At 56.8% G+C, this 57,671-nt stretch carries 44 protein-coding genes (2 of these 44 cut by a window edge); 27 read left to right on the plus strand and 17 right to left on the minus strand.

Annotation, left to right across the window (positions count from 1 at the left end; genetic code table 11):
• Positions 1–187, minus strand: partial view of a hypothetical protein gene (locus AB0O97_RS06665; RefSeq protein WP_363881150.1) — the beginning only. Its footprint begins 314 nt before the window's first position; 187 of the gene's 501 nt are visible here — the first part of the coding sequence; its start codon is at positions 185–187; its stop codon lies off the left edge, out of view.
• 64 nt (positions 188–251) lie between these two features.
• Complete coding sequence (locus AB0O97_RS06670) at positions 252–566, minus strand: hypothetical protein (protein WP_363881152.1); 315 nt, start codon at positions 564–566, stop codon at positions 252–254.
• A gap of 164 nt (positions 567–730) precedes the next feature.
• Between AB0O97_RS06670 and AB0O97_RS06675 the strand changes: the two genes are divergently transcribed.
• From AB0O97_RS06675 to AB0O97_RS06685, 3 genes are all read left to right on the plus strand, one after another.
• Entirely contained in the window at positions 731–1,000 is a 270-nt protein-coding gene (locus tag AB0O97_RS06675) for a helix-turn-helix domain-containing protein (RefSeq protein ID WP_363881154.1), read from the plus strand.
• A gap of 113 nt (positions 1,001–1,113) precedes the next feature.
• Positions 1,114–1,329: a helix-turn-helix domain-containing protein gene (locus tag AB0O97_RS06680; protein ID WP_218714107.1), complete on the plus strand. Its 216-nt coding sequence runs from the start codon at positions 1,114–1,116 to the stop codon at positions 1,327–1,329.
• Positions 1,330–1,470: 141 nt separating this feature from the next.
• Positions 1,471–2,562 (plus strand): tyrosine-type recombinase/integrase, encoded by a 1,092-nt coding sequence (locus tag AB0O97_RS06685; protein WP_363881156.1) that lies wholly within the window; start codon positions 1,471–1,473, stop codon positions 2,560–2,562.
• Positions 2,563–3,148: 586 nt separating this feature from the next.
• Here AB0O97_RS06685 and AB0O97_RS06690 read toward each other — a convergent pair.
• From AB0O97_RS06690 to AB0O97_RS06720, 7 genes are all read right to left on the minus strand, one after another.
• Positions 3,149–3,772 carry a short chain dehydrogenase gene (locus AB0O97_RS06690; protein ID WP_363881158.1) on the minus strand — a complete coding sequence of 208 codons (624 nt, stop codon included), beginning with the start codon at positions 3,770–3,772 and terminating at the stop codon, positions 3,149–3,151.
• 52 nt (positions 3,773–3,824) lie between these two features.
• Positions 3,825–5,072, minus strand: a complete 1,248-nt coding sequence (locus AB0O97_RS06695; RefSeq protein ID WP_363881160.1) for an FAD-dependent oxidoreductase — start codon at positions 5,070–5,072, stop codon at positions 3,825–3,827.
• 8 nt (positions 5,073–5,080) lie between these two features.
• Positions 5,081–5,737 carry an amino acid ABC transporter permease gene (locus AB0O97_RS06700; protein WP_363881162.1) on the minus strand — a complete coding sequence of 219 codons (657 nt, stop codon included), beginning with the start codon at positions 5,735–5,737 and terminating at the stop codon, positions 5,081–5,083.
• Entirely contained in the window at positions 5,734–6,372 is a 639-nt protein-coding gene (locus tag AB0O97_RS06705) for an amino acid ABC transporter permease (RefSeq protein WP_363881164.1), read from the minus strand. The genes AB0O97_RS06700 and AB0O97_RS06705 overlap by 4 nt, the downstream gene beginning before the upstream one ends.
• A gap of 3 nt (positions 6,373–6,375) precedes the next feature.
• Positions 6,376–7,149, minus strand: a complete 774-nt coding sequence (locus tag AB0O97_RS06710; RefSeq protein ID WP_363881165.1) for an amino acid ABC transporter ATP-binding protein — start codon at positions 7,147–7,149, stop codon at positions 6,376–6,378.
• 97 nt (positions 7,150–7,246) lie between these two features.
• On the minus strand, positions 7,247–8,218 hold the full coding sequence (locus tag AB0O97_RS06715; RefSeq protein WP_363881167.1) for an ornithine cyclodeaminase family protein: 972 nt from the start codon (positions 8,216–8,218) through the stop codon (positions 7,247–7,249).
• A 62-nt stretch (positions 8,219–8,280) separates the two neighbouring features.
• Positions 8,281–9,132, minus strand: a complete 852-nt coding sequence (locus tag AB0O97_RS06720; protein ID WP_363881169.1) for an ABC transporter substrate-binding protein — start codon at positions 9,130–9,132, stop codon at positions 8,281–8,283.
• A 243-nt stretch (positions 9,133–9,375) separates the two neighbouring features.
• On the opposite strand from AB0O97_RS06720, the gene AB0O97_RS06725 reads away from it, so the two are divergent.
• The 7 genes from AB0O97_RS06725 (at position 9,376) to AB0O97_RS06755 (ending at position 19,890) form a co-directional block, all read left to right on the plus strand.
• Complete coding sequence (locus AB0O97_RS06725; protein ID WP_363881171.1) at positions 9,376–10,041, plus strand: GntR family transcriptional regulator; 666 nt, start codon at positions 9,376–9,378, stop codon at positions 10,039–10,041.
• 280 nt (positions 10,042–10,321) lie between these two features.
• Complete coding sequence (locus AB0O97_RS06730) at positions 10,322–11,512, plus strand: FAD-binding oxidoreductase (protein ID WP_363881173.1); 1,191 nt, start codon at positions 10,322–10,324, stop codon at positions 11,510–11,512.
• A gap of 65 nt (positions 11,513–11,577) precedes the next feature.
• A complete protein-coding gene (locus AB0O97_RS06735) occupies positions 11,578–12,978 on the plus strand; it encodes a VOC family protein (protein ID WP_363881175.1) in 1,401 nt (466 codons plus the stop codon).
• Positions 12,979–13,023: 45 nt separating this feature from the next.
• Entirely contained in the window at positions 13,024–14,553 is a 1,530-nt protein-coding gene (locus AB0O97_RS06740) for an aldehyde dehydrogenase family protein (RefSeq protein WP_363881177.1), read from the plus strand.
• A gap of 106 nt (positions 14,554–14,659) precedes the next feature.
• Complete coding sequence (locus AB0O97_RS06745) at positions 14,660–15,799, plus strand: Glu/Leu/Phe/Val dehydrogenase dimerization domain-containing protein (RefSeq protein ID WP_363881179.1); 1,140 nt, start codon at positions 14,660–14,662, stop codon at positions 15,797–15,799.
• A 42-nt stretch (positions 15,800–15,841) separates the two neighbouring features.
• Positions 15,842–18,709, plus strand: coding sequence for an FAD-binding and (Fe-S)-binding domain-containing protein (locus AB0O97_RS06750; protein ID WP_363881181.1), 2,868 nt, complete (start codon positions 15,842–15,844; stop codon positions 18,707–18,709).
• Between the two features lie 257 nt (positions 18,710–18,966).
• Positions 18,967–19,890, plus strand: a complete 924-nt coding sequence (locus AB0O97_RS06755; RefSeq protein ID WP_363881183.1) for a GIY-YIG nuclease family protein — start codon at positions 18,967–18,969, stop codon at positions 19,888–19,890.
• A 285-nt stretch (positions 19,891–20,175) separates the two neighbouring features.
• Here AB0O97_RS06755 and AB0O97_RS06760 read toward each other — a convergent pair whose 3' ends face one another.
• Together AB0O97_RS06760 and AB0O97_RS06765 are read right to left on the minus strand one after the other, a co-directional pair.
• The gene (locus AB0O97_RS06760) at positions 20,176–21,447 is read right to left on the minus strand and encodes a M20 family metallo-hydrolase (RefSeq protein WP_363881185.1); all 1,272 of its coding nucleotides are present in this window, start codon (positions 21,445–21,447) and stop codon (positions 20,176–20,178) included.
• Between the two features lie 48 nt (positions 21,448–21,495).
• On the minus strand, positions 21,496–23,148 hold the full coding sequence (locus AB0O97_RS06765; RefSeq protein WP_363881187.1) for a thiamine pyrophosphate-dependent enzyme: 1,653 nt from the start codon (positions 23,146–23,148) through the stop codon (positions 21,496–21,498).
• Between the two features lie 127 nt (positions 23,149–23,275).
• Between AB0O97_RS06765 and AB0O97_RS06770 the strand changes: the two genes are divergently transcribed.
• From AB0O97_RS06770 to AB0O97_RS06785, 4 genes are all read left to right on the plus strand, one after another.
• Complete coding sequence (locus tag AB0O97_RS06770) at positions 23,276–24,457, plus strand: helix-turn-helix domain-containing protein (RefSeq protein ID WP_363881189.1); 1,182 nt, start codon at positions 23,276–23,278, stop codon at positions 24,455–24,457.
• Positions 24,458–24,636: 179 nt separating this feature from the next.
• On the plus strand, positions 24,637–25,992 hold the full coding sequence (locus AB0O97_RS06775; RefSeq protein WP_363881191.1) for an MFS transporter: 1,356 nt from the start codon (positions 24,637–24,639) through the stop codon (positions 25,990–25,992).
• Positions 25,989–26,384, plus strand: a complete 396-nt coding sequence (locus AB0O97_RS06780; protein ID WP_363881193.1) for a RidA family protein — start codon at positions 25,989–25,991, stop codon at positions 26,382–26,384. The genes AB0O97_RS06775 and AB0O97_RS06780 overlap by 4 nt, the downstream gene beginning before the upstream one ends.
• 3 nt (positions 26,385–26,387) lie before the next feature.
• Positions 26,388–27,038, plus strand: a complete 651-nt coding sequence (locus tag AB0O97_RS06785) for an RraA family protein (protein WP_363881194.1) — start codon at positions 26,388–26,390, stop codon at positions 27,036–27,038.
• 65 nt (positions 27,039–27,103) lie between these two features.
• Here AB0O97_RS06785 and AB0O97_RS06790 read toward each other — a convergent pair whose 3' ends face one another.
• Complete coding sequence (locus AB0O97_RS06790) at positions 27,104–28,480, minus strand: NAD-dependent succinate-semialdehyde dehydrogenase (protein ID WP_363881196.1); 1,377 nt, start codon at positions 28,478–28,480, stop codon at positions 27,104–27,106.
• Positions 28,481–30,134: 1,654 nt separating this feature from the next.
• On the opposite strand from AB0O97_RS06790, the gene AB0O97_RS06795 reads away from it, so the two are divergent.
• From AB0O97_RS06795 to AB0O97_RS06830, 8 genes are all read left to right on the plus strand, one after another.
• Positions 30,135–32,105 (plus strand): AAA family ATPase, encoded by a 1,971-nt coding sequence (locus AB0O97_RS06795; protein WP_363881198.1) that lies wholly within the window; start codon positions 30,135–30,137, stop codon positions 32,103–32,105.
• A 474-nt stretch (positions 32,106–32,579) separates the two neighbouring features.
• Positions 32,580–33,479, plus strand: a complete 900-nt coding sequence (locus tag AB0O97_RS06800) for a DNA methyltransferase (RefSeq protein ID WP_363881200.1) — start codon at positions 32,580–32,582, stop codon at positions 33,477–33,479.
• A 20-nt stretch (positions 33,480–33,499) separates the two neighbouring features.
• Positions 33,500–34,051, plus strand: a complete 552-nt coding sequence (locus AB0O97_RS06805; RefSeq protein WP_363881202.1) for a hypothetical protein — start codon at positions 33,500–33,502, stop codon at positions 34,049–34,051.
• A gap of 688 nt (positions 34,052–34,739) precedes the next feature.
• Positions 34,740–35,633, plus strand: coding sequence for an oxygenase MpaB family protein (locus AB0O97_RS06810; protein ID WP_363881204.1), 894 nt, complete (start codon positions 34,740–34,742; stop codon positions 35,631–35,633).
• Positions 35,620–36,099, plus strand: coding sequence for a hypothetical protein (locus AB0O97_RS06815; protein ID WP_363881205.1), 480 nt, complete (start codon positions 35,620–35,622; stop codon positions 36,097–36,099). The genes AB0O97_RS06810 and AB0O97_RS06815 overlap by 14 nt, the downstream gene beginning before the upstream one ends.
• Positions 36,099–37,076, plus strand: coding sequence for a hypothetical protein (locus AB0O97_RS06820; protein ID WP_363881207.1), 978 nt, complete (start codon positions 36,099–36,101; stop codon positions 37,074–37,076). The genes AB0O97_RS06815 and AB0O97_RS06820 overlap by 1 nt, the downstream gene beginning before the upstream one ends.
• 77 nt (positions 37,077–37,153) lie before the next feature.
• Positions 37,154–38,227 (plus strand): DUF4192 domain-containing protein, encoded by a 1,074-nt coding sequence (locus tag AB0O97_RS06825; RefSeq protein ID WP_363881209.1) that lies wholly within the window; start codon positions 37,154–37,156, stop codon positions 38,225–38,227.
• 64 nt (positions 38,228–38,291) lie between these two features.
• A complete protein-coding gene (locus tag AB0O97_RS06830; protein ID WP_363881211.1) occupies positions 38,292–38,612 on the plus strand; it encodes a hypothetical protein in 321 nt (106 codons plus the stop codon).
• A gap of 56 nt (positions 38,613–38,668) precedes the next feature.
• Here AB0O97_RS06830 and AB0O97_RS06835 read toward each other — a convergent pair whose 3' ends face one another.
• Genes AB0O97_RS06835 through AB0O97_RS06855 form a run of 5 tightly spaced genes read right to left on the minus strand, consistent with a single transcriptional unit; the run spans position 38,669 to position 50,374 of the window.
• Entirely contained in the window at positions 38,669–41,671 is a 3,003-nt protein-coding gene (locus tag AB0O97_RS06835; protein WP_363881213.1) for a Z1 domain-containing protein, read from the minus strand.
• The gene (locus AB0O97_RS06840) at positions 41,668–42,648 is read right to left on the minus strand and encodes a PD-(D/E)XK motif protein (protein WP_363881215.1); all 981 of its coding nucleotides are present in this window, start codon (positions 42,646–42,648) and stop codon (positions 41,668–41,670) included. Before AB0O97_RS06840 ends, AB0O97_RS06835 begins: the two co-directional genes overlap by 4 nt.
• Positions 42,635–44,161, minus strand: a complete 1,527-nt coding sequence (locus AB0O97_RS06845; RefSeq protein ID WP_363881217.1) for an ATP-binding protein — start codon at positions 44,159–44,161, stop codon at positions 42,635–42,637. Before AB0O97_RS06845 ends, AB0O97_RS06840 begins: the two co-directional genes overlap by 14 nt.
• Positions 44,161–47,541 carry a Swt1 family HEPN domain-containing protein gene (locus AB0O97_RS06850; RefSeq protein WP_363881219.1) on the minus strand — a complete coding sequence of 1,127 codons (3,381 nt, stop codon included), beginning with the start codon at positions 47,539–47,541 and terminating at the stop codon, positions 44,161–44,163. The genes AB0O97_RS06845 and AB0O97_RS06850 overlap by 1 nt, the downstream gene beginning before the upstream one ends.
• Positions 47,542–47,551: 10 nt before the next feature.
• Positions 47,552–50,374 (minus strand): DUF1156 domain-containing protein, encoded by a 2,823-nt coding sequence (locus AB0O97_RS06855; RefSeq protein ID WP_363881221.1) that lies wholly within the window; start codon positions 50,372–50,374, stop codon positions 47,552–47,554.
• Positions 50,375–50,534: 160 nt separating this feature from the next.
• Between AB0O97_RS06855 and AB0O97_RS06860 the strand changes: the two genes are divergently transcribed.
• The 5 genes from AB0O97_RS06860 to AB0O97_RS06880 form a co-directional block, all read left to right on the plus strand.
• Positions 50,535–51,611, plus strand: a complete 1,077-nt coding sequence (locus tag AB0O97_RS06860; protein ID WP_363881256.1) for a DNA cytosine methyltransferase — start codon at positions 50,535–50,537, stop codon at positions 51,609–51,611.
• Between the two features lie 557 nt (positions 51,612–52,168).
• Positions 52,169–52,540: a hypothetical protein gene (locus AB0O97_RS06865; RefSeq protein ID WP_363881223.1), complete on the plus strand. Its 372-nt coding sequence runs from the start codon at positions 52,169–52,171 to the stop codon at positions 52,538–52,540.
• The gene (gene mobF / locus AB0O97_RS06870) at positions 52,537–56,088 is read left to right on the plus strand and encodes a MobF family relaxase (protein ID WP_363881225.1); all 3,552 of its coding nucleotides are present in this window, start codon (positions 52,537–52,539) and stop codon (positions 56,086–56,088) included. The genes AB0O97_RS06865 and mobF overlap by 4 nt, the downstream gene beginning before the upstream one ends.
• A gap of 29 nt (positions 56,089–56,117) precedes the next feature.
• Positions 56,118–56,630, plus strand: a complete 513-nt coding sequence (locus AB0O97_RS06875) for a hypothetical protein (RefSeq protein ID WP_363881227.1) — start codon at positions 56,118–56,120, stop codon at positions 56,628–56,630.
• A gap of 343 nt (positions 56,631–56,973) precedes the next feature.
• Positions 56,974–57,671 carry the 5' portion of a TniB family NTP-binding protein gene (locus AB0O97_RS06880; RefSeq protein ID WP_363881229.1) on the plus strand. The gene runs 805 nt beyond the window's last position, so 698 of the gene's 1,503 nt are visible here — the first part of the coding sequence; the start codon lies at positions 56,974–56,976; the stop codon falls past the right edge of the window.

Below are 57,671 nucleotides of genomic sequence, written 5' to 3' on the forward strand. Positions count from 1 at the left end.
CCTTCATGTAGAACCAACGGGCACGGGACATGCTCACGCCTCGTTCAGCCAATCGATCTTGGACCTCACGAAAAGTCACGTCATAGCCACGCTTTTCTGCAGCAGCATCTAAAAGTAGGTTCAGGCGCCTAGAAAGGGCCACTTGGGGCGATGGCTGGTCTTGCGGATTGCCGCTTCCAGCGCTCATGCCAGGCTCCTCACGATGGTGGCGTCGGCTCGCCGACTATCCCGTGCCGAATCGTCGTGTCATCTCAAGTATTGTCCGTGCCTTCAAGCCCCGCAAGACAACGCTGAATTGCATTATCCAACTCGGGCAGGAGCACCGTCTCGGAGCTGGGCGCCAGCCACGGAACCCCATTTGAAGCGCCCGAGCTGGCAGCAAAGGCACGAAGCCCCTCCTGATTGAGTAACTGGTTCCGATCAAGATGGAAGCAAACTTCCGTAACAACATCACGGAGCGCGGTAAGAAAATCGACTTGTTCTTGCGGATCCCTTGCCCAATAGCGGTTTCCGCGCATGGATTCCGCAGCGCTGACGAAAGCTTCAACCTGAGGATGCTTAGTCATGTCATCCATCTCCCTCTGAATTGGCCGAAATCGCCGTGTCACGGCGGTGACTTATACGAAGTCATGGGGATTTAGGGCATTTACACCATGACCGAGTGAGAGTAAATTGTGCAGAGTAGACGGGTATACACCGTCCTGCAGATAGCCTTCTGGGAGTGTTTTCCATGGAACCGTCAATCTTGATGAACCTGACCCGAAGCCGCATCCTACATATGCTGGTCACACATGGCCCTGCCCCGGCACCTGAGATATCCAACGCGCTGTCCCTGACAGAGGACGTGGTCAATCGGGAACTTGAACGGCTAACGAGAGCTGGGTTTGTCCGGGCCAGCGAGGCGATTCCTGATAATTTCGACTCAATCTATACCTCCGACGCATCCCAAATTTTCCAAGAGATAGCGCAGGTGCGCTATTTCCTGGGATTGGAGTTCTGACGGCACCACCTTCTCCTCGGTCATGGAGAAAATGGCTTTCCTGACTATGAGTAGTTATCTAGTCATACTTGCCGATGTTTGAACGTCGGCACCATCGAAAGGAAGGCACCGCGATGACTATCTACACCCAACACAGCAGCCGCTCCGATTCAGAAGCCACCGAGTGGTTGTCCCCCACAGAAATCTGCCACGACCTTCAGATTCCGCTGCAGACTTTCTACCAGTGGCGCGCAAAGGGTATCGGGCCGCATGCCTACCGGATTGGTCGACATTTACGCGTAAGCCGGACAGACTTCGACGCTTGGCTCGCCCTCCGATCCGATCCGTAACGCTCGAGTCTGTGTTGTCGTGACATGAGCAGAAAACCACTTCCCCTCGGATCTTGGGGATCAATCATCACCGATCGAACCGCGGCTAAGTCGTGGAGTGCACGCACCCACTACCGTGACTGGGATGGGAAGCTTCGAAAGGTGGAAGCTCGCGGCGTTTCTGCAGCAGAGGCCCGCCGCAGCTTGCAGCAGAAACTTGTCGATCGCCAGACTCCGAGAAATGGCCTGGTAACTTCCACAAACAAGATTAATCAGCTCATTGAGGTGTTCCTCGTTGAGCTGGAAGGATCTGACAAGGCTTCCCGTACGAAGGACAAATACTCCTACTGCATCACGAAGTACATAGCCCCGGCGATCGGTTCAATTCGGATTGGCGAGGCATCCTCGGGCGTGATCGATCACTTCATTCGAAAAGTCGTCGAAGATGTGGGGCCTTCAACGGCGAGGAGTTGCGGGGCCGTGCTGTCTTGGATGTTCAAGGTGGCCTTGCGCCACGACGCTGTCACTGTCAACCCTGTCATCGGGATATCGATCCCTCGTAACAAGAAGGCGAAGCCCCAAGGCCTCACGGCTGAACAATATCAAGATCTGCGCGGCAAGCTCATCGATTGGGAACAGACGCCCGCCCTCGGCAGGCCGCGTTCACACGAACTGCATGAGATCGCGGACTTCCTCATCCACACCGGGCTCCGCCCTGGCGAGTTCTTTGCCCTCCACTGGGACGACGTCAAACTGGACGCAGCGCCGCCGACGGTGTTTATCAATGCAACCGTCATCCGGACAAGCACGGGCGGCGTAAGGATCCAGGATCATCCGAAGTCCCGGCACGGAGTACGCCGAGTAACAGCCCCTGAATTTCTGGTGAAGCAGCTTCAGATCCGGCAGAAACGCCAAAGGGAAAGCGCCTCGCCGAATCCGATGAATTTGATCTTTCCATCGTCCACAGGGACTATTTGCGATCCGAACAACATCGGCAAGATCTGGCGCAAAGCCTCCGATGCCATCGGATATGAGTGGGTCACATTCAGGACTCTCAGAAAATCAAGCGCAACTCTGATTGCCAGAACGATGGGGCCCGAAGCCGCCGCATATCAGCTCGGCCATTCCAAGGTCTCGATGACCCAGGAGCACTACATTGAGGAGTATCAAGAAGCATTGGACACCAGGGCGGTCATGGACGCGTTCAGCCCGAAGGAAGAGCCGTCACCGACTGATCCAGACGATGAAAAGTAACGAAAATCGAGACCCATTATGGCGTGTTTATGGCGTGTTAAGTTGAAAATGGCCCCTTTCGGGGCCATTCTCACTTCCAAAATCCCTGTAAATCCGGGCTTTTTGGGCCCCCTATCGGATTCGAACCGATGACCCCCGCTTGCTGATCAGGGGTCGATTCAGCACTGCCAATAGATCGTTTTGGCCTGTTCCTGCATGTTGAGATTGCCACAATGCAAGATACTAAATAGCCACCGTTGTCCCTTCAAAAGTATGAGTTCTGTATGACGTGGTGGTAACTCCCGCCCGACTGCTGGACGGTCCTCTCAGTAGAGTCAACGAAGCGACAACTTGCGCTTTGTCATTTTACTACCGATCCATGACACTGAACTTGCAGATAGCGCAATTCAAGATACCGAACTTGGGTGCCCCCACGTGGGTCCGCGCTATCAGGCACACCTCAGACTGATCCTGAACTTGTTGTGGCCTCGATCGGCGCCATCGGGGTTATGTACGACGTCGCCACCAATAAAACGCTGGAGTAATTCCCGGAGACGGCCCAAGGTCTGACGTCCTTCGGCGAAACCTAAAATTTCTTTGGCGGGACCTAGGACCAGACTTTGATGGTTTGGCCTGTTTCAGTTCCGTAGACACTGCGGACATAAGCGCTGGCGACTCGTTCTCCTGAAATGGGAAGGAACCCGGGGAAGACTGTACCGTAGGCATCAGCCGATTCTTCCAACACCGTTGCGCTGACGGCATTGAGTCTGATTCTGCGCAATTCCTGGGCAGCGTTCCTGACAAATGCATCCAGGCCAAGGTTTGCGATAGAACTTGGAGAGCCCCCGTGGAAAGCAAAATTTCCTACGATTCCGCTCGTCAAAGTGATAGATCCGCCATCCACAACGTGGTCGCGGGCGGCAAGGGCAATCCGTAGCTGGCACAAAAGCTTCCCCTCAAGTGTGGCCTTAATCTGTTCCAAAGACACCACCTCTGCCGAAGCCCACTGTGCTCCACCAATGGTGCTCACAACAGCATCGACGCATCCAACCTTTTCAAAGAGCTCACGAACACTAGAGTCATCGGTGCAATCCATCGGATAATCGGTGGAGGTCGTTGACGCCTTGAGGATCTCGATGACCCCCTCTCCAAACTTTCCGTGATGAGTGCTGAGGCCTTTTACTACGTTGGTCCCCATGGCGCCACTGGCACCTATAACTAGAATACGCATATTGTTGGTTCCTTCTTGCGTTGTTGTAGGAAGGCAGCTCAGGGTGGGCACCCTATTTTCGGAGCGGATCAAACGCTGCGATCGCATCCGGGATGACACCTGTGATGATTTGTTGGGCGAGGAGTTTTCCTGTCGCTGGGCCAAGAACCACTCCCCACATCCCATGCCCTCCTGCGGCAAAGATCCTCGGGGACTTAAGTGCACCAACAACAGGTAATCCGTCAGGGGTGACCGGCCTGGATCCAACCCAGGCCCCACGGCGTGAACCCCAGTCAATTCCGGTCAGCAAGGGCGCGACCTGGTGGCTTATCGAATCAACTCGAGAGGTCTTCATAGGTTCATCTGGACCCCGAAATTCCATGGTTCCAGCGACGCGCAATGCGCCCTGGTAAGGGGTGCAGACCACTCTTTGTTCCGGGAAGTAAAGCGGCCCTGCAGGCAGGTTGTTGCCGGTCACCGTGAACGAGTAGCCACGGCCCGCACGCACCCCGAGCTTCAGCCCCCACGGGGCAGCCAACCGGGACATCCACGCGCCCGTCGCGATAACCACGGTATCCGCACTCAAAGAATCCCCGAACTCAGTGACGGCGGTGACTGAATATGGGTTCTCGGCCAGGTGGGAGATTGCCGTATTCTCCAGTACCCGTCCACCGTCTTCTTTGACTGAGCGTGCTAGCTCGCAGGTGAAGTCCCCTGGATCGAGGTAGCTCTGCCCCGAGAGTTCCAAACGATGGGGAACAGCCGAGGACAAGATGTCCCTGGCGCCGCCAGCAACCGCCGTTTGGACATCAATGCTCTGACCCATCTCCCGCAATTTTTCAATTTCCGTTCGGAAGGCAGTAGCCGCACCCGAGGTACTGAACCCGGCCATCAATGGCGCAGCAATTAGGGGTGAAGTAATCCCTTGGGACGCCATTTCAGCGAACGACTCAGTGACCATTGAGGTGATGGGCTGCAGTGCATGCACTGTTTTTTCCCATCGTTTAGCTGTCATATTCGAGGCAAACTGCAGAAGGAACTTCCACAATTGGGGGTCCAACCGTGCAGGTATCCGCAAGGGGGCATTTCTATCAAAGAGACCCCTCGCAGCATGCTTCCAGGCACCAGGCTCTGCCAAAGGCATGACCAAACCAGGGGAAACCCATCCGGCGTTGCCCCAGCTGGCACCTGCAGCCGGACCTGATTTTTCAATGACCGTCACGGATATCCCGTGCCGCTGCAAATGCCACGCTGTGGACAGCCCCACAATCCCGGCCCCTATGACAATGGCGGAACGAGGTGACTGATGGAAGGTGTTCAACGGTCTCCTCAGAGGTGCTTGCTAAGCGCTCGTTCCGCCCACACCGACATCCACGTCGCCGGGATGGAAATGGCTGCATACAACAAGCCAGCGACAATAAAGATCGGGAGGTATTGGAAGGTGGATGAGCCAATTGAGTAGGCTTGGCTCATGAGCTCAGGAACAGCCACGGAGTAGGCAAGGGAAGTAGCCTGAAATAGTAGAACTGCGAAGCCCATCAGAGAAGGAAGCGCTATTCGTAACCCTTGGGGAATGACAATGAACCTCAGGCAGTCCCGACGGCTCATACCTAGGGCATTGGAACCTTCAATCTCACCAGAAGGTACCCCCTGGATTCCTCCGCGGATCAGTTCCGCACTGTAGGCGGCGGTTGTCCACGTCAGTGCCAAACAGGCAGACGCCATGGCGCTGAGGGTGATGTGGGCATTGGGAAGCCCGTAATACATTAGCTGCAAGAGCACCAGTGCTGGCGCCCCTCGCCCCACTTCGACAAAGAACACGGAAATGTATCTAAAAATCCTGTTTTGTGCCACCACTCCAAAGGAGAAGACAAGGCCGATGGGGAGCCCAATGACAAGACTCAGAAGTGTCAATGTGAGGCTGACTTTGAGTCCGCCCAGGAGGGTGGGGCCATATTCGATCGCAATATCAAAGAGGTTATTCATCGCGCGACCGCCTTTCTCATCTTGACGTCCAGACGTCTGGAGAGGAGCCCCAAGGGGACGCTCAGTACTATATAAACTGCTGCAGCAACAAAGAAGACCATGATGCCTTCACCCGACTGCCGTGCATATTGGTTGGACATAAAGACTATTTCTGCAACACCAATGGTCGAAGCGATCGATGAATCTTTTAAGAGCCCAATGGCAAAGGTGGTGTACGCGGGAATAACAGATCGAGCGGTTTGTGGCCCCACAATCCGAGTCCAGATGGTTCCCTGCCGGAAACCTAGTGCTGAGCTTGCTTCCCACTGCCCCTTTGGTACGGATGAAATGGCACCCCGAAAAATCTCCGCCAAGTACGCAGCAGCCACCACCCCGAGTCCAATAATTCCTGCTTGTAGCGAGCTCAGCCGGACGGCTCCGATCGAAATCCCGTAGTACAGAATGAACAGCCACACCACCGGAGGAACCCCACGCAGCAGATCTACTAGTCCACGTGAAAGTAACCAAACGAGTTTGTTCTTGCTGCGCAGACCAGCCACGATCGGCAATGCCACCACACTGCCGATCATAAGAGCCAGAACTGTGACAACAATGGTCATCGGCAAACCAACCATGACTACTTTTAGCATTTCCATGGCCTAGCGCTCCAGTACTGCACGCAAGAATCGACGAGTACGATCCTGCTGCGGGTCTTGGAGAATCTGTAGTGGATCTCCCTTCTCGATGATGCCGCCGTCGGCCATGACTACCAACTCGTCTGAGACACTCTTGGCAAACGCCATCTCATGGGTGACAACCACCATGGTCATACCGCTAGCGGCCAGTTCTTTCATCACCTCTAAAACTTCTACCCCAACTTCCGGGTCGAGAGCTGAGGTTGGTTCATCAAAGAGCATCACCCGCGGCCCCAGAGCCAGCGCCCGGGCAATAGCAATTCTTTGTTGCTGCCCCCCCGAGCACCGTGAGGGATATTGGTCCGCTTTGTCTCGAAGGCCCATGCGTTCGAGCAACTCCATCGATTTCTCGTTAGCTTCTTCGCGGTTGCGACCCAGTATTCGTTCCTGGGGCAGGCTGATGTTGCGCAATACGGTCATGTGGGGAAATAAGTTGAAGTGCTGAAAGACCATTCCGGCACTGCGCCGAAGTGCTGCTAAGTTCTTGGGGTTAATTTTTTCCCCAGCAACAATGCGGTGTCCATCGATCTCGATTTCTCCACTGTCGGGTTGTTCCAGCAAGTTCATGCAACGAAGCACGGTACTCTTTCCTGCACCGCTGGGGCCGATCATAGCGGTCACCGATCCTTCGGCTACCGTCAATGAAACGTCACGAAGAACGACGTTCGTACCATAGGCCTTTGCCAGGTTCTTCACCTGCACAACTGGCTTGTCGGTTACGGAATTAAGCTGTGTCATCAGTAGTCCTAATTTCTTATAGTCGTGCTTCGTCAATCAAGGCGTCCTCTTCGCACCAGCGAAGGGGACGCCTGCAACCGCACCCGAGAAGGGGCACTTAGGCGCCAGCGCACGTGCGGGACTCATACGCGGCAATAGCTACTGCCAAGTCCTGCCATGGCATGCCTGTGGTTTTGAAAACCACGGGTTTATCCGTCGCAATGGCGGCCCGGCCAAGGACCATATCTGCCACAGTGATTAGATCAGAGCTGCCCGCGACAGCCCCAGACTCCAGTGCCTGGATCACATCCCCGGCCTCTCGCAGAGCCGAGCCCAACGACTCGACACAAACACTGGCATCTGACATGAGGACATCGTCAAGCTCCCGGTGAGAACGATCGTGAGAACCCATGGCCACCACCACAGCACTCGGCTTCACTTTTCTACCGTCGAACAGCGGCCCTTCTGACGCGGTGCAACACACCACGATGTCTGCATATTCAATGGAGTCAGCCCCTGCCACCGCAACATCCATACCTGCTTCCTGTGCACGGAAAACAATTGCTTCACTAGCACGAGGAGTCCTGCCCATAATTTCTATAGACAGCAGATCGAAAATCTCATTAAAGATCTTGACGTGCTCCCATGCTTGAACACCCGTCCCATAAACCAGCAGCCGCTTCGGACCCGGCGCCACCACCAGCTCAACGCAGAGCGCTGAGACACAAGATGTCCGCCAATTCGTCAGGGCAATTCCGTCAAGGATGGCCAAGGGCCCTTGCTGGTCTCCCCCAAAAAGCACATACAGCCCTTGAATGACTGGAGAGCTTGATTTGGAGTTTTCTGGGGTGATCGTAAGCAGTTTCGTCCCGACGTATTGATCATTGGCTGCAGGCATCTGCATGAACGTACCGGACGCCGTTTCAACTCTGGTTCGCGGTGCCCCTGTCTCCGGATCGAATCCTGCCAGCAGAAAAGCCGTCATAGAATCGATAGCCTTCCGAGCCGTCAGCGCCCTCCCAACATCCTCCGCATCCATGAACACGGGAGCCTGCAACGGATCTTCAGTGCGAGGTGTCTGTGCGTTCATTACTCTGGAGTCCTTCAAGATTGTTCGGCACTTTCCTGATCCGCATCCATGGTTTGATGCAGCTACTGCACTAAACGAGGTTCGCCTGTGTCGCCTGCTGTGGCCGGCAGACCGTAAGATTCCAGGACGTCCACGATCTTTCCATCAGTCTTCATAGAGGCGATGGAAGCGTTGAGAGCCTTGGTGAGATCTGACTTGTCCTTAGCGACTGGGAAACCGATCTGGGCCGGTTCCTTTGAAGCGATGACACGGGGATCTGGAGCTGCGCCCACCACCTTATAGGTCGAGTCTGCCTTGTACATCTCAACAGCTGATCCGTACCCGTCAATGCCTACCTCTATACGGCCGGCTTTCAGGTCTGCCTGCATCTCCACAGCACTGGGGTAAATGGTCAGATTTGCTCCCATGACCTTCTTCATGTCTGCCACCCACAGATATCCATCTACGGTGCCGACCTTCATGCTTTCGAGCTTGGGAATCTCGTTGACACCATTCTTAGAAATGAGTCCCATTTCATCCGTGTAGATGGGGTCGCTAAGATCGACGATTTCGGCTCGGATAGCCGTGCGGTAGTAACAACCAATGGCTACATCGGCACGGCCGCTCTGCACCGCGGGGATGGTTCCGGCATAGGACGTTGACTCTACTTTGACGTCGAGGCAGTTTTTCGCGGCAAACTCTTTGATGACGTCCGCATCGACCCCTGAGAGTTTGCCGTCTTTGTTTGATGAGAAGGGTGGGAACTCCGGCGCAGCAACAGTGAGAACTCCCGCCGTCATAGTTTTGAACTCTGATTCGGGGGTGCAGTCCTTTGCAACGCTGCTGTTGCCGCCGCTGTCACCGCCACACGCGGTAAGAGACAAGGCCAGCAGCCCAATTGATGCGGTACCAATTAAAACTTTGCGAAGGTTCATGGTGATCCTCTTTGATCAGATCTGGTCTCAGCCAGAGTTGCGGTGAACGAACGAGCGGGGAATTCTTGGTGATCTATGACACACAATCGATTGTCGATAACCAATCTTCAGGGAAACTACCGAGATGTCAAGCGATTACCGCAGACACGTGCTTCCACCACGAGCAGCGTCACGACATAACCGTCGTGAAACACCACCTACGTGACCTAGTGTTGTCCAGAGGAATATCATTTGAGGAGCGAAATGCAGGATCAGCCAAACGCCGTTGCCGGATTACGCGGACTCGATGAAGGTCGGGCAACACTGAAGGATGAGGCCGTCTTCATTGTTCGACGCGCCCTCATGTCCGGCGCAATGCAACCTGGCCGCATCTACTCGGCCAACGCTCTGGCCACTCAGCTTGGAGTCTCCAACAGCCCCGTTCGGGAAGCCATGATGGCGCTGACGGAGAAGGGGCTCCTTGAAGTAGTGCGAAATCGGGGATTCCGCGTCATTGAAATGACCGATGCAGATCAGAGAGAAGTTTACGATCTCAGAATGCTGGTAGAAGTCACGGCCACTGGTCGCGTGGCAGCCCAAGGTGTGGGAACCGCCGACGCCGCCCGGCTGACAAAGTTGGCTGAACGCACTATCGCCACATCACAACCCGACACTATGGTCGACTACCTTGAGGCCGACCAGAAGTTCCACTTAGGCATTGTTGAACTGCTTGGGAACTCACGGATGAATAAGATTGTTGAAAATCTTCGCGACCAGAGCCGCGTCAGTGGGTCATATCATTTGGCTGAACGAGGGTTGCTGGCAGCAAGCGCCGCCGAACACCTTCCGATTCTCGCAGCGTTGCTGGCTGGCGATCGTGATCGAGTTGAGGCTCTCATGGGCGCCCATCTGAGCTACTCTCTCCCCTAACTTCGAGCAAATCCGCTGGATCCGCCCCACATTTTGCTCTGCTTTTCACTGCCTAGCCTCGGTGCAGCGAGACTTCCAAATGTCCAGGCAACAAAATATCCGCATTCCGGCTCCCACTTAGACCTCGGTAATCCCACCAAAAGGGTGCGGCCGAAAAACTCGCTCCACCAAACACTTGACGCAGATCACATTCGGACTCAGTATGGTTATATATAACCCATTACCGATAGTTGATACCCACAATGTTGTGGGCATCACCAGATCTGAGGCAGGAGGATCAATGTCACAATTGGTCTCGCTCAATCTTCCAGCTGGAACTACTGTGCCTTCTCACGCCGACGTGGTGATTGTAGGGGGCGGCATTATGGGGACCAGTATTGCCTTCCACCTTGCTGAAGCCGGAGTTCGCAACATTGTCTTGGTCGAAAGAGCTGAATTGGGCACGGGATCATCAGCCAAACCCTTGGGCGGCGTTCGTGCAACGTTTTCAGATCCTGCCAATATTATTCTGGGCCAACGGAGTCTGCGCTCTTTTGAAGACTTCAACTACCGTTTCAAGACTGACATCGGTTTGCGTAAAGTCGGCTATCTTTTCCTCTGCCGCAGTGAAGCTGAAATGCTTGATTGCGAACGGAGCACCCACATCCAGAATGGCCTGGGCAGCAACAGCCGCATGATTGCGCCCACAGAGGCGGTAGAGATCAATCCTTTCCTGCGAAAAGAAGCCTTGGTTGGGGCATCCTTCTCTCCCGATGACGGATTTGCCGAACCTGAAAAGGTGGTGCAAGCATACGCGGAGGCAGCTGTTGCGTTAGGCGTTCGCATCTTGGAACACACAGAGGTCATGGACGTGGCCAGCGCCGACGGCTGCATACGCTCGGTCACCACCAACCGTGGCACGATCCAGACGAATGCCGTCATCTGCTGCGCCGGCGCTTGGTCCCAACGGATCGGGGAAATGGTGGATGTGCACCTGCCAGTTACACCGGTGCGCCGTCAAATTGGCATGACACCACAGTTGAGCACTCCCATGCCCACAGTACCGTTCACTCTCGATTTATCCACCACGATGTATTTCCACAACTATGCCAACGGCATGTTGCTCGGAATCTCCAACTCCAATCAAGAGCCTGGTTTCAGCCGCGATTTTAGCCATGAATGGCTACCAGAGTTCAACGCAGCAGCTCGCATTTGTGCGCCTGCTTTAGTGGAACCAGAACTAGCTCAAGGCTGGGCCGGGCTTTATGAAAACACCCCTGATCACAACGCACTGATCGGTGCGTCAAAGACGGTTGAGGGATTCTACTACGCCACCGGATTCTCCGGACACGGATTCCTGCAGGGCCCTGCCGTGGGCGAACTTATCAGGGACCTGTACCTGAGCCGGGAGTCATTTCTTGACCACAGCTCATTTTCGGCCGATCGGTTCACGGAGGCAACGAAACTGTTCCGCGAAGTGCACATTATCTAATCTTGCCGACGTTTTAGCCGGCCCGCAGAAAATCCACACAGAATCTATTCGAGAGGAACAGTGTTATGTCCACACTCAAAACTTGGGAACTTCGAGCAGAGTTCGCCAAGCGGCTCTCTACCATGTATGGCAAGGAAGTTCCTGCGTATAACGACCTCGTAGAGGTCTCCACGGCAGTCAACGAAGACTATGTCGCTAAAAATGGGGCCGAAGCTGAACGACTCGGCAGTATTGCCCGTGTCACAGCTGAAAGGCACGGGGCAATCCGGGTGGGCTCGGCCAAAGAAATGTCCCAAGTAGCCCGGGTCTTTGCGGCATTCGGGATGTTTCCTGTGGGTTTCTACGACCTTCGCGATGCGTCATCGAGTTCTGTTCCTGTGGTCGCCACGGCTTTTCGTCCAATCGACGAAGAAGAACTCGCAATGAATCCCTTCCGAGTATTCACATCAATGCTCGCCGCCGAGGATCCACGGTTCTTTGACGCTGAGCTGCAAGCCGAACTTGGAACCTTCATCGGGGCCCGAGAACTCTTTTGCCCAGAGCTGCTTGAGCTCGCGGATCAGGCAGTGACTCTCGATGAACTTCCGCGGGAGTCTGCGGATCGGCTACTGGAACTAGCCACGGCATCGTTAGAGCTTTCCAGCGACCCGGTGGACTATGAATGGTACAAAAAACTAGAGGCAATCTCCGCTGTTGCTGCAGACATCGGCGGGGTTTCCAGCACACATATCAATCACCTCACCCCGAGGGTCCTTGATATTGATGACCTATACGAGAGAATGCAGGCCCGCGGAATTTCGATGATCGATGAAATCCAGGGCCCACCACGATGGGATGGCCCAGATGTTCTGCTGCGGCAAACATCGTTCCGGGCGCTGGGTGAGAACCGTGTCTTTCGCTACGCGGACGGAACCACCAATGAGGGTCAGCTGCGTGTACGGTTTGGCGAGGTCGAAGCCCGAGGAATCGCTTTGACCCCCGCAGGCCGGGACTTGTACGACCAGATGGTTGCCGAGGCTGACCTGCGCCTGGCCAGCTCAACGAACGGTTCAACACGAGCCGGTGTAGCCGCTGAAGTATGGGCTGAAGACCTTCCCCACACTGAGCAAGAACTTGCTGCACGAGGGCTGGCGTTCTTCACTTTTAGCGTTGACGAAGCTGTCCTCGCCAGCGCGTCCATTCCCAAAACTGTGACGCTGGCTGAACTCGTCACCGCAAGAATCGCTGTCCCCCGTCCTATTGTCTACGAGGATTTCCTCCCTCGTTCAGCGGCCGGCATCTTCCAATCGAATTTGACGGAGGAAGGCTCAAAAGATGAAGGCCAGACGGGGACCAGCTACGACATAAACCGCATGTCTCAAATTATTGGAGCGGAGGTGCACGATCCCAATACTCTCTACCAGCAGCAACAAGATCGTTCCGTTGCCGCCATGGCTGAATATCTCAACGCCACCATTACCCAATAAATCACGTGCACTCTTCCAAGAAAAAGAAATTACAAGGAGAATCCCATGACTGAAACACTTACTCAAACCACTGACCTGACCTCCATGGTCCGGTCGTCTTTGGAAGCTTGCGGTGTCGATGTGGCTGCCATGACGGGCACGCACGAGGCACAGTCCCCCCTGACCGGAGAAGTTCTGATTAACGTTCCAGTCAACTCAGCGACTGAACTCGATTCGATGATCGCCCAAGCTCACGAGGCGTTCAAGGTTTGGCGCGATGTCCCGGCACCTGTTCGTGGCAACCTCGTAAAGCGGTGGGGTGAACTTCTCACCGAACACAAGGCTGATTTGGCTAATATTGTCACCGCAGAAGCTGGAAAAATCACCTCGGAGGCCCTGGGTGAAGTTCAGGAAATGATCGACATTTGTGACTTCGCTGTGGGGCAGTCACGGCAGCTTTACGGCAAAACCATGCCTTCGGAGCGTCCAGGCCACCGTTTAATGGAAACTTGGCACCCGCTCGGCGTCGTCGGTATCATCTCGGCCTTCAACTTTCCTGTCGCCGTTTACGCATGGAACACCGCGCTTGCACTCGTCTGCGGTGACACCGTCATCTGGAAGCCGTCCGGGATGACGATGTTGAGCGCACTGGCAGCAGATTCACTGCTGGCCCGTGCCGCCCAGGAAGTGGGAGCACCTGAAAACCTCCACAAGTTGGCCCTTACAGACCGGGTAGGCGGGCAATTGATCGTGGATGATCCTCGCGTCGCTCTGGTATCAGCAACAGGGTCGGTTCGCATGGGACAAGAAGTTGCGCCTCGCGTAGCACAACGATTCGGCCGGGCCTTGTTGGAGCTCGGCGGCAACAACGCTGCAATCGTGGCTCCCTCAGCGGACCTCGATCTGGCTTTGCGTGGCATTGTCTTTGCTGCCGTGGGAACCGCAGGGCAACGTTGCACCTCGATGCGTCGCTTAATTGTTCACGAATCCATTGTTGATGAACTGACACAGAAGCTAGTCAGTGCCTACGGGACGCTGCGCATTGGCACCCCGCTCAATGAGGAAAACCTGATTGGACCGCTCATCAACAAGTCAAGTTTTGACGGCATGCAAAATGCGCTTGCGGCCGCTAAAGAACAAGGCGGAACGGTGCTGTGCGGAGGCGCCCGAGTCAATGCTGAAGCCGAGCCCGGTGCTTACTATGTGGAGCCAGCCATCGTGCGTATGCCTTCGCAAACTCCGGTGGTCAAGGACGAAACGTTCGCTCCCCTGCTCTACGTCATGAGCTACTCAGACTTTGACGACGCCGTCGCCATCCAAAATGACGTACCTCAGGGTCTTTCCTCGGCTGTCTTCACCAACAACCATGCTGAAGCTGAGCAGTTCCTGTCTGCGGCTGGCTCTGATTGCGGCATTGCTAACGTGAATATCGGTACTTCAGGCGCTGAAATCGGTGGTGCTTTCGGTGGCGAGAAGGAAACCGGTGGCGGCCGCGAATCTGGCGCCGATTCGTGGAAGGTCTACATGCGTCAAGCAACCAACACCGTCAACTACTCCGGTGAACTGCCGCTGGCACAAGGTGTGAAGTTCCTCTAACAAATCCCTCTAGTGGCGCCGGTTCAGCCGGCGCCACTAGAAGCCTGTTGGCAGTTTCCCTAGACACGCAGTACTCATCACAAAAATTATGAAGGAGCAACTGGCAATGACGAATCTGTTCGACATGATGGATGAGTGGGGCCCAGAAAAGATCGTCACGGTCAGCGATAGCAAAACAGGCATGAAAGGTGTCCTTGTTATTGACAACACGGCGCGTGGGATGGGCAAGGGTGGGACCCGCATGCAGCCCAACGTCAGTGTCGATGAGATCACGCGGTTGGCGCGCGTCATGACCTGGAAATGGGCTGGCGTGGACTTGTTCTTCGGTGGTGCCAAGGCCGGGATTCGTGCTGACCCCCACTCCCCCCACAAAGAAGCCATCCTCCGGTCTTTTGTTCGCGCTCTCAGTAACGAGGTGCCTTCGGAGTATGTTTTCGGTCTCGATATGGGCCTAACCGAAAATGATGCTGCGATCATCATCAATGAACTCGGAGACCGAGGCGCAGCCGTTGGAACGCCCTATGATCTAGGCGGGGTCCCCTACGACCAACTTGGCATCACCGGATACGGAGTCGCAGAAGTAACTGATGAAGCGGCTGGAACAATGGGGCTGCAGGGGCAACGCGTGGCCATACAAGGTTTTGGCGCCGTTGGACATGCCACTGCCGCACGGTTGCACGAGCTCAATTACAGCATCGTTTCCCTCTCCACAGCTGAAGGTGCGTTATACGACCCCTCTGGCTTAGACGTCCCCGCACTGCTGGCTCTGCGGGCACGCTTAGGCGACAGCTTCGTCAAAGAACTGCCACAATTGGCTCTTCCTGTGGGACAGGAACTGTTCGTAGATGCTGAGATTGCCATTCCGGCCGCCCTGCAGGATGTCATCACTGAAGATAATGCGGGTAATATTTCTGCGAAATTGGTGGTGGAAGGCGCAAACCTCCCCACTAATGCCGCTGCGCAGGAAGTACTCCGTGCTTCTTCGATAACCGTGATCCCTGATTTTGTGGCCAATGCAGGCGGAGTAGTGAGCGCAGCATTTGCTATGGAGGCCCGCTACTCGCCTTTTCGTCCTGAGACAGAGCAAATCTATAGTGCAGTTTCCTCGAAGCTCCGCGCCAACACCATCACCGTCTTGGCAGAAGCGCAGAAGTTGGATTCCACTACTCATCATGCGGCACGCACCCTTTCCCAAGACCGGGTCCGTCGTGCCATGGCGTACCGAGGTAAACCCCTGCCGTACTGACCCTCACAACTGCCATCGTAGGGAGAAAGAAGTCCGTCTCGCATGAATATTGACCAGCTCGTCCAAGATTTGAGCTCTTCCGTTGCCGGGATTGTCGACGCCAGCACTCGTCGTCGCGGCGAGTATTCCAGTGACGGTTCCAACTATCGCGTTGTTCCCCAGGTGGTCGTCATGCCCAAGGATGAGGCCGACGTCGTTACCGCCGTAGCGATTGCACGTCGGCATGGGGTGCCAGTCACGGCACGAGGAGGCGGAACCTCGTGTGCCGGCAACGCGGTAGGAGCTGGTCTTGTACTGGATTTTAGCCGGTTCATGAACCAAATTATTTCCCTAGACCCCGAAAAGCTGACAGCAGTGGTTCAACCCGGTGTTGTACTCAGTGATCTTCAAGAAGCCGCAGCCGTGTATGGATTGCGCTTCGGACCTGACCCCTCCACCTCGACGCGCTGCACTATCGCCGGAATGATCGGCAATAATGCTTGCGGGCCGCATGGCTTGTCCTATGGGCGGACAGCTGACAACGTCCGCAACCTGCGCTGGCTTACTGGCTCCGGACACGTGGTGGAACTCGGCACCGGGAAAGAGTCGGTGGCTAAGGTTCCCGGTTTAGAAGAGTTTGTCATGGCAAATTTGGAGGTACTCAGATTAGAATTTGGCCGATTTGGCCGCCAAATTTCGGGTTACAGTTTGGAACATCTACTCCCCGAGAACGGCCGGAACGTTGCTGCGGCACTGACGGGCACTGAAGGTACCTGCGGACTTATCTTGCAAGCCGAGGTGAAGCTGGTCAAGGCGGCCCCAGCGCCGGCGTTGGCAGTGCTGGGATATCCAGATATGCCCTCCGCCGCGGATGCCGTACCGGCCCTTCTCCCCCACCGCCCCCTGGCACTTGAGGGGCTCGACGCCCAGCTGGTCGAGTCTATTCGCAACGCTAAAGGCGATCATGCGGTCCCGCACATGCCACAAGGTAATGGTTGGCTGATGGTTGAAGTGGGAGGAGACAGCTCTGCTGAAGCTGTGGCAGCAGCCCACCGTATGGTTCAAGATGCGGGTGCACTCGATGCTGTGGTTATGTCAGCCGGACCAGAAGCTCAACGCCTCTGGAAAATTCGCGCCGACGGCGCAGGATTGGCCGGGCGCACTGCTAACGGCCACCAAGCGTGGCCAGGTTGGGAAGACTCCGCAGTGCCACCTGAGCACCTGGGAGCCTACCTACGGGACCTGGAAAAGTTGATGGCGGATGAAAACGTCTCTGGCATGGCATACGGACATTTCGGTGACGGCTGTGTCCATGTGCGGATCGATTTTCCTTTAGATGAAGACGCTCACGTCATGCGCCGTTTCCTGACTTCTGCTGCATCTCTTGTTGCTAAGTATGGCGGTTCGCTTTCCGGAGAGCACGGTGACGGGAGGGCACGCAGCGAACTTCTCCCCACCATGTATTCGGCTCAAGCCATTGCCGCTATGGCTGGTTTCAAAGCTCTTTTTGACCTACAGGACATCTTTAATCCTGGGGTCATTGTCAAGCCGGCACCTTTTGATGCCGATCTACGCCGTCCACAAGCAAGGACGCTTCTGGCAACAGACGGTTTTGCCTTCGCGCATGATGGCGGGAACATCACCAACGCCTTGCACCGTTGTGTGGGAGTAGGAAAGTGCCGTGCCGACCTTCGCGATGACGGCGGATTCATGTGCCCGTCCTATTTGGCCACAAAAGATGAAAAGGACGTGACTCGGGGCCGTGCCCGCGTGCTCCAGGAGATGCTCAACGGTGGAGCCGTGTCCATGGACTGGAGTTCCCCCGAAGTTCACCAAGCCCTCGATCTGTGTCTTAGTTGCAAGGCCTGTGCCAACGATTGCCCCACCGGCATCGACATGGCCATGTACAAGTCTGAAGCGCTCCATCAAAGTTACAAAGGAAAAATTCGGCCCATCTCCCATTACAGCTTGGGTAGGCTTCCCACATGGCTAGGATTGATTGGCCCACTGGGGCCCCTCGTCAATCGGCTCGCCTCTATGGACGTCATCCGCAAAACCCTCCTAAGAATGGCAGGGGCCGATCCGCGAAGATCATTGCCCGTCTTTCCAAGAAAACCTTTCCACTCCCTCAAGCACTCCACTCCAAGCACCCTTGCCCAGTTTGCACCTGCGCAGTCTTCCCAGGGGCAGTCCGCCGTGGCACCCGCCCAAACGGCCAGGGAACGCCAAGTCGTGCTCTGGGTTGATTCTTTCTCCGATACCCTCAATCCGGAGGTACCGGTGGCAGCGCTTAAGGTCTTACAGGCCGCTGGCTGTGCGGTTGAAATCACCGGTCCCGGGGCATGCTGTGGACTCACGCTGATTTCAACCGGCCAGCTCACTGCGGCGAAAGCGAAACTTCGTAGAACACTCGATGTGCTCCATCCGCACGTGGTCAACGGTCAAACCATCATAGGTTTGGAGCCCTCCTGCACCGCAGTTCTTCGTTCGGATTTACTCGAATTACTCCCGGATGATCCACGAGCTCATGAAGTTTCGGTAAAGGTTAAAACCGTCTCCGAATACCTGAGCTCCATCAATTGGCAACCTCCCCAAAGCGCAGAACGCCTCTTGGTGCAGCCGCATTGCCATCAATACGCCATCATGGGATATACCGCAGACTTGGCACTGTTGAAAGCGATGGGAGCCGATGTAGAAGTCTCAAGTGGATGCTGTGGCTTAGCCGGTAACTTCGGCATGGAAAAGGGTCATTACGATGTTTCAGTGACTATTGCAGAGCAAGGGATTCTGGCCAAAATTGCTGCGGCACCTGAGCGGAGCATCCTGGCTGACGGGTTCTCCTGCCGCACCCAAGTGGCTGACCTGGCCGATCGCGATTCCCGCCACCTCGTGCAAATCATCGCCGACGCACTCGAGGGAAACTTAAACTAGCTATCCCCACCGTATCTAGTCGGACAAATTTCTAAAAAGAGCTACTTTTTAAGTTCCTTTGTTACAAAATCCTGGATTTGCAGTGTCATTTTTTCGGCTCCATAACAACGGAACTTTATTGCATGTGTCTGGGGAAATTTTCTGGGCTCAGGACTTCTGCGAGCTAAGTAAGTCAAGCGGGACCGAGCTAGTCCCAACCTGATTTTATTCTGGCGGTAGATTTGATCCCATATATAGCCTTCCGCAGGAGAACCCGAATGCAGAGCAATTCACGTCCCCAAACGATTCAGATCTTTCTACCTCACGGCGATCCATCCGGCATTCGCATGGCAGAAATCACTACCCGCACAGTGCGCGTCTTCGACGTTCCTCGTTCCCTGCTCAGTGGCTTCCTCTCGATGGCTGAAGCATCGCAGGTGGGACTGTACTTCCTATTTGGCGGTGATTCAGAAAATGGCGTCTCCTGCTACATCGGGCAAAGTGGCAACGTCGGTGGCAGGCTGAAGCAGCACGTTGCTGGCAAGGAATTTTGGGAACGCGCCATCGTCGCTGTTTCTTTGACGAATACCTGGACAGATACTCATGTGGGATTCATGGAATGGGAAGCCATTTCTCGCGCTCTCCAAGCCGCTCGATACCCCCTGTTGAACGGTAATGCGGCTTCCAATCGCTACACGCCAGCTCCATTGGAAGCCGACTGCAATGAGTATCTGGAGACTATTTCTCTCTTGACTGCCACCCTCGGCTATCCGGCACTCGAATCAATCCGCAAAGACGCCCACGATTCGCCGAACGAGGTTGCAGCTGAACGACTCTACCTTCGACAGTCCGGGTGCCAGGCCGACGCGGACCCTACTTCCGAGGGGCTTGTGGTTCTTGCCGGTTCAGTGGGGAATTCACGCCCACGCCCCTCTGCACCAAAGTCGATCATCCGTGGCCGCCAATCGCTCATCGAACGCGGAATTGCAGAAGTGCATGGAGAGCAGCTGATCATGGCCCAAGACCACCTATTTTCAAGTCCTAGCCAAGCAGCGGCGATACTGGTCGGAGGCAGCGTCAACGGTCGTGACAGCTGGAAGAACTCCGCAGGACAATCGGTCAATGAGATCGAAGCCGACGTCGTCGCAAAAATAGTCACAAGCCCAGACACAATGTTGAGTGGAACACCATCAACTTTCTAGGACGTGACAGCAGGCCGCCCATTAGAGAAATATCGAGAGCAGCAGTCCAGAAATTGTTGCGAGAATCGTGAAAGCAATGATTCATCCCCAGTTCGCCGCGGCGACATCCTCGTAGGGATGAACTCAGCGTTCATCCCTAAGAGAGCGCAGCCTACAAGGGACAGTTAGAGCCCATCTTGGTGTTCCTAATCGCAGACACTGCACGCCTACGGCAGAGTGAAAAACGAGGGTCGTTAATTGGCTTTATACATGAGTAGGTGAGCTGAGTCATCCTACATAAGCTGCCTAATTCAGCTCACCTTCCGCGAGGCGGCACACTACATCTGTGAGCATGTGGAGTCCGGAGACGATGTCCTCATCACGCGTGTACTCATGTTCATTGTGCGAGATGCCATCAACTGAAGGTACGAACAACATGACAGTGGGGACAATATCTTTCATATTGGTGGAGTCGTGGCCGGCCAAGGTCTTTACCCGCTGGTGGGGTAGTCCAAGGTTGGCTGCGGCTTTCTCTGCTAGTTCGACGCCGGCTGGCTGGTAAGGTGTCACCGGCCAGCAGTGCGAATCCTCCTTAACAATCGTCACATTGGCCAGCCTCTCGATCTTTTCAATGTGCCCGTGGAGTTGGAGGTCGGCTTGCGCTAGCACGTCTTCATCCGCAGAGCGCAGGTCCAACAGCAAAGTGACTCGTGAGGGAACCACCACCGGTGAGTTGGGGTAAACATCTAGTTGACCCACGGAAGTGTGGAGGACGCCGGGGAAGCTATCGGCGAGCTCTCTTGCGGCTACCACCAGCATGGATGCGCCCAACAGGGCATCTTTGCGGTCGATGATGACAGTGGATCCGGTATGTGCCTGCTCGCCATTGACAATAAATTCGTATTTATTGGCGGCCCAGTTTGAGTCGACGATCCCGATGCTGATCCCCCCGCGCTCCATGCTGCGACCTTGCTCAATGTGGATTTCCGCGCAGCACGCGGCCTGCGGTCCTGCCCCCGCACCGAGGCAGCCAATGGCTGTGAGTGCCTCGGCTACCGTCACGCCGTCGCGGTCCTGCGTCGACAGTGTCTGATCGAGTTCCAGCTTGTTGGTGTATACGGCGCTGCCCATCATGGAGGGTTTGAAGCGTGAACCTTCCTCGTTAAACCAGTTGACGACGGCTATGTTGAACTTCGGCAGTGATCCGGAATTTTTGTAGGCAGCAACTACGCGGAATGCGGCGTGGGCAGCGGCAAGTACGCCGTATGCGCCGTCGTACCGGCCGGCAGTTGGCTGGGAGTCTAGGTGGGAACCCACGAGAACGTAAGGAGCGCCAGGGACCAGTTCGTAAGTCCCGAATTGGTTGCCAATCCGGTCAAATTCAACGGTGAAACCGTGGCCCGTCAACAGCTGTGTGAACCACGTTCGTTGTTGGCCGTCGGCCGCGGATGCGGCTAGCCTGTCAACGCCTCCATTGGCGGTGGCACCGAAGGTGCACAGCATGGCGAAATCTGCCATGAAATCAGCGTCGTCACCTGTGAAGTTGTCTGGATTGGGTTCGAGAATTGTTTTCAACATGAGGGTTCCTTAAGCATTGTGTGGGGAGGCTACCGCGGAGCGAGACGGCTAATCTGATGTTTTTGGGGACCTGGTTAGTGGATCCTGCAACACGTGCAGGATGGCAGGCAGTTCGCTTTGGACCGCCCGCTGGAACGCGTCCCGGAAATCCTCGGTGCGCTCCACCCGCTCCCCATAGCCGCCGTAAGACCGGGCTAGTGCTGAAAAGTCCGGGTTCACGAGCCCCGTACCGGATGGCCTTCCGGGGTAGTGGTTTTCTTGGTGCTCTCGAATGGTTGCGAAGCATTGGTTGTCGACGACGATCACGACAAACTTCGCACCGTAGGCGATGGCCGTTGCTATCTCTTGACCGTTCATCATGAAGCAGCCATCTCCGGCAACGGAAACTACTTGGCGGTTTGGGTACACCATGCTTGCCGCCACGGCTGCGGGGATGCCGACTCCCATGGCCCCATTTCGGGGGGCCACCAAGGATTGCGCCGCAGTGTGCTGGAGGTACCGCGCGGGCCACAGGGCATGGTTGCCTGCACCGTACGTGATGATCGCATCTGCTTTTAGTTCTTCGCGCAGGACCGTCATACATGCACTCATGTCGACGTGGGAACCCCCGTCTAGATGAGGCGTTGAGTATGCTTCATATTCGTCGCGTGCCCGTTTGAGCCATTCCGGCAGAACTGCCATCTTCAAGTCCAGCTCGGCGAGTTCATTAGCGAAGGTACTGACATCTGCCACGATGTGTTGGTCAATCCGGCCGAAGTGCCCCAAAGTGTCTCCAGGCATTGCTACTACAGTCTCTGCAGTGAGTCCACGAGTGAACCCGTCGCTGAGAACGTCTGCGCGGGGGCATCCGATGAACAAGAGCAGATCTGCTTCGTCTAGTCGCTGGGCGTTCGCGTCGCTTCGGGCGTAGCCGAGGCTGCCAACATAGCTGTTGCCGCCCGGGAGCGCGTGCGGCACTGCGTCGTAGGCCCGGAAATCTGAGACCACTGGCACTCCGTGGCTGGCGGCCCAAGATACCAGCGCTGTGCCGCAGTCCTGCGTCCAGCCTTCGCCACCCACGATGATCAGTGGCTTTTTTGCCTCTGACAGCTTGTCTCCCAGCTCGGCGAACGCGGTCGACGTCGGCCCACTCAGGGCCCGTGCGCGCATGGGTACTGTGGCGCCACCGGGGACCATGTGGGTCAGCACATCTTCGGGCAGTCCGATGACCACCGGGCCCATCCTGCCGCTCATTGCAGTGTGAATGGCATCCTCAACCATAGAGGCCGCTGAGGCAGCATCGTCAAGGACCAGGACTTTCTTGGCCGTGCTTCCAAACCAGGAGGTGATATCGAATTCCTGGAACGATTCGCGGCCTCGGTCCGCTACGGGGATCAACCCGACGAAGAGAATCAAGGGTGTGGCGTCTTGGTATGCAGTGTGAACGGCGATGAACGCGTTGGCGGCGCCTGGTCCGCGGGTCACCATGGCGATGCCCGGCAAACCTGTGAGTCTTCCCTCCGCTAGTGCCATAAAACCGGCACCGCCCTCGTGTCTTGTGACAACGGTGGTGATAGATGATTCATGGAGCCCATCAAGCACGTCGAGATAGCTCTCCCCCGGAACACCATAGACGCGAGGGATGGCTGCCGCTTCGAGCTGGGCGACAATGAGATGCCCTGCGGAGACGGCCCGCTCTGGTGCCAAAGTGGAGGAGCTCATGTCAGACAACCTTTCAAGTGTTTTCACAATAGTGGCGTCCGTGAGGACCGCCACTACCCATGATGGCAGTTGCGGTGGCGGGGCGAACTAGCCAGGCTCAACGATTTTCCTCGTCTAGGCTGTGCTTATGCACATTCCTTCTGTTCCACTCCGTCCATCCCTCGATGAACCTGAGGCGAGCGAGGGCCGCTGGGTACTGCTGGTGACGGAGCTCAAGGGCAGGCTCCCCGCCATGCAAAAGCTATTCGTAGAGCGGGTTCAGGCCATTGCAGGTTACTCGGGTGATTCCTTTGCTGTCGAAGAGTTGGAAAATTCAGCGGTCGTATCTATCGGTCTCATCCTCAATTCCATGGCCGGCGAAGAACACTATCCACGCATGGTGGAGTTCGCCACCGGTTTGGGCGCGCGCCGCGCCCGGCAGGGAGTGGCGGCCGAGGCCCTCATGTCGGCAGTGCGCCTAGACTTTCCCATCATCTGGTCCACACTCCTGCGCCTGTCCACCTCCGCCGATGCATCTCTCATGGCTTCACGAGCCGAGGATGTTTGGCGCGTGGTCGATGACTATGCCTCCGCGATCCATTCAAGCTACCTATCAACCCGAGTTGCTATGGCGCAGCAAGAAGCCGGGGTAAAACAGGAGTTCATCTCGGCTCTTTTCAGCGCTCAGGGTCGACATGTTGAGACACGCGAGCGGTTTTCCCGTGCGTTCGATGTCAATGCAGACGCCCAATACGCCATTGCTGCCGGCAAAGGGCGGCGGTCGGAACAGCTCCGCAAACTGGCCGCGTTCCCCACCCCCTCAAATCCGATCTTCCTTCACGAATCCGCCGATTACACCTACGTATTCTGGCCTATCACGGAAATTAAATTCGGTACCCAAGATGCATTACCCACTGGGGTGGCAACCATTCCCTGCGGCGTGGCAGTCTCTGCAGATGGCCTGATGGGGTTGGCAAGCGCCGCACGAGTCGCCGCCGCTCTCTCGGAACTGGCCAAACCCACTGACCACGCTCCCGTAACTGTGGACAAGCACTGGGCGCGGCTTGCAAGAACTCGCTTAGACGAGACTGGCGTCGACCTCAGGGCACTTCTGGAGTTGCAGTTGGGCAGCTGCCGTGCGGAAGAGCTTGAACGGCTGAGGGAAACGGTGACCTGTTTTTTGCTCAACGGAAATGTTGCAGTCACTGCAGAGACCTTGTTCTGCCACCGAAATACCATCCTCAACAGGTTGCGACGGTTCAAAGAAGTGACCGGGATCGATCTGACCGTTCCCACCGAAATAGCCCGGGTCGTTATTGCCTGGGCGTAATCATTCATCGTTGTTGCTGTAATGGCGGATCGTGAGTGTGCATCTGCCCAATCCCAGGCTCCCAAACGTGTGCGGATCCGCCTTGTGACTCACAGCACCTCGAATGGATAGTAGAACAAGATGTTGAAGTTACTCCTTCCTATTCTCCTCGCCCCGGATCATCACCATTGGAGCCCCACATGACAACCGACGTAACACGTATCACTGCGGAAGCCGAAAAACTGGACCGCAGTAAGATGCGGAAAATTGCCACTGCCAGTGTCATTGGCACAACTGTTGAATGGTACGATCTGTTCCTTTTCGGAACGGCATCAGCGCTCGTATTCAACAAGATTTTCTTCCCGGATCTCGACGGCGCAATTGGTACCATACTGGCGTTCATGACTTTCGCCTCTGCCTACGTGGCTCGCATGGTTGGCGCCATCATTTTCGGTCATTTCGGAGACCGAGTGGGCCGCAAATCAATGCTGTTGATCTCCCTGATTGGCATGGGAGTTGCTACCTTCGGAATTGGCCTGATTCCAGACTTCAATACGATCGGTGTCGCAGCGCCCCTACTGCTGCTTACCTTGCGACTGTGCCAAGGACTCGCGCTGGGTGGCGAATGGGGTGGCGCTGTCCTGATGACCGTGGAGCACGCTCCAGCGGATCGGCGCGGGTTCTTTGGTTCCATGGTTCAGATCGGTGTCCCGATCGGAACCTTGCTGGCCAACGTTGCGTTTTTGATCGTGGCCAGCACTCTCGATGAGGCAAGCCTGCTGAGTTGGGGTTGGCGCGTCCCCTTCCTCCTCTCCGCAGTTCTGGTTGCCGTGGGAATTTACATCCGTTTGCACATCGAAGAAACGCCCTCCTTCAAGAAGGTCCAGCAAACCGGCGCCAAAGCCAAAATTCCCTTTGCCGTCCTGATGAAGAAATACTGGCGCCAGGTAGTCCTTGGCGGCATCGCCACGCTGTCCACCGGCAGCACCTTCACTCTCTTGGTCGCTTCAGGCGTCAACTACGGAACCAAGGAGCTAGGCCACTCAAAGACACTGCTGCTGTGGGCAGTCATGTTCGCCTGCATCGTGGCCTTCTTTGCCATTCCATTCTTTGGCCGGTTGTCAGACAAGGTTGGGCGTAAGCCCATCATCTTTGCCGGCGTGATCGCAGAGGCTCTGCTCGCTTTCCCCCTCTTCTGGATGATGGATACTGGATCTCCCGCATTATTGTTCCTCGGCTATGGCCTGATGATGCTGGCCTTCTCCGCCAACTACGGACCCATCGCTACGTTCCTCGCTGAACTGTTCGGCTCCAAAGTTCGTTACTCCGGCCTATCTATCGCCTACATGCTCTCCGGCTTGCTGGGCTCCGCTGCCACACCTGCAATCACCGTAGCTCTACTTGCGGCGACAGGTCAGAGCTCATCCATCGCTTGGTACGTCATGGGCGCGGCAGTCGCCTCGTTGCTGGCCCTCCTGCTCCTTACTGAAACCCGATACGGAAATATCCACGAAGTCGAAGATGCGCCGTCAGATAGTGTTGAGGTCTCCAAATGAGCATCCGGCGCATTCACGCCGCACCTGGCCATGTCACGCCCGTAGGACCTTACTCCCAGGCCGTGGTAGCCAACGGGTTGGTGTTCACTTCCGGTCAAATCCCAGCTCGGAGTGACCCCACTGACCAGCCTGCGGAGTTTTCGGACCAAGTGCGCCAGACCCTTCGAAACCTTCAAGCCATTCTTGAAGAGGCCGGATCGAACTTGGATCATGTTATTAAAGTGAACACCTACCTAACAGAAACCGAGCAGCTGACTGAGTACAACTCCGTCTATGAGGAGTTTTTCGGAGCGCACAAGCCGGCGCGAACCTCAGTGTGTGTCTCGCTATGGGGCGTCAGCCTGGAAATCGAATGCGTTGCCGCACTCATCGAACCAGCCAAGGAGCTGTAGCGAATGACTGAATCACCTGTGGACTTGGTAGAGCAAGGCTTATTGGACCAGCTCGGGACGCTCAGCCTGCCCACGTTAGGGCATTTTTTGGAAGATGGTTTTTGCTCGCCAATGATTGCCACTGTTGTCCCTGGCAGCAGGATGCTCGGGGTCGCCTCCACCGCTCTCATTCCCGATGCAGACGCCATCGCGGTCAATCAAGCTCTGGTTCGGTTGCGCCGAGGCGAAGTGCTGGTTCTGGACATGGGCGGCGATAACATCCATGCCCCGGTAGGCGCAGTCACTGCTGCGGCTGCCAGGTCAAAGGGTGCCGCCGGAATTGTGGTCAACGGCCCCGTTACCGACGTGGCCGAGCTCCGCGAACCGGCGGAGGACGGTTCTGTGCTGCCGGTCTTCTCACAGGGCAGCACCTGCCTGACCACCAAGCGGCACAACTCTGGCCGTAGTCTATTTGGCGTGACAGTTACCATGGGGGGCGCAACAGTGCACCCTGGTGATCTGATCATGGGTGATGACAATGGCGTGGTGGTCCTGAGCAAAGCGACAGCCGCCGCTGTGATTGACAAGGCACAAGCCTCAGATCTTGCAGAGCCAGCCATTCTCGGAAGAATTGCGAGCGGCGAGCCTCTAGAGAGCATCTTGGCACTGGGTTAGGACGTGCAGGCAAAAGCAGTGGCCCCGTTTCCCTCGAGAGAAACGGGGCCACTGCTTTTTTGGGGCTATGCAAGTGGAGTACGGATGAGTTTCTTATTGACGAATTCACTCATGCCGTACTTGGCCAGTTCCCGACCAACACCGGAAGCTTTGACACCACCGAAAGGAAGGTCGGCTTGGGTTCCGGTGGGGCTGTTGATCCAGACCATCCCTGTGTCCAGACGATCCGCCACTTCCTTTGCTTTTTCGGGGTCGGCGCTAAAGACCGATCCGCCGAGACCGTAGGCCGAACCATTAGACAAGGCGATGGCCTCCTCTGCATTCTTGACTTTGTACACTACAGCCACCGGGCCAAAAATCTCCTCGTGAAAAGCACGCATGTCAGGAGTGACGTCTGCCAGCACAGTAGGGTGCATGAAGGCGCCTGGGCCTTGGAGGCGCGTTCCTCCTGTCAACAACCTTGCACCCTTGGCGATTGCGTCATCCACTTGGCTAATAACTCCTTCCACTGCCGCTTCAGAAGCCAAGGGGCCAAAGCGAGTGGAGGCATTGGCCGGGTCTTCTGGGACAACAGCCGCCATTTTAGAAGTAAAGGGTTCGAGGAAATCGTCGTAAATATCTTCCAGCACTATGAATCGCTTAGACGCAGTGCAAGCTTGTCCACCATTTCCCATGCGTCCGGACACCGCGGCCTTGACCGTGGCCGCCATATCTTGGGAGTCGAGCACGATGAAGGGATCCGAGCCGCCCAGTTCAAGGACAAACTTCTTCAGATTTCTGCCCGCAATCTCCCCGACCGCCGAACCCGCACGTTCGCTGCCCGTCAGAGAAACACCCTGGACCCGGGGATCGGCAATAATGGTTGCCACTTGATCATTAGTGGCGAATAGATTGATGTACGCGCCATCCGGAAGGACTGCTTCTTCGAAGATCCGCGCGATAGCCAGCGCTGAGCGGGGGCAGCTCGGGGCGTGTTTGAGCACAACTGTATTACCCAGCATGAGGTTCGGAGCCGCAAATCGGGCAACCTGATAGTAGGGGTAGTTCCACGGCATGATGCCAAGAAGCGGCCCCACCGGAGCAGTGCGGACAATGGCTTCACCCCCGCCTCTAACGGTGAGAAACTCATCTGCGAGGAAGCCAGGGCCCTCCGTGGCGTAGTAATCGAAGATGTCAGCCACCAAATCTACCTCCCCTATAGACTCCCGCAGCGGTTTGCCCATTTCCTCGGTGATAAGCCTCGCCAAGGACTGCTTTTGGGTGCGGTACAGGTCCGCAACCCTGTGTAAGATGCTGGAGCGGTCATGGACTGGCGAGTGGCGCCACGTAGCAAAAGCCTCATGGGATTGGGCAATGGCGGACGCTATTTCGGCATCGGTTGCTTCTGGGAATTCCTCGAGTGTGGCGCCAGTGGCGGGATTTATTACCTTATATGCTGTCATAGCTCCACGCTACCGGCAGCGTCGCTTACGTGGGAAAACACTGTGTGGGCGCCCAATCTGCGGCAAAGCTCTGGGGCAAACGAACAACTTTGCCAACACAAACGCAACCTTCAGTTACAAGCTGCGTCGAGGGTGGCTGTGGACAAGTTCTACCCTGAAGATCTACCCACACTCAGAGTGAATACTTCGCTGGATAAGTTAATGCTCGCGGAAGTACACTCCCGCTGCCTAACCCGCCCTCCCAAGCGCCTCTATTGCCGAAAGAATCAGCAGAATTCTACGATCTTTTATTGATGCAGATCGTAGAAGAAAAATTTACGAATATCTGCTGGCTCAGTCAGCGCGTTAGCAGCGTCATCCTTATTGCTGTGCACCACGACCTCACCGGATCTACCTCGCAAGTGAATGATCTCCGTTGAGCGTCCCTGCTGGGCACAGGCCAAGTAATCCAACGCGGTTGCACCTCTATGCTCTAACGGGATCGAGTGGGCCTGCGGAATACGATATTCGAACCGAAACAGTCAGTGCTGAATAGCCGGAATTACGAACCAAGAAAATACCAACCGAGACTGTCACCGCATGTCAGAGTATGTTGAGTGCTCAAAATTCCTCAGTAGTTATCAACGTTTATAACCCCGCTTCACCAAGAAGGGACCATTTCAGGCTGCCGATAGCCCCTTTTGATCTGTTCCTGCCTGGTGAGGTTGCAACAACAAGAGGTACTAAACACTCTCCACTTTGCACTGATTGAGATGAGTTTTGTATGACATGGTGGGAACTCTCGCCCGCCGGCTGGGCGGGCTCGATTACAGCCAATCAGCCATCAATGATGCCCTTCTCATTTTACTCTCGATATATCCCGAGCCGCGCGCTCGTTTCACAGCCAGGGTTGATTTTTTTCATCCGATGGGGACCTGATGGCATGGGCGCGCTGTTGGCCATACGTGGACGACTGCTCCTTAGCCAAAAGCAGCAATCGCGAAAACGGCGACACGGTGGATGCACAAGCCCAGCTGAACGCTGGCTGGTGGTTTTGGGAAGCTGTCGTAGGCCCTTGCGTTTACGACGGCTTTATCCTTCTTCGCGGCTTGTACGGATTCACACGCAGCCGGCAGTTTTCACGGGCGTCTCGAAAGCCAACCCAGAAACCAACTTGCGGACCACTTTCCGCGAAACCCGGCGCAGGCATGGCGCAGCAGCAACCGACTGGTATCCGCAATCAAAGTGGGCCAAGCCATCACGCGTCTGCAGTCAAGTACCCATCAAGTACCGCCGAACGCGTAACCTCGCGCCAACCAGCAGGAAAATTCATCTGAATGTCATCCACATGCCCAGCCAATCAAGTACCCTGCAAGTATGAATCACGCTCATTGGCCGCGGCACATTCGACGTCTCAAGTTACCCCCTATCCCCTGGAGCCCGCCGGAGCCTATGCCGGTACGTAACGTCTGAGCCTTGGTGGAGCCTCAGCGTCAAACGGTGCGATGATGCCAACGTCTACGGCCTCTCTAACAAAGTGTGACGCCGGGGCACTGTTATTTGGATCGATACCCAAAAGCTTCGACTAAGGTGAATCCCGTAGACATCAGCTTTCACTGCCGACGTTTAGTTGGCAGATAATTGCTCGCTTTGTACTTTGAATTGGGGAACAACCATGCGCATCAGTCGCGTCCAGATTAATAACTTCCGGAGTCATCAGTCCACGACTATCGATTTTGACGACTACACAGCATTGATCGGGGCGAACGGGGCAGGCAAGTCATCCGTGTTCTACGCACTGCAATGGTTCTTCGAGGGAGGTCCCATTTCTGCTGGTGACATCAATACGAAAGAACTCGCCGAATCCGAGAAGGTGACGGTTTCAGTGGGCGTAACGTTTGTTGATCTGTCCGATGCTGATCGAGAACGACTCGGTGAATACGGGAGGGGCAATAGTGCTCACTTCTTGCGTGCATGGACGACGGGAGAAGATAAGTCCAAGGTCGTAGGCAACGCACTTGCGGGGCCCAACTTCCCCGAACTTCGGCGCGAGACGAGAGTTACTTACAAGCGAAAGCTGTATACCCCCCTTCGTGCATCGGTGGTCAACCTTCCAGATCTGGGCAACACCGCTACCGCCGCAGACATAGACCAGGCTCTTGCGGATTGGGAAAGCATGCCAGAGCACGCTCCCTTACTGGAACAGATCGACCACAGCGATGCCAACCATCTCTTTGGAATCAACGGTCGCAATGTAATGCGCGAATGTATCAGGCTCATTCTGGTGCCGGCAGCAACCGACATCTCAGCAAATGTGGGCGCAGCAGGACGGGGATCAACTCTTGCCGACCTGATTGGAGCCGTTACAAGCGCGGCCAGCGCCCAGGCGCGAGCCGAATGGAGTGCAAAATACTCGGCAGAAATTGAAGAATTGAACAAGGCAATCCGTAGCGGCGTAGAAGCGGCAACTGCTACGCATGCTGCTCGGATCAACACGCGCCTCGCCGCTATGATCCCCGACGCATCGATCGATTTTTCTACGGAGGTCCCCGAATGGACACCCAAGGGCGACCCCAGCGTTTCCACCCAGGTGTCTCTCGGTTCGGCTACTGGTGACTTGGGTAACCAAGGCCACGGTACACAGCGCGCGGTGATGATCGCAATGTTCCAATCGATGGCTCCCGATGAGACCTCAGTAGCTGCCGAAACCCCGCAGGGCAGTGAAGAAACGGACATCGAATATCAGGCTCGCCTAGCTGACGCGGTGAAACAGCTTCCGACGCTTATCGTATGTATCGAGGAGCCGGAAATTTATCAGCACCCAGTTCGAGCCCGTGCCTTTGCGAGGGTCTTGTCCGATCTATCGACCCAGCCGACCATTCAGGTGGCCGTGGCTACGCACAGTCCCTATTTCGTTCGGCCTACTCAATTCGAGAACCTTAGACGCCTCAGTATTGTTGATGGGCGTTCGTCAGTAGATTTTGCTACTCTCGCCGCTTCTGCTGCTGCTGTCGGGGTAGATGCTGCGAAATTCAAGATGACAATCGAGCGCTATCTCCCCTCCATCTTCTCAGAGGGTTTCTTCGCCGATGCGGTTGTTTTGGTCGAGGGTGATACCGACAAAGTCTGCCTCGAAGGTTTAGCCGATCGGCTCTCGTTCTCATTTGATCTCGCAGGGATTGCCGTTATCCATGTGGGCGGCAAAAACGAGCTGTATATGGCATACGTAATCCTGGATTCGCTTAAGGTCCCCACATATGTCATTGCAGATGGTGATGCAGACCGCGCAGATGCGAAACATGCCTCGGGCTCACCCGGCCATGCGAACGCAATGGAGTCCAACGAACGACAAACTGCTGGAATCGTTTCCTGGCTACCCCCAGGCATCGCAATTAAGGGTGCCGTTCCCTATTCTTTCGGGGATCCAACGGTCATTACCGATTCGTTCGCGATCTGGCGGGATGACCTAGAGACGGAACTTGCAAATTGGCCCTCCTTCATTTCAGAGCTAGGCCGGGCCAAGGGTGCTCTCCGGGAGAAGAAAGTATTCACATATCGTGCGGCTACGGTGTCCGCTCTTGAAACGGACGTTCCCCATAACCTGAGAGCTGTTGTGTCGGCCATTCAAACATTTTCCGGACGCTAACATTTTACGGTTATTCATTCTGCGTTTAGCGGGACTGCCCGAGCTTCGATGACTACTCTCAGGTAGAGACGGGGCACTCCCGCTTCACAGTCCATCGAACCAAATTGAACCCTTTCAATTGGTGAAGTTCAACAACGATGTGACTGACTTAGCTCTCGAAGACGTCATGCCGGTGGACGAGTTGCGGAGAAGCTCGTGGAGTTTGATGCCGTTTCCGAAACCGACGAAGAATCGGCAATGGGAAGCCCCGGGTGTATAGCTGCTGCCGCGATGGCTTGTGCCATGGCCCTGCGTTTATCACAAGGATGAAAAGCCCATAGCGATCACGTGCGAGTTGTATCGACCCGTCCACGGCGACGCCAACGTCGAGACAGCGACTGTTGCCCAGTGCATGGAACAAAGTCAGACTGAACATGGCGCAGCACACTCTGTCAGCCGGCATGCCAACGATCCAACTGGGATATTCTGTGTGACATGACGTCACACGCAGTAGAAGCCCCCGAAACTCCATTTTGGACTCCCTCTGGAGACAGTTTAGTTGTCAAGGCCGACAATCTCCGATTCCTAAAGACCCTTCCGAGCGACAGTTTTCGACTTATATACATTGACCCCCCGTTCAATACTGGAAAAGTTCAGACAAGACAAACTATGAAGAATACTCGTTCGACCACGGGAACTCGGATTGGATTTAAAGGGCAAACATATGACACGGTCAAAGGTGTCGCCCTTAGCTATAATGATTCCTTCGGTGATTACTGGGAATTCTTAGAGCCTAGGCTTGAAGAAGCTTGGCGCTTGTTAGCAGATAACGGGACACTCTACCTCCATCTTGACTACCGCGAAGTCCATTATGCGAAAGTACTCTTGGATGCACTCTTTGGCCGCGACTGCTTCCTCAACGAAATTATTTGGGCATACGACTATGGCGCTAGATCTAAGAAAAAATGGCCAGCTAAACATGACAATATTCTTGTTTATGTGAAGAATCCCAAGGAGTATTATTTCAATAGCGCAGAAGTCGACCGCGAGCCATATATGGCTCCAGGTCTCGTTACCCCGGAGAAGGTGGCTTTGGGGAAACTTCCTACTGACACTTGGTGGCACACTATCGTTTCACCCAATGGCAAAGAAAAGACAGGATACCCTACTCAGAAGCCTGAAGGAATTATTAGGCGAATAGTACAGGCAAGCAGCGCACCAGGTGACTGGGTCTTAGACTTTTTTGCGGGAAGCGGCACAACAGGTGCAGTTTCCCACAAGCTTGACAGGAAGTTTGTATTAGTTGATAGTAACTATGAGTCGATAGATGTAATCAAAACAAGAATCTCCTCCATAAAATCATCCTCAAATGTCCAATTCAGAGAATTCTTCTAACGAAAGCTGGCGTAATTTCGATGTTTGAAAAGTTAAATCTCGATGATGATTATTCGATAGTTAGCGACCTTTCGCGGATGATCGAGAAAGATCAAGTAATAGATCGCAGTTGGGTGGACAGTCCATTTGAATGGCTGATGAGGGCGCCATCCGCAACTAAAGGCGCAGTCGGCAAAAGATTGACGGCTTCGTGGGCTGAGGCGCGCGGCATTAGAGTGAATTCCGGGACAGGTACTGATGGTGACCGCATCATGAACGGTGCCAAGGTGCAGATTAGAATGTCTACGCCCTGGGAGAATGGGCCTTATAAATTCCAGCAAATCAGAGACCTTGACTTTGACTATCTCTTTTGTTTGGGAGTTTCCCCCCATTCTGTTCATGCGTGGCTGTTTCCAATCCATTTACTGAAGCAACACGTAATAGGAAAACTTGGGCAGCATACAGGAAAAGGGGCGAGCGAAACGTCGTGGATCGAGCTGGGCCCGTCATACCAACCGGCATGGGCCCGCGACTACGGCAGTTCACTCGATCGGGTGTTTGACCTCCTGTCAGAGCATGGGAATCCCGCCTAGACCTTGCAATGGACGCCTTCACGGCGGCGGCGCAGTAGTTCGGCGCACACAGCGTCATCTACTGTGCCGCGTCAATCCTGCATGTCAAAGTGGATCTCCTCCAGGTGGCTCCCTTCCAATGTGCGGGTTCGGGTAGTGCCGCAGTTGTAGTGATCTCCGAGTGGTCGGACCCTGCTCAGCGGGTGGAGACACTGCCCGCCACCACAGATAGGTCCCTCACTACGCTTGTAGCGACAGAAAGAGTGTGCCGGAAGGTCTGGCCAGTAGATGACTGGTAACCATGCCCCTCCAAGAAAATATCAGAAGTTTGGAATTCCAGGACTCCGGTAAGTGGATCGGACCCTTTTACGTCCCGGCTATCCATACGATTTCCGGCTAACCTGACGGTTGTTGCGCGTCGCATTGGATGACCGTGGGTAGCTGCGTGGCTTGACGATGTGGCTTGGTGGACTGGATTTCCGTGGTGGCCTCTTGACGTTCTTCGTTGGCGTCTGCAAGCTGACGATGGACCGCTTAAGCGCCCGTTTGAATGCACCCAAGAACGTTCTGGATATGCAAGAAGCGCAAAATAGAAGGGCGAGGATCCTGGCCGCACTCAAATATCGGTCCTACGATGGATGAAGGCTGCTGTGCAGGTGCTGCCAGCGGAACTGAGGTAATCGGAGAAGCAGCGTGAGGAGGCCGGTACATGAAACTTCATCGCAGTCTTGCCTCGTCCGCTCGCGAGCAAACAAATGCAAACGCGGAAGACTGGGAAGCCACCTACCGCCAAATGGTCCTCTACGACCTCGCCGCCGACATGGAACTCGGCTTTTTCCTCGCCTACTACCGTAACTTCGCCGTACCCAGCATCGCCGCAACTTTGCACCGCAACGGCGAAATCACCCAGCGCCCCATTAAGCGTTCATACGACACGGCCATCGTGACCTACGAGCTTGTCTGCAACGGACTGGACAGCGACCGCGGACGTCACATGATCCGTCTCCTCAACCACGTCCACCGCCACGTCCCCGGCAACAACGACGATTTCCTCTACGTCCTACTCACTCTCCTCGTCGTCCCCATCCACTGGGCCCGCACACACGCATGGAGGGCCCCAACGCCAGCGGAGGAATCAGCAGCAACACGTTTCTACAAAGAACTCGGCGCGGGCATGAACATGGGAACTATCCCCTCGACGTTCGCCGACGCGGAAAAGTTCTTCGACGACTACGAGCGCAAGAATATCGCCCACTCCCCCGGTGGCGCCGAGCTGATGGCCAGCACCGTTCAAATCCTCAAATCTAGACTGCCCACGCCCGCCCGGCCATTTGCCAAGACAATGCTCACGGCCATGTTCGACGACGACCGCCTCACCGACGCCCTCGGCCTACCCCGCACCACACAGCTGAGCAAAGCAACCCTCAACGCCGTGTTGACGGCACGCAACACACTCCAGCACCGGCGCCCGCTCAGCACCAAGCCACATTTCGTCCCAGGCGAAGCAGGATCCAGCCTCTACCCCAGCGGCTACCGCCTCGATGACATCGGCCCGGAAAACATCATGACCCCAGCCAGCGAGCCGCATCATGAGCCATCGTGACGCCCGCCGCGCCGCCGCCCGCGCCAACAAGGCCCTAATTCTCGATGGCGAAGCCTCCCTGGAATCGATCCAGAAGGCCGTCGAGGCGCTGAGAGGCATCACCATCGTCATTTCGGCATTGGACATCGAGCAGCACGAACTGTCCGCTCTGACTGCCGACTACAACGACAAATTGAAGTTGGTCTACTACGCGCCGCAACTGTCCCTGTGGCACCGGCAGCACAGCATCCTCCACGAGTTCAGCCACCTACTTCTGGGACATGAACACACCGCGGCGGGCATCAATATCGGCGAATTTAGCAGATCCTTTCCCACGCAGCCGCGGAAACTCCTGGGCCGGAAGAGCTTCACCGACGATGCAGAGAGGACTGCCGAAATTCTGGCCGATCTCCTCGCCGACCGCATCAGTGGCAACGGCCGGAAGGGCCCTGACGAACCCGGCGGACTCCAGGAAGCCTTCGGCTGATGCTCCTTATACCAGCGCTGACGCTGTGGGCTATGGCCATTGTCCGGCTCACGGCCGTCGTCGACCCCCGCCGCGCCCATCTGTTCCGCGCCACAGTCTTTGCGGCGGCGGCCTGCACACTTCACATTGCCCCGGTCTACTACGCGGTGGATCCTGTGCTGGGCGGGCACAACACCGTCGGCCTCGTCCTGCTGATGTTTCTGTTGACCGGGTTTTGGCAGTTCCGTGCTGCCGTTCTGTTGGCGGTCTTCGCCGATAATGTACGACGTCGGCACCGCCTTGCGCTGGGAAGCGCGGCAATGGCGGTGGCTGGGATGGCAGTCACCCTCGGTTTCCTCACAAGCCAAGTGGACCGCACCGACCAGAACTTGCCACTGGCCTACGGAGACCAAATCGGTATGCAGATTTTTCTCTGGACCGGGTCCCTGTTCATCATTTGGGTCTGCATCGACATTATGTTTGCCTTCCGCCATCGCATTGCTTCCCTGAACGCAGTGACTTTTCGTCTGGGCTTCCGCCTAATCGGGATTGGGAGTGCAGCATTTTGCCTCATGCTCGTAGACCGGCTGCTTTCTGGGATGATCGTGGCTTCGGGCGACCGCACCAGCGGGTTGCTAGCGTTCTTGGACACGTTCAGCGGTGTGGCGGAGACAACCGCAGTCGTGCTTATTGGGATAGGAGTTGTCCTCCCGCGATTGGGCGGTCCGATCAAGCTTCTTCGGCGAGATCTACATGCCCGGTTGCTCTTGATTGAGATCCACACGACGTGGCGGCAGGTAACCGCGGGGACCCACGACGTCGTCCTCAACCCCAACGAGATTTCGCTGCTGGACTTCATGGCGCTTCAGCCTGTGAAGCGTTTACACCGCAGAGTGATCGAGGTACGGGACTATGAATTCAAGCGGCCAGAGCGCCCTCTCGGACCCAAATCTTTGGTGTTGGTCAGCCACATTGAAGATGCACTGATCGGCCACTGAACCCGGGTCGAGACTACGTCGCTTTACCTCGTCCTCCCCATGAACTGGTGACAGGAGCTTCGGCTCATGATCCGTGGATGGTCGGAGGAATTGTGGAACGACTCAGCATCAAGACCCCGGACGATTTCATTAGCCTGATGGGGCATACTCTGGGGTACTGGCCGAGGGAAAGCCTGGTCTGCATCATCTTGGATGATCGGCGTATTGGCGCAACCCTGAGGGTCGGCCTTCCCCCAGCAGGAGCGGATCCCGACCGTTACGTACAGGACGTGGTCAAGTTCATCGCCACTGACCGTGAGGCAACCGGCGTCGTCTTCGGCATCTTCACACCCGCCCCATGGGAGCCGATGGACGACCGACCCTACGAGGAAGTAATGGAAACACTGACCGAGAAACTCGCGCAACACAACATCAAGGTACGCGACGGCTGGATCATCGACGACACGTCGTACACCAGCTACTTCCAGTTGATCCCCGATCCGCTAGCCCGCACACCCCTCGATGAAATCAAGACGAGCGAGCTCAACGCAGAACTGGTATTTCGCGGTTCCAGCATTGAGTCCGGTCCAGGATTTCGCATCCCCATTCTGGCTCGGCGGGACCTGAGCGAAGAGGTGTTCAAGAACTGCCTCCGAATTGAGGCCATGACACCGCCTGCCGCCACCGCTAAGGCGCGAACCTTATGGGGCGCCTTACTCAACGATGCAGCACTGCCCACTGATGCACAGTCCGCTGAGTTGCTGGCCGACTTCAAGTTCATCTCCGTGCGCGACCGGCTCCTGGCTGATATTCCGGGGCTGGACGACAGCATGGGCAACTTGCTCCTGGGCCAAACAAAACGCCCACCTCAATGGCAACGCGTTGACCGCGCCCAAGAACTTCTCCTTCACCTATATACCCGCGCCGACGGCCCCGATGCGGCACCAGTCCTCACAAGCTTGGGCATCATTCAATGGTGGGAAGGCAAAGGATCCCGCGCCCACCAGTGCTTCCAACATGCCCTTGAAGCCGATCCAAACTACAAGCTCGCCCAACTCAGCGACCAAATGGTCGCCGCCGGCATTCTCGCACCCTGGGCAATGGACAAGAGCTCCGCATATCAGCCGCCCATGAGCCGCGGGCCACGGATAGAGGGCATGGGTATGGGATAGTCACTATTGTCTTGCCCCGCCCAAACAGCGGTTCAACTACCGCTTGGCATAAGATGTGATCACTATGAGTGACTCACTATTTGATTTTGACTCCCCCGGAGACCCCAAATCTGAACCTGTCCAGCAGCGAGACATCCCGGTCAAAGATCACCAGGTCCAGCAGATCCGTCTTGCGCTCGACGCAGCCGGAATCGTCGGCCAGGATGAGCGGCAAAGTGGCATCCAAGCGTTTGTATCTCGGCCGGTGCCATCACTGCGCGAACTACACGCCCAGGAAGCGCACACCATCATTCAACGCCTGAAACAGCTACAGAATTCAACGCCCACCAAAACGGGGTCTGCATGGGACCAGCGTGAAGAAGAAACCTGGATCGATAAATTGTAGTCCAAACGAATGACCGTGGGACGGGACTCGTTCCGACTCCCGTCCTTCCGTCCTTCTCAGACTGCGTCGACGATGGCCGATTCTCCTCGTGACTTGTCGACGACGCGGAAACCAATGCGACCTCTGGGCGCAGACTTATATGGAACCGCAAGAGAAAACAGGGTGGCCACATCCTGCAGATTGATTGGATCGAGTAGGTTGTCGGGATCGCGATCTGCCTTGGCCGTTGACACAGGATCTGCAGCAAAAGTCAGGAGCATGGCGCCTCGGGTCGGCGTGTAGAGCCCTGAAGCTTCGGGCCCTCCTTCTTTCTTCAGGTTGCCTGCAATGTGCTCCACTGCCGCCCTCTGTCGGAATGAACTGCCTGAGAAGCCCCCGCGGTCTCCACGCCGGCTTCTGCTAAGCAACTGCACGTCGACACCGTCGACCGTCCGCTGTTGGATCCCCTGAAGTTCAGGGAAAACGACTGCCCAGTCAACTAATTGACCTTTGTCCATGGCTTGTTTCATAAACCGGAGTGTCGGGGCAAATGAGTAGCCACTAGTCCAACGGAAGGCGTCCAAGGCGTTATACATGTCTTTCGCGGATACTAAAGCAACTCGGCCCTCAAACGTCTTTGACTTAAGGCTTGTTTTTTCAACGTATTCAAACGTTTTCAGTGTGCTTCTGAGGTCGAGCCAACTCCGAACCGCTTGGAAATGGGCCACGTTGGCCGAACCGTCACCACGATCAATCTGCCGCGGAAAATCGCGAAGTTGCCCACCATCTCCTTCGAAGTCCAATTCTGCGTTGTACATTTTGTTCGCCCCTGTGGGTTTGAGCCAAGGGAGCTGCTGGAAGACGAGTGGAGGAACATCGATGGGACGCACTTCCGGTCTGCCGTCCTCGTCCATTTTGGAGAATGTGCGCAACTGAGAACGAAATGCTTCCTCGTCCTGGATGATGGCTGTAAAGGCGTCGTACAAGTCGTAGGACTTGCCACGTGCGTCAACGACGTCCCGGGCAATGTAGAGGCGCACCAGGTCTCGGTAGCCTAGCCTGTAACCAAACCAGCGTCCCATCTGCATGAGTGTGTCCGCAGCGGCAGCACGCCTGCGGTAGTAGGTGACGGTAAGGCCCTCGACGGTGAACCCTCGGCTGAGCTTCGCGCCTCCCACCATGACCCGCCAATAGCGCCCTGTGGCGAAGTCCATCGCCTTGTAGTCGCTTTCCTTCGACCCGTTGACAATAACGACGGGATCGCCAGCCACCATTATCAGATCGATGGCGGCGCCAATGTGTTTCTTGAGCGCATCGAATTCCTGCGGCATGTCTGCACCCCAGTCGTTGCGGGACCGATGAACCTCAAGGAAATCCCCGGAGTAGAGTTTACGAAGACGGTCCATGCCTTCCGCACGATTGAATTGGGACGTCTTCCACACATCGCGGATCAGCTCAGCGAGGTCCTTGTGCTCGCTTTGCTTCACCGACTCGTGGGCAAGCATGGTGTGGTGACGGAATGACAGATTAGGAGTGTTCTCGGCGCGCCATAATTTGATGGCACCGGATAGCACGAACGCGTCCAGCGCTGAGCGTATTTCTTCACGCTCATCGTCGTCGTTGTTCGCGTAGAGGCTGCGCATGAATGCGACAGCGTTGGAATTCGACGCGTCGATGGGCCCGTCGTCCGGGAGCGGCTCAAGATCGTGAAATTGTTTGCCGCCCATGTACTCAGACGATGGTTCCAGCGCGACGATGAAATCGCGTGGAAAGATATCCTCTGAGTCGTCCGGGGAGACAAAAACGTTGGCGAATGGTGTTGCCGTGTATCCGATGTACTGAGCCCTCGGCATTTCGCTCAAAATCTGCGAGATGAGCTTGTTTATCGCTGTCCGCTGTTTGTCTTCAGCCGTCTTACCCCGGTTCGGGTTCGTGGTGTTGACGGACGCCTGATCAGCCTCGTCGTCGATGATCAGGACGGGGATCTCCTTGAGCGACGCATGCACGTCATGAAGGTCGCGGAGCAGCTTCTCCAGTACGGTCTTGTTCTTCTTCACGACGGCCAAACGCACGTCTGCACCGAAGAGGTTTACAGGGTCGTACAAAGGCTTGTGGGGATCCTTCAGTTCCCCTGCACGGCGGTAATCCAGCGTGTCAAGGCCAGCCTTCAATGCCTTGTAGTCACCGGATGCTGTGGTGAGGCGCTTGATGGCCGGAATGTCGGGCTGCGAATTGATGTCGATGCCGTGTTTGAGGAACTTACCGTCGAGCCAGTCAGAGTCTCCGTCCCCGATGTAGTCGACACCTCGAACGGCATCGGCATTGTTACGATCCCGGCCACCGAGAATATTTTCCTCGCCGACGAGTTCGCGGTCGAGTCGGCGCTGTGTCTGGCCGCGAAGTAGCTCGATGGTGCCAGTGAGCACAATGATCAAACGGTATCCGGCGTCGATCGCTTTGGCGGTGATGCCTGTGAAATTTGCAGTCTTTCCGCTCTGCACGTAACCAACGACGAGGCCCTTCGACTGGTATGACGTTTCTCCGGCAGGATCTGAGAGTCGCCCGACGATGTCGGAAGTTGATTCGTCCAGGTTGGCGATGGCTTCTGGTTTCCATCCGCTGCGCTCAAGCACGCCTCGGTAGGCGTTCCAGTAGAAGTCGTGGTCCGTCTTTCGCTTTGCCGTGTACCAGGGGTCCCAGGGCCCGGGATTCGCGATCACGATGTCTCGCTGCGCAACGCTAGGGAATGCCCCATCCAGGACTTCACGACTGGTCGTGCTGAGACCGAGCTTGTCGAAGATGCGGATGCGACGAAATGTGGTTTGTGGTTCAGTATCGTCTGCCCAAGGCGCGTCTGCCTGCGCGTCCCACTTGGCCAGGCACATGTGAGCTGCCTTCCGTGCTGGCGCATTGCCGTCCCCTTCCACGATCGCGGCGACGACTTGAGGCTCCACGGCTTCCAGGTCAACTTCCTCAAGCCACACATTCACCCGAGAAAGCAACCTTGCTGGCCCCACCTCCCGCATGCCGTCGAAAGCGGCACGAATGGCAGTTTCGAGATCTGGTTCAAAAGGGCTCATGCATGGTCCTCGCAATAGTCATCGAGCGGCGCCGGAGGGGCCACGAAGGGAAGATGGCTCACATCAATACGATACGAGACACCACTGACAAGCACGCGCTGCGGCACAACCTCGTCGAGCCGAGGTCCAGTAATGGCCGGGAAAGCCAAGTCAACCAAGTACGTCCGCGGAGTCGATCGAAGCTGATATTTCGTGCGGTACAGATCGGCGTCGGCGTCCTTCCACCCGAGTCGTTCCAATGCCGCATCGAAGGCCCGGCGTGACCGGTCGAGCCCTGTGCGGATCAGGGAAATCAGTGCTGGCAGGGTGAATCCCTCCGCAGCGGCACCAGCGAGGGTGATCTGCACAGACACGAGATACAACGGGCGCCCGGGCACAGGTTGGAGCTGGGACTCACTCCCAATCACATGAACCCGTGCCTCTGAGCGAGTTGTTTTCACCTCTGCATCAAAGTCTTCGAATCCGAAGTCATGCTCTTCGGACAGTGGACCCAACCACGCTCCGACTGCCGTATCTTCCCCAAGCCGGCCAAGGGCATGATGGAGGACCAATAGCTCACCAATCAGCCCGGTTTCTTTCTCATCAGACATACGCCGTCGGCCAGACAGGAGATCCTTGAAACCGGACAAAGACTCCGAGACCGCGTGACGGAACGAGGCCCCGCCTTCCAATTGGTCGACAATGGACTCTATCAGAACGTACGCCTCGTAGTGCATGCTTGTCGCATCCACAGTCAGCTGGTACCAGTCCCCCGGCCTGCCGATCAGACTGGTGCGTTCGACCGCGATTCGCTCGTAGGCGGCGACGTCTGGTTCGCTCCCCTGCGCGGGACTGATCAATCGCATTTCCTGGCGCGACGGATCAATCTCTAGGACGGATTCAACAGCTGTTCCCATCTGAAAAGCTGCCGCCACACCAGATTTGAAGTAGTCCTCTACCGTATCCGGCGAAAGGTGCTCGCGCTCAGGCATCGCCATGATTCCCCATTTTCTGCGCCTGCTGGGCGATCTCGTCCCGCAGTGCCGCAGTCAACAGCTGCTGCCATGCCAGGATTTCTGACTTTTCCCGTGAACCCAAGTGCGATCCCTCAAAGTACTTAGAGAAGACGAGTACCAACAAAGTCTTCACGAACGGTGCATCAACGGCGTCCATGCTGCCCGTTCCGGCAATGATGTCGCGGTACTGCTCGTTGAGCCAGATGGTGCGCGATTCCAGATCAATTTCAAACGGGGCCTCGGAAAGCTCCACGCGCCACCGGACATCGACAGTGCCGGAATCGTGGAATCCCACAGTGCCCGAGAACGCATCGAGCATGTCGCCACTGAACCCGCGTCCCAGTTCAACCAGTTCCACAGGACGCTTCACGTAGTGGCGTGATTCACTGCGGACACCGCTCGCTCGGCCCAGATAATCCGCCAAGGATGACGAGCCACCAATGACGGCACCCAGCAGTGCTTGTTTGAAGTCGCCTCCCAGCTCCAGCCCGGACTTTTCCGGGTTCATGGTGACGTGGGGTTCAAGATCATCGGTGATATCGATCGAAACACGTGCATATTCGAGTTCGGGCTTCGCCACGGAGAGCGTGTTCCACCCGCCCATCTGCAGTAGCCGATCATTCCGGTAGAAATAGAAGCCTTGGGCCAATACGCCAGGACGTCCACAGAGGCGAAATTCAGGACTTCCGGATTGTGCAGCGGGCCATATGTGCGCGATGCCCGTCACCTCGGATTCGCCGAGTTTGGCCCGAAGCGCGGCGGGATAGGCGTCGTTCACCAAGGGTACGTACTTGAATGGATCAATGGCTGATACGGTCCGTGTCACCCCGGAATACTCTAAATCCACGTCAAAAACATCGACTGTGATTTCGACTTTGCGTGTGGCAATCTTGCGATGGAACACGATGCCAAGATGCGCCATGACTGCCGTGATGCGCTCGTCAATCCATCTCGATTGGTCCCCTGCGTCCAAACTGCTAAGGAAAGTTCGTGGCGCGTCCCATTCGACCACGGTTCCGCAATTCTGGATCAAGTCAGCATGGTATGTGCTGAGGTATTCCTGGACGTCGGATCCATCCATGTCTGCCACCTGGGTGGGCTTATCGGCAGTGATCACACGCCCGGCGGGCTGGGCGCCCACCATCTTCGAATAGACACGCAGAATGTCGGCTTGGCTGAGGGAAGCAGCTTTCAATCCCAGTCCGAAGTGTCCCAAAGCGCCTGCGTCGTAATCACGCTTACGAGCGAATGTCATGGCGTCATCGAGCCGGGTCCCATCCATGCCATTGCCGTTGTCAATCAGACGCAGGCCAACGACAGCCCCCTTTTGTTCCAAAAATCGCAACAGCACCTGGGTGGCGTTCGCATCAATGCTGTTGTCGACCAGATCGGCGATAGCCGTCTCAAACGTATGGCTTCTTCCCACTGCCGAAGCAATTGACGGGTCCGGGGGCACGTCACGGACAGCCGTTATGCGAGGACCTGAGACTGCCATCAGATTGACTCGAATTTGTTCGTGCCAAGTCCCAGGTTCGTCCCGTTCTCCCGGACGGTTCGCACCACGGCATCGCCGAAACCGGCGCGGCGGCCGGCATCGATGGCTAGGTGAATCTCCAGGGTGTCAGGGTCGGCTGCCTGCAGGTGCACCAGGAGTTCCTCAGCAATCAATTTTAGTTGCGCGGCAAGGTCCCCTGTTGGCTTTAATTCGATGGACCCTTTGTACCGGGCATTGGGAATGGAAGACGGCGCCACTCCTGTCGGCACTGTACTTTCGGCCCCCGGGGTGGAGACCTGCCCCGTAAAATCGGCTCCCCTGTCAATGATCCCCGGGCTTGGCTCAGCAGCGAAGGCCACTGCCGTCTCCCTCGCACGCTGCGAAGACGCCAGCGCGGGGCTCACCAAGAGCATTGAGTCGGTGATGAGGTGGGGTGAGGCATCTTCCAGCGGGATAAGCAGTCCGACAAAGTCCCCGGTCCCTGCGTCGTACCCCTCGGCAACGGCAAAGCCGACTTCTGCCCAAGCTGGGTCATTAAAGACAGCGCCAACGGCGTCGAGCAGCACCTGCTTGTCGCGGAACCGGGCCAGGTAGGGGTAACGGGCGTGGTATTCCCACAGCTCACCGATACTAATTCTTCCGTCGTTCCACTTGCTGCGCAGGTGGTTCCGGAGCTCGAGCACAAGCGATTGGGGTGAGGACTGCACGATCACCACGTCTGTCTTGTGCAGGCGCTCCCCCGCATGACGGGCGATCGAGTTGCTCGCACCGTCAGCCTTGGCAGCGGCGATTCGGAACGGTTGACTACCGTCCATCTGTTCCGGGTACAGCGTCCAAATCCAGGTCTCTCTGATCCGCTGGATGACGGTTTGGTTGAGGCTGTCGATTCTGCGGCCGGCCTCGGCGACTTGCCCCTGGGTGAGATCCAGGGAATCTTTGTCCCGCAAGATTTCCGTCCACGCCAGGTGCTGGCGGACGGCCGACTCGAGTTCAGGCCAGCGTGTCCCGTCGGCGGCAAGCACCACAACAGTATTGGCATTGATCCGGGGCGCCATGCCCCTCTTCATTACGAGCTCTTCAGCGTATCCGCGTGCGGTCGATCCCTTGGCCTTGTTTTCATGCGTGAACTCGGGGTGCGCAATGACCAGACGTGCTTGGTCGGCTTCAACTACCTCGGTTGTGTCGGAGGGGGCGATGAGAATATCGGGGAACTCAGGGATCTGCCGGGGTTCTGTCTTGCGCAGCCGGTCGACGACGGCAGCCCATACGTCAGTCTGGCTGTAGGCGTCGGCGCGCTCAGCCACTTTGCGGTTCAGTGATGGCTGGCGGTCGAACCAGTAGCGGTCCCTGTCGGTGTAGAGATAGGTGGAACGGTCGCCGAGGAGGCCCATTGCAGATCCGAAGTTGCCAATGGTGTCACCGGGCATGGCGACGCCTAGGAAAACACGTTTACGTTCGATACCTTTGTGCTGGCTCTGCAGGGTGGCAGCCGACCCCATAAACGTGGCCCGGGCGATCCGGCGTGTCAGTGCCCGCCGGCCGAACAGTTCCTTCTCCCTGTCGATCTGCACCGATGTCGACTGAGCTCCGTCAACGTCCTTGTCGATGATTGCTTTCCAGGCGTCATCGAGATAGCCAGTGATCTCGTCCCGCACCGCGGCGGAGTCGAGCGGCATGGAACCCGGCATGATGAGTGGTGAGTCGTCGCCAGCGGAATAGAGGGCATGCACCACCGCACTCATGAGGCGCAGGACACCGCGGGTCCGCTGGAAGCGCTCCAACGTGGACCAGTCCCCGTAGAGTCGGTCGAACAGCTCAGGGTGAATGGGGAATGCGGCACGCAGACGAGCCTTGTAATCGGGGTCCTTGGTCTCACGCGGCAGTTCGCCGATGTTCTTGATGTAGAAGTCGAAGAACCGCTCCACCGTGGCGTCAATCGTTCGTTGCGCGTTGGCATCTGGTTCCTGAAACAGGCGGCGCTTGACGATCTCGAAGGACTCCGTGCTTGAGGCAGGCGTCCAATTCTGGGCGACACGGGAGACCACGTTCTGCAGCCGTTCCAAGGCAGCCCGCCCGTTGGCGCCTCCGACTTCAAGGTCGGAGGCCACCGGGGCATCTCCGTCTCGGCGCACATCGGAGGCCGGAATCGAGACGAGCAGCAACGTTCCAGGGACTGCTTTCACCGCCTCGGTCAGTAGTTGGGCAAAGGTGAACTGGGTTTCGAATGTGCCTCCTACGAGGCTGTCGTCTCCATAGAGCCCACGGGCGTAGGCGACCCATTCGTCAATGAGAATCAGTGCTGGAGAGTACTTTGTAAGAACATCCCGCAGCGCAGTGCCGGGATTCGTGCCGGTAAGGTCTGAATCTGCCACCATGGCATAGCCTTCGGCACCTCCGAGTTGCCAGGCCAATTCACCCCAAAGGGTTCGAATGACTGTACCGTCGGCTTTCTGCCAGCTCTGCCCGGGCGACAGCTCGTTACCGACAATGGCCACCCGCTTGATCGACCGCTGGATGACTGCCGTGTCGAGGCCTGCGAGCAGGCTTTGCACACCCTGGGGATAGTCCGTGAGCTGGCGTCCGCTGAAGAGGTGCCAGACGGCGAGCATGGAGTGAGTCTTTCCTCCGCCGAAGGTGGTTTGCAAGTTGATGACGGGTGCAGCGTTAAGGTCTCCACCGACCCGCTTCACAGCAAGCGTGAGCAGTGCCTTAAGGCCGTCGGTCAGGTAGGTGCGGGCGAAGAACTCGACGGGGTCGTTGTAGTCCGCTGATTCCTCGGCGCCGGTTGAGACCTGGTGGAGGTCGGCCGCGAATTCGGCGCGTGCGAAGTCGTTGGAGGCGATATCAGCATGCGGTTTGAGGACCTCTCGCCACGGCAGTAGGTCTGTTGTGCCCAATTCCGGCATTCTCGATGCTGCGCGGGTGTCGCGCCGCGTCTCTTCGGCGTAGGTCGCTCTCTGGACATCAAGCCGCGACTTGCGGACAGCGTCGGCGGCTGCAGCCGCACCGACTGCGCGCAACAAGCGTTCGATCGTGTCAAGTGCCCGATAAGTGTCATCGGCTCCGAACAATTTCCGGTGTGCCCAGCTGTCACGCACACCGCGGAGCTCACTTGCAAGATTCTGTTCGCCCCGCGACAGCACGCCATTGAACACATACCCTAGGCTGCCGAGCGGCTCGGTGAGGGCACGGAGCTGTGTCTGCGGATCATTGGGAGAATACTCTTTGCCCGGGATGCCGTCTTTGACCGCCAGGATGCGTGTCCAGTCGCTTACCTCGGCGGGAAGGTGTGGAGACAGCACCCTGTCGATGAAGGGTTCGAGTGTTTGGGCCAGGACGTCAAGGGCTGCGCCGACCCGGTCGATGTTTGAGAGAGCCATTGCCTGTCTTTCAGAGCAGAGTATCAAAGTCGAATTGGTCGGCGACCGCGACCGGCTGTGCTGAGGACGCGGCATTCGCGGCCGTGCGCACCTCCAGCCAGGCAGAACCGAGACCATTGAACAATATGCCGGGCTTCGTCAGGCCACGTTTCTCGCTGATCGCATACAGTCTGTATGCCAGTTCGTGGGCCGCGGACATGTCCAAGCCACGCCCCTCGGCCTGGGCGAGAATGCGGCCAGCATCGTCGAGCCCCGTCTCATCGAGTGCCTTCGCCATATGTAGGACAACCTCCCACAGCGAGATTCGGTCGTCCTTTCTGGGATCGTAGCCGTCCGGGAGCTCAGCAGGCTCGAAAAGTTTGACTTTGCCCCCGCCCGATGAGAGCACACCAGCGCGGACCAGCCCGGAGACCGAAGCGTTCTTCGCATTAGCGAGAGTTTCGGCGTCCCCATAGTTCGAGACTTCGAATCCATGCGTCTCAAACCATGCTACGCACCAGCGAGTGTCGCCGTCGAAGTCACCTTCCTGTTCAGAGAGCACTTCATCAAGGATGGAATTGATGGCGCGCAGCGCATCGCGAACACTCATCGACTCACCATTGGGTTCGAGTACTTTCGAATATTTCGAGAAAATACCCATCCCCGGACCAATGGCCGCTTGGGCCAAATCAACCGGCGCAATGCCACCCTGTTGGAGAACACGCAACGACTCCGGCAAGGATGCACGCAGCTCAGTAAGCAGCCCGCGACGGTCAATGATCGGCGCCTCGTCCGGGCGAGGCCGGAGTGCCAAGACGATCGAAGAGGCAAGGGCGTTGGTGCCGATGCTGATCATGCGACCGGTCCGTTCCGATCGCACGGGCCAAGTGGCCGTTATTTGCCAGCCCGCCCGAAGCATTCCGCCAAGGATCGTTTCCCAACCGGTTGACGCGGTGCCCTCTGCCTCCAGCTCTGACTGCTTGAACGCATAGTAAACCGCGATGGGGTAGTCGTGAGAGGCATGGGTTCGCGCATGCTCGAAAACATGCTCAAATCCATTTTCGAAGAATTTGCGAGCACCATCGGCACCATTGTGCCTATAAGGATTTGCGACAAGCTCCTCGACTTTTGGCACCAACATCGTAGAGAGCAAGCTTGGCATGACTTCTTTAAGGGACCGGCGCAGCCACACGTAAAAAAAATCCGACAAGTCAGAGTAGCCAATGTTGTCATAGTAGGGCGGGTCAGTCGAGATGACCGCGTTTTTCATCGTCCTAGATGCGGCGTCTGCTTGTTGAACCTCGCCTGGCCGTGAAGCGGGAAGTCGTTCCATCGCTCTTGCTATCGAATCTAGTGCAACACCTACATCGCCAGCGGCATCAGCGAACGGCGACACTTCAACGAAGTCCCAGGCCATAGGCATCGCCTGCCGCGCAAACAAGTTCCGAGTCTGGTCTCTGGAACTTGACCACGTCGCGAGTGCATTGCCGAGATCGGCTGTTCGGCTCACTCCCAGCCCTAGATATGTGGCAACGGCATCGGCGTAGGCAGCTGCACCGGCCCCACCCTGTTCAAGGCGTTCGCCCTCCGGAAGGCCTGCATTGGCAGCATCCGCAAGGACTCGTTCGCGCGCCTCACCCACGAGGTCGCTGAAGGTTGTGAGCGCCGTTATCTGCCGGATCGTGAAAAGATCGGAAAATTCGGTCATTCCGAACGCGGGTGGAGAGAACCAGCGAGCATTCAGTGCGATGGCCCCGCTAGGAATATCAGTTGGCATGATCGCATCCGCTGCTGATGAATGCTCTGCATTTGGTCCTAGGTAAATGCGCTTTCTGTGGCCCTCTGCCACGATGGCCATCAATCGTGTACCGATCTGACCGTCAATTCCTTGCTTCCGCAACGCTGGGAGGGACGTCGCGGCTCCGCAAGAAACACACATGGCCCCCGTCCTCCCAACTGTGCCGTCGTTTTCCTTGGTTGGGCCTTGCTTCGGGTCGTGACCGACCGTGAACTCGACGTGGCCATCAACTATGGACGGCACCACGTAGGCTTCCTTGCCCTTCTTTTTCCCGAGCCACCATGACCGAACCAGCGGCATCTCGATGCCACAGGCCGGGTTGGGACACGTCACCGTCCGCGCCCATATCCAGGCAATGACGGTTGCCTTGGAACCATCGGAAAGAGTCGCCTGAGGGTACAGATGCCCTATCCGGCGTTCCGCCTCGTCGCGCATCCATGCACCGTACCGGCGGACATCTTCGGCCAGACCGGCGGCTTTCTGCCAGCCAAGCATGCGGCTCTCGGCCGCGTGAGGAAACACTGGCGGACGGCCCGCGAACTTCGGGGGGATCTCGATGAGTGCCTTGTTGATCAGGACGGCGACCGGGTTCAGGTCACTCGCGTGCGCCTCGAGGCCTAGCCTCTGCGCCTCAAGCGGGATGGTCCCGCCGCCAGCGAATGGGTCAAGGATGGCTGGAGGATTGCCGTTAGTGGACCTCATAATCTCGGCGCGCACTTGATCAAAGAGAGCCTCATCATTGAGGTTGTCCCAGTCGACCATCCTCTCAATCAGTTCGAAAAGCCGGGCACGCTCAGCGGCGACTCGCCGTTCGACGTAAGCGTCGACGTCGTGCTCGTCACGACGCTTCGCCTCGTCGAGATAGTCAGCAGCATTCTCGCTTGGATCGTCGACGAGCTGCGCGAAAAGTACTGCGCGAGCCGTCGCCAGAGGCCGGCGCGCCCACCACATGTGCATCGTGGACGGGTGTCCGTGCCGGATCGACTTCTCACGGGCCGACTGCTTGTTGATAGCATCGAGCGGCAGAGCCACTTCGATGAGCTTCTTTTTTGCCATTCCATCCCAAAATTCACTGCGCCGCGAGGCGTCCCCACACGGCACAAGCTGGGCCGCGGCAAAACCATCATCTCCTTAGCATCCTACGTGAAACCACCAATCGCCCGTGGGCGGTAGGCAAGTTCGATAGTGTCGGATCCTTCTCCTATGATTGGAGATCATGAAACGTAGCCAGATTCGAGTCCTCGACCTCTTCGCGGGTGCCGGCGGTCTCACTGCTGGCTTCCATCAGGCGTCCTCAAGGTTCAAGAGCGTCGCCGCCGTTGAAATGGACCTCGCTGCGGCCGCTTCCTACGAGGCAACGTTTGGCGAGGGAATCGTTTTCGCTGGCTCAATCCAGGACTGGCTCAAGACAGTCGAGATGCCAGCTCACGTTGACATCATTGTTGGTGGCCCTCCATGCCAGGGTTTTTCCACTCTCGGCAAGCAGGATGCCGAGGACGTACGCAACACTCTTTGGCAGCACTACGCTGAGGCCATCGTGCGTTTACGCCCAAAATATTTCGTCGTCGAAAACGTTGCAGCTTTCGCTGCCTCACCGCAGTTTCTCGAATTCACTGCGCTCACCGAAACCGGTTCGCTCAAGGACTACGCGTTCCAGCATAAGATTCTCAACGCAGCAGACTTCGGCGCCCCGCAAGCACGCAAACGAGCCGTGATTATCGGCCACAGGCGTGATCTTGAATTTCCCGGTTTTCCGGAACCGACGCACGAGGTGCATCGAACAGTGGGTGATGTATTCGCTGGAGTGACGAACGCAGTGGACGGCCTTGACTTGCCAGAAGACCGTTCAATCGAGTTCGCGGGGAAGACGTTTGCGGGGCCCTTCGTCTCACGGGAGCTTCATCTGGGGCGTCGTTATACAGAGCAATCGCTCAAGCGTTTCTCAAAGATCCCCGCGGGCGGCAATCGCTTTGATATACCTGTCGAGCTCTTGTCAGAATGCTGGAAGAAACACAAAACTGGCTCTGGCGACGTCATGGGCAGACTACACAACGACAAACCTTCCGTAACTATCCGGACGGAATTCTTCAAGCCCGAGAAGGGCCGATACCTGCACCCGGATCCAAAAGTTATGCGAGCAATCACGCACTACGAAGCCGCACTCCTTCAGGGGTTCCCCGCCGACCATCAGTTCATCGGGTCGAAAACTTCAATCGCGCGCCAAATCGGCAATGCTGTGCCTATCCCCCTCGGCAAGGCTATTGGAAAGCAATTATTGTCTCAGTTTCGATAGCGCCCAGTATGGGCCATTTGATATAGCTGTCCGCGGGTCCTGGTGATCGACTGCCTGGCTTTCTTGGACCGGGCGGCAGCATCCCCTGTTGGCGACGATTGTCTCGACACATTCATCGCCAACAAGGGAGAGAATGATGATGCTTGCCCAATTTGCTGGCCCTTGAGAATTGACCCTTTTCAGGTTGTCCTTGTCGCGAGTGCGTCCAAACTGTGCAACAGTTCCTGCGGATGGCCCTACCGCCAAGAATCCTTTCGAGACAGTCAAACCCTCGCAACGTCACACGTCTTGCACCCAAGGCCCGGGCCGTCCGATTGAAATCGGACGGCCCTCCATGTTGTAAAGCCCGTTCAGCCCCATGAATGGGTATGAATACGACCCAGACGTGCAGGCAATGTGGCACAACTTTTCAGCCACGTCAGATCACCCAGCAGTATTGCTCTCCTGCGTGCTCTCATAGGCATCGCAACCACGAATGGTACGCACGCCAGCGGCCCGGTGTCATCCAGTCGCACCGATCACAGCTCGCAGCCGTGGAGGCTCAACACCGCGGTGCTATGGCGACGGCCTCTGCCAGATTCCAGCATCAAATATCTGAGATTCGCGACGCGAGCAAGGACCAGATCCAGCAGGAATCCGACCGCCACGAGCGGGACTTCGAACGCCTCCAGGCGAGACTGCGTGACTTGGCTACGATCAATGTGGACATTGCGTGCGAACTTCCCGAGTTGAAGGCACAGGTCACCGAGCTCCAACTCGAGAATGCACGGCTACTCCATGACCAGCACGCCTACGTTCAGGAACTCTCACAGATCGCCGGTCGGCTCTTCGAGCTATCGTCTCGGCTGGGCCTGCCCTTGGACAAGGCCACCAAGGAAATCTTCCAACGACGCGGCTGGAGGACCGATACTTTGGTGCCCAAGCCATGACTGTTTCGATTGCCCGGCTGACGGCAGACGCGGGTCTGAAATACCTGCTCAAGACAACCATGCAGGATGACCTCCCCGGCCCGCCCACAGATGCCACTAGCTACTACATCAAGAACGGCACTCCACAGGGTCGTTGGCTCGGCCATGGATTGGAAGGCATTGCGAGGAAACCAGGACAACCCGTAACTGTGGCTGAGGCGAAATTCGTCTTCACCCACGCCGCACATCCCGATACGAAAGTGGTCCTCGGCCGACCCCATGGACAAACCACTGTCGCTTTCCGCAATGGAGAAGAACAGCAACGTCACGCAGTCTCCGGATTCGACCTGACGTTCAGTGTCCCCAAATCCGTCTCGGTGCTCTGGGCTCTCGGCGGCAAAGAAATCCAGGGGCAAATCCTGGAAGCCCACCACCGTGCGGTGTCCACGGTTCTCGCTTGGCTTGAGGATGAAGCTATTCATACCCGAACAGGCCGTGGCGGAGTCGCCCACGTTGGCACCAGAGGAGCCATAGCGGCCGCCTTTGACCATTGGGAATCACCCGCTGGCGATCCCCAGCTCCACACCCATCTGGTCATTGCGAACAGGGTCCAACGACTCAGCGACGGAGCATGGACCACCATCGACTCCCGCACACTGTACAAAGCCGTCGTCGCTGCCAGCGAACACTACAACGGACTGCTGTTCGACGAACTTCAACGCAATTTAGGAACAGAAACCGGCTTTCGCCCGCCAGCGGCAGCACAAAGAAATCCCAGCCACGAGCTTTCAGGCATCGATGCTGCCCTCGTCAATGAGTTCTCCAACCGCTCCCGACTAATTGATGCCGAAGCAGAGAAGTTGGTCGCAACCTGGCGCGTCGAGCACGGCAAAGAGCCCAGCGCCACCACCGTCATAAAGCTCCGACAGATGGCCACCCTGTCCACGCGCCAAGCCAAGGACAAATCACCCAGACCCTTAAGCGAGCTGCGCGCCGAGTGGTACGAGCGCGCGGCGGCTACCGGAAAGAATCCGAAAGCTGTCGTTGAGGGTGCCATTAACCGTTCCCAGCAACGGCCCGTCCGTTCGGCCGATCTTTCCGTCGACTGGGTCAAAGCCGCAGCTATCCTCACTCGTGAAGCCACTGCAAGGAGGCGAACCTCGTGGAACCGCTGGAACCTCCTCGCCGAGGCCGAGCGCATCTGCGCCAGTATCCGCTGCCACTCCCCCGCAGACCGCCGATTCCTGATCGACACCGTCACCACAGCTGCAGAGTCCCAATCAGTCCCCCTCAATAGCAATCGCTACACCCTCCCGGTAAATGCTGCAGCTGACCTCGCCTTTGCCGGCCGTACCGTCTTCGACTTCCCCGGAGCCCGTCTCTACACCGACACAAGCACGCTGGCCAATGAACAATTCGTCATGGACGCAAGGCTCGACGGCGACGGGCCAGTCATGCTTGTGACTGAAGCCCGCGCGCAGCTGGCCACATACCGGCACTGCGATGACTACGCACTTGCTCCAGACCAGCACGTCGCAGCGGAAACGATCCTCGCCAGCGGCAATAGGCTCGATGCCATTGTTGGTCCCGCCGGTTCCGGAAAAACCACCACCATGGCAGCCATCAAGGCTGCGTGGGAACACGCCCATGGTGAGGGCAGCGTCGTCGGACTTGCTCCAGCGGCCGCGAGCGCGGAAGTCCTGGCAAAAGAGCTCGGAATTATCGTCGAGAACGTCGCCAAATGGCTCTACGAAAGTGCCGGTCAGGGAGCAGGTAACCGTGCCGACCGGTTCCGCTTACTGGAGTCAATGCCGCGAACCAGTCACACGGCCGTCTCATCACAGCTTGCGCACCTGTCCCTTCAGCAGTCCCTGTGGCAGTTCAGGAAGGACCAGCTCGTCATCATCGACGAAGCGTCCATGCTCTCCACTGTCCAACTCGCTGGCCTGGTCCACCAAGCGCGAGATGCAGGCGCCAAACTCCTGCTGGTCGGCGACCCCGCCCAGCTCGACGCCATCGATGCCGGCGGCATGCTCGGGTGGCTGCACCGTGACGGCAAAGCTATCGAGTTAACCAGCATCCACCGCTTCACCAACAAATGGGAAGGTCCCGCATCGTTGCAGCTACGCGAAGGCAACATCGACGCCATCGACCTCTACGCCACACATGGACGCTTCCAGCACGGCGACTTCGCTGACATGGTCGAGAACGCCTACCGCGGCTGGGCCAACGACCAGCGCGACGGCAAGTCAACCCTCCTCATCGCCCCCGACAACGACGCCGTAACCACCCTGAACGAGCGCGCCCACGCCGAACTGGTCGAATCGGGCCGCGTCGATGCCGAGCACACCGTCACCCTCGCCGACAGCCTGACCGCGGGCCACGGTGACACCATCATCGCCCGCAAGAACAACCGAAGGTTGATCGATAGCAACGGTGAATACCTGCGCAACGGCACCCTTCTGCGTATCACGAAGCGGCCACACAGGGACGGGACCATCACCGCCCGCCGTGTGGACACCGGAGCCACCATCAGACTCAGCCACGTGTATCTCGGCACCTCCGCAGAGCTCGGCTATGCAACCACCGCTCACCGCTCCCAGGGCATCACCGTGGACACCAGCCACATCGTCCTGACGCAAGGCTGCCTCACCCGCGAGCTGTTCTACGTCGGCATGACCCGCGGCCGCAACAGCAACACCGCCTATGTGTGTGAGACCAACCCCGCCCTTGACGAACCGCAAGCGGGCGGACCAACCGCCAGTTGGCGACAGATCCTCGGCGAAGTCCTGGCCGCTGAAGGAGCCGAACGCACCGCACACGAAGTACGCGCGGCGGAAATCGCCAAGGGTGACACCCTCCAGCGACTTGCTGCCGAATACGACTACCTCGCCCAGCTGGCCGCAGCTGACAGCCTAACCTCGGCCATCTCAAGAGTGATGCCCGACGTCGTCACTCACCTTCAGGAATCGCCTTCCTGGGGCGCTGGTGTAGCCATCTGGCGACGAGCTGCAGCTAACAGCCCAGCTGCTGCGCGGCGGGTTCTGGAAGGCGCTCTGAAGCATCCTGGCGACGCCCAGGACGACATGGCAGTGGTTCATGTACGACTTCTGCAGGCGGTCAACAACGGCCCGTTGGAGGCTTCCCCAGACGTCCTTGACGAGGCGCTCTTCACCGAGCGCGCGGACCTTGCGGACATGATCAGCCAGGTACGCGCCCGCACTATCAACCGCCGCGACCGAGTGTCCAGGGAGGCCCTGAGTGTTGGATCTCCGTGGATCCAGGAGTTGGAAAGAATTCTAGGGTCTACGGTCAGGCCCGACCGCTGGGCCACCGCTGTCGGCGAGGTTGCAATCTTCCGTGACCGCTGGGAAATCACCACTTCTACAGATCTGCTTGGTCCAGTTCCTGCTAGCTATGAGTGGGAGCAGTCCGAGCAGCGAGTGTCCCTGCAGCGGCTTATTCAGTCGTTGCGGGAAGGCCCATCTAGTTCGTTGGAACAGGGCGCGCCTGCCCTGCCTGCACCAATTATGCGCCAACCCCTTATCCATGTCGGACCCACGCTCTAAGCTGGAAGTCGAAAGGAAGTTGTGCGGTCATGAACCCAATGATCAGACCATCAGTTACGACAGCTCCGCTCATCATTTGGAGCGTCCTAGTTGGCCTGTGCACGCTCTATTTGGTTCCGGCAACCCTCGCGAACTGGCCAGCGCCACCATGGCTGACAACAATCGCTACGACATTCGTTGCGCTCTTGGCAGTGCTGGCTCTGCGTTGGGTATTCAAAGTACGCCATGCTCGGGCCTGGGACGTAAACGCCCGGTCACTATGGCAGCAGTTTGAAACAGCCCGCATGGCCAGTGGGACAACAACTGAAGTGACGGTCCTCAGCGTCCAAGAAGTACAACCGACCGGAGCTTGGGTGACCATCAACTGGGATCAGTTTGGTTATGAACAACCTGCCTGGATCGAAGGTAAGGGTGGAACCTATTGGCCGGGTTCCGTCATTCTCATTTCCCCCGATCCAGCCCAAGTTCACGTAGGCCAGCCCTGGCCGCCAACTTACTGGATCGCTGAAGCAGACTGCCACGCCGTAGCACCCTGCCGCTAAGGATGCCGTCTCCGAGGAGTTGCGGGCTGCATTCCATGCCGCAAGCCCTAAAGTGTCACCAACTTCATGGCCGGGTACAACTTCGCCGCTATCGGAGACGCATAGTGGATTCTTGACCTTAGTGTTAGAAGTAATGACGGATCGATTGTGGCCTTCATCCCGGTAGTCGCAGGTGTTCATTCATGCTTCCTCGTCAGCGGACACCAACCAGTACACGCGTCGAAAGGACGTTCGTCTTCCGCGCATGAGCCCTCCAGTCGTCTACCCACTCGGGATCATTTAACACAGGGCCATCTCACACGACGATTTCAAAAGATCAATCTAGACCGAATAGAATCCGTACATGGGAATTCAGAGGTCATCCAAAATACTTCCACCACTCGCGGGTGCGATAATTGCGGTAGTTGCTTTTTTCACCACACCCTTATTCAATGGCACGGTAGCCTCTACGTGGAGAGTTGGAATCGCTCTAATTTGCGGCGTGGGAAGCTATCTTATAGCCCGCAGGCTCGCCTCCCATTTGGCCAAGAAAAGGGGAAATAGCTCGATCACGGCGGAAGAAGTGTTCCCAACGACTGGTACTCCCAAGTACAACTACCAGAAACGAAGTACACAGGAAGACCTAGTCAGCAGATACCGTGACCATGGGACCGGTCTACTTTCAGTCTATGGACCAACCAAGGCTGGTAAGTCCGTGATGGTTACCAGTCTGATGCCCAAAGGTCTGTACATCCGAGGAGACGTTGACACCGCTGAATCTCTTTGGGCCAAAGCAATCACAGAAGCATCGGCCTACACTGGGCGGTCCCATGCTACCAAGGTAAGCACCACGACGTCGGCTGGTGTAACGGGCATGTTAATTAACACGCGAGGTCGACTGTCTGCGAAAGCAGACCTCGCGCACACGCGAGGAAGTGAGAAGGGAAAATCAGTTGAGGATGACAGATTTCTCGTAATTCAGAGCATTCTCTTGAATAGTGGCCGGGCCCTGATTATCGATGACTTTCACTTCATGCCGAGGTCGGAGCAGCGAAAAGTCAT

The sequence above is a fragment of the Specibacter sp. NPDC078692 genome, from assembly GCF_040686835.1.
Classification (GTDB): Bacteria; Actinomycetota; Actinomycetes; order Actinomycetales; family Micrococcaceae; genus Specibacter.

Coding starts and splice junctions, on each gene's coding strand:
- AB0O97_RS06670 (WP_363881152.1), bottom strand. CDS start 566: ATGACTAAGCATCCTCAGGTTGAAGCTTTCGTCAGCGCTGCGGAATCC.
- AB0O97_RS06675 (WP_363881154.1), top strand. CDS start 731: ATGGAACCGTCAATCTTGATGAACCTGACCCGAAGCCGCATCCTACAT.
- AB0O97_RS06680 (WP_218714107.1), top strand. CDS start 1,114: ATGACTATCTACACCCAACACAGCAGCCGCTCCGATTCAGAAGCCACC.
- AB0O97_RS06690 (WP_363881158.1), bottom strand. CDS start 3,772: ATGCGTATTCTAGTTATAGGTGCCAGTGGCGCCATGGGGACCAACGTA.
- AB0O97_RS06700 (WP_363881162.1), bottom strand. CDS start 5,737: ATGAATAACCTCTTTGATATTGCGATCGAATATGGCCCCACCCTCCTG.
- AB0O97_RS06705 (WP_363881164.1), bottom strand. CDS start 6,372: ATGGAAATGCTAAAAGTAGTCATGGTTGGTTTGCCGATGACCATTGTT.
- AB0O97_RS06710 (WP_363881165.1), bottom strand. CDS start 7,149: ATGACACAGCTTAATTCCGTAACCGACAAGCCAGTTGTGCAGGTGAAG.
- AB0O97_RS06715 (WP_363881167.1), bottom strand. CDS start 8,218: ATGAACGCACAGACACCTCGCACTGAAGATCCGTTGCAGGCTCCCGTG.
- AB0O97_RS06720 (WP_363881169.1), bottom strand. CDS start 9,132: ATGAACCTTCGCAAAGTTTTAATTGGTACCGCATCAATTGGGCTGCTG.
- AB0O97_RS06725 (WP_363881171.1), top strand. CDS start 9,376: ATGCAGGATCAGCCAAACGCCGTTGCCGGATTACGCGGACTCGATGAA.
- AB0O97_RS06730 (WP_363881173.1), top strand. CDS start 10,322: ATGTCACAATTGGTCTCGCTCAATCTTCCAGCTGGAACTACTGTGCCT.
- AB0O97_RS06735 (WP_363881175.1), top strand. CDS start 11,578: ATGTCCACACTCAAAACTTGGGAACTTCGAGCAGAGTTCGCCAAGCGG.
- AB0O97_RS06740 (WP_363881177.1), top strand. CDS start 13,024: ATGACTGAAACACTTACTCAAACCACTGACCTGACCTCCATGGTCCGG.
- AB0O97_RS06745 (WP_363881179.1), top strand. CDS start 14,660: ATGACGAATCTGTTCGACATGATGGATGAGTGGGGCCCAGAAAAGATC.
- AB0O97_RS06750 (WP_363881181.1), top strand. CDS start 15,842: ATGAATATTGACCAGCTCGTCCAAGATTTGAGCTCTTCCGTTGCCGGG.
- AB0O97_RS06755 (WP_363881183.1), top strand. CDS start 18,967: ATGCAGAGCAATTCACGTCCCCAAACGATTCAGATCTTTCTACCTCAC.
- AB0O97_RS06760 (WP_363881185.1), bottom strand. CDS start 21,447: ATGTTGAAAACAATTCTCGAACCCAATCCAGACAACTTCACAGGTGAC.
- AB0O97_RS06765 (WP_363881187.1), bottom strand. CDS start 23,148: ATGAGCTCCTCCACTTTGGCACCAGAGCGGGCCGTCTCCGCAGGGCAT.
- AB0O97_RS06770 (WP_363881189.1), top strand. CDS start 23,276: ATGCACATTCCTTCTGTTCCACTCCGTCCATCCCTCGATGAACCTGAG.
- AB0O97_RS06775 (WP_363881191.1), top strand. CDS start 24,637: ATGACAACCGACGTAACACGTATCACTGCGGAAGCCGAAAAACTGGAC.
- AB0O97_RS06780 (WP_363881193.1), top strand. CDS start 25,989: ATGAGCATCCGGCGCATTCACGCCGCACCTGGCCATGTCACGCCCGTA.
- AB0O97_RS06785 (WP_363881194.1), top strand. CDS start 26,388: ATGACTGAATCACCTGTGGACTTGGTAGAGCAAGGCTTATTGGACCAG.
- AB0O97_RS06790 (WP_363881196.1), bottom strand. CDS start 28,480: ATGACAGCATATAAGGTAATAAATCCCGCCACTGGCGCCACACTCGAG.
- AB0O97_RS06795 (WP_363881198.1), top strand. CDS start 30,135: ATGCGCATCAGTCGCGTCCAGATTAATAACTTCCGGAGTCATCAGTCC.
- AB0O97_RS06800 (WP_363881200.1), top strand. CDS start 32,580: ATGACGTCACACGCAGTAGAAGCCCCCGAAACTCCATTTTGGACTCCC.
- AB0O97_RS06805 (WP_363881202.1), top strand. CDS start 33,500: ATGTTTGAAAAGTTAAATCTCGATGATGATTATTCGATAGTTAGCGAC.
- AB0O97_RS06810 (WP_363881204.1), top strand. CDS start 34,740: ATGAAACTTCATCGCAGTCTTGCCTCGTCCGCTCGCGAGCAAACAAAT.
- AB0O97_RS06815 (WP_363881205.1), top strand. CDS start 35,620: ATGAGCCATCGTGACGCCCGCCGCGCCGCCGCCCGCGCCAACAAGGCC.
- AB0O97_RS06820 (WP_363881207.1), top strand. CDS start 36,099: ATGCTCCTTATACCAGCGCTGACGCTGTGGGCTATGGCCATTGTCCGG.
- AB0O97_RS06825 (WP_363881209.1), top strand. CDS start 37,154: ATGGTCGGAGGAATTGTGGAACGACTCAGCATCAAGACCCCGGACGAT.
- AB0O97_RS06830 (WP_363881211.1), top strand. CDS start 38,292: ATGAGTGACTCACTATTTGATTTTGACTCCCCCGGAGACCCCAAATCT.
- AB0O97_RS06835 (WP_363881213.1), bottom strand. CDS start 41,671: ATGAGCCCTTTTGAACCAGATCTCGAAACTGCCATTCGTGCCGCTTTC.
- AB0O97_RS06840 (WP_363881215.1), bottom strand. CDS start 42,648: ATGGCGATGCCTGAGCGCGAGCACCTTTCGCCGGATACGGTAGAGGAC.
- AB0O97_RS06845 (WP_363881217.1), bottom strand. CDS start 44,161: ATGGCAGTCTCAGGTCCTCGCATAACGGCTGTCCGTGACGTGCCCCCG.
- AB0O97_RS06850 (WP_363881219.1), bottom strand. CDS start 47,541: ATGGCTCTCTCAAACATCGACCGGGTCGGCGCAGCCCTTGACGTCCTG.
- AB0O97_RS06855 (WP_363881221.1), bottom strand. CDS start 50,374: ATGGCAAAAAAGAAGCTCATCGAAGTGGCTCTGCCGCTCGATGCTATC.
- AB0O97_RS06860 (WP_363881256.1), top strand. CDS start 50,535: ATGAAACGTAGCCAGATTCGAGTCCTCGACCTCTTCGCGGGTGCCGGC.
- AB0O97_RS06865 (WP_363881223.1), top strand. CDS start 52,169: ATGGCGACGGCCTCTGCCAGATTCCAGCATCAAATATCTGAGATTCGC.
- mobF (WP_363881225.1), top strand. CDS start 52,537: ATGACTGTTTCGATTGCCCGGCTGACGGCAGACGCGGGTCTGAAATAC.
- AB0O97_RS06875 (WP_363881227.1), top strand. CDS start 56,118: ATGAACCCAATGATCAGACCATCAGTTACGACAGCTCCGCTCATCATT.